This window comes from Halomonas sp. A29, assembly GCF_046723295.1.
In the GTDB taxonomy this organism is placed as follows: Bacteria; Pseudomonadota; Gammaproteobacteria; order Pseudomonadales; family Halomonadaceae; genus Halomonas.
This window is the reverse complement of record NZ_JAXQPR010000006.1, coordinates 339,638-393,165: the sequence shown is the minus strand read 5'-3', so window position 1 is coordinate 393,165 and position 53,528 is coordinate 339,638. Positions and strand designations below refer to the sequence as shown.

General features: G+C 65.7%; 58 protein-coding genes (1 of these 58 cut by a window edge). 35 read left to right on the top strand and 23 right to left on the bottom strand.

The window, feature by feature from the left end:
- From SPH52_RS14285 to pgi, 3 genes are all read left to right on the top strand, one after another.
- A partial coding sequence (locus tag SPH52_RS14285) for a pyruvate kinase alpha/beta domain-containing protein (protein WP_411795694.1) occupies positions 1-243 on the top strand: 243 nt, incomplete at its 5' end.
- Positions 240-719, top strand: a complete 480-nt coding sequence (locus SPH52_RS14280) for a methylglyoxal synthase (RefSeq protein ID WP_411795693.1) — start codon at positions 240-242, stop codon at positions 717-719. The genes SPH52_RS14285 and SPH52_RS14280, both read left to right, overlap by 4 nt.
- A 41-nt stretch (positions 720-760) precedes the next feature.
- Positions 761-2,419, top strand: coding sequence for a glucose-6-phosphate isomerase (gene pgi / locus SPH52_RS14275; protein WP_411795692.1), 1,659 nt, complete (start codon positions 761-763; stop codon positions 2,417-2,419).
- Positions 2,420-2,449: 30 nt separating this feature from the next.
- On the opposite strand, the gene SPH52_RS14270 is transcribed toward pgi, so the two are convergent.
- A complete protein-coding gene (locus SPH52_RS14270; RefSeq protein ID WP_411795691.1) occupies positions 2,450-2,842 on the bottom strand; it encodes a fluoride efflux transporter FluC in 393 nt (130 codons plus the stop codon).
- Positions 2,839-3,225: a CrcB family protein gene (locus SPH52_RS14265; RefSeq protein ID WP_411795690.1), complete on the bottom strand. Its 387-nt coding sequence runs from the start codon at positions 3,223-3,225 to the stop codon at positions 2,839-2,841. The genes SPH52_RS14270 and SPH52_RS14265 overlap by 4 nt, the downstream gene beginning before the upstream one ends.
- 282 nt (positions 3,226-3,507) lie before the next feature.
- Between SPH52_RS14265 and ybiO the strand changes: the two genes are divergently transcribed.
- Positions 3,508-5,823 carry a mechanosensitive channel protein gene (ybiO, locus tag SPH52_RS14260; RefSeq protein WP_411795689.1) on the top strand — a complete coding sequence of 772 codons (2,316 nt, stop codon included), beginning with the start codon at positions 3,508-3,510 and terminating at the stop codon, positions 5,821-5,823.
- Between the two features lie 119 nt (positions 5,824-5,942).
- Here ybiO and SPH52_RS14255 read toward each other — a convergent pair whose 3' ends face one another.
- The 4 genes from SPH52_RS14255 to hemC are packed head-to-tail and all read right to left on the bottom strand — an operon-like array spanning position 5,943 to position 10,450.
- Entirely contained in the window at positions 5,943-7,199 is a 1,257-nt protein-coding gene (locus SPH52_RS14255; RefSeq protein ID WP_411795688.1) for a heme biosynthesis HemY N-terminal domain-containing protein, read from the bottom strand.
- Positions 7,196-8,707 carry a uroporphyrinogen-III C-methyltransferase gene (locus SPH52_RS14250; RefSeq protein ID WP_411795687.1) on the bottom strand — a complete coding sequence of 504 codons (1,512 nt, stop codon included), beginning with the start codon at positions 8,705-8,707 and terminating at the stop codon, positions 7,196-7,198. The genes SPH52_RS14255 and SPH52_RS14250 overlap by 4 nt, the downstream gene beginning before the upstream one ends.
- Positions 8,708-8,713: 6 nt before the next feature.
- On the bottom strand, positions 8,714-9,511 hold the full coding sequence (locus tag SPH52_RS14245) for a uroporphyrinogen-III synthase (RefSeq protein ID WP_411795686.1): 798 nt from the start codon (positions 9,509-9,511) through the stop codon (positions 8,714-8,716).
- Positions 9,512-10,450 carry a hydroxymethylbilane synthase gene (gene hemC, locus SPH52_RS14240; RefSeq protein ID WP_411795685.1) on the bottom strand — a complete coding sequence of 313 codons (939 nt, stop codon included), beginning with the start codon at positions 10,448-10,450 and terminating at the stop codon, positions 9,512-9,514.
- A gap of 260 nt (positions 10,451-10,710) precedes the next feature.
- Between hemC and argH the strand changes: the two genes are divergently transcribed.
- From argH to SPH52_RS14205, 7 genes are read left to right on the top strand one after another with little or no spacing between them, the layout of a single operon-like run.
- Positions 10,711-12,123 carry an argininosuccinate lyase gene (gene argH / locus SPH52_RS14235; protein WP_411795684.1) on the top strand — a complete coding sequence of 471 codons (1,413 nt, stop codon included), beginning with the start codon at positions 10,711-10,713 and terminating at the stop codon, positions 12,121-12,123.
- Between the two features lie 26 nt (positions 12,124-12,149).
- A complete protein-coding gene (lptM, locus tag SPH52_RS14230; protein WP_411795707.1) occupies positions 12,150-12,311 on the top strand; it encodes an LPS translocon maturation chaperone LptM in 162 nt (53 codons plus the stop codon).
- A gap of 3 nt (positions 12,312-12,314) precedes the next feature.
- Entirely contained in the window at positions 12,315-13,607 is a 1,293-nt protein-coding gene (gene lysA, locus SPH52_RS14225) for a diaminopimelate decarboxylase (RefSeq protein WP_411795683.1), read from the top strand.
- A complete protein-coding gene (gene dapF / locus SPH52_RS14220; protein WP_411795682.1) occupies positions 13,607-14,440 on the top strand; it encodes a diaminopimelate epimerase in 834 nt (277 codons plus the stop codon). Before lysA ends, dapF begins: the two co-directional genes overlap by 1 nt.
- Before the next feature lie 34 nt (positions 14,441-14,474).
- Positions 14,475-15,212, top strand: a complete 738-nt coding sequence (locus tag SPH52_RS14215) for a DUF484 family protein (RefSeq protein ID WP_411795681.1) — start codon at positions 14,475-14,477, stop codon at positions 15,210-15,212.
- Entirely contained in the window at positions 15,205-16,119 is a 915-nt protein-coding gene (locus SPH52_RS14210) for a tyrosine recombinase XerC (protein WP_411795680.1), read from the top strand. Before SPH52_RS14215 ends, SPH52_RS14210 begins: the two co-directional genes overlap by 8 nt.
- A 2-nt stretch (positions 16,120-16,121) precedes the next feature.
- Positions 16,122-16,880, top strand: a complete 759-nt coding sequence (locus SPH52_RS14205) for an HAD family hydrolase (protein WP_411795679.1) — start codon at positions 16,122-16,124, stop codon at positions 16,878-16,880.
- Between the two features lie 9 nt (positions 16,881-16,889).
- Here the strand turns inward: SPH52_RS14205 and yihA are convergent, their stop codons facing one another.
- The gene (yihA, locus tag SPH52_RS14200; protein ID WP_411795678.1) at positions 16,890-17,510 is read right to left on the bottom strand and encodes a ribosome biogenesis GTP-binding protein YihA/YsxC; all 621 of its coding nucleotides are present in this window, start codon (positions 17,508-17,510) and stop codon (positions 16,890-16,892) included.
- Positions 17,511-17,771: 261 nt separating this feature from the next.
- Between yihA and SPH52_RS14195 the strand changes: the two genes are divergently transcribed.
- The 5 genes from SPH52_RS14195 to SPH52_RS14175 all read left to right on the top strand — a co-directional run bounded on the left by SPH52_RS14195 (position 17,772) and on the right by SPH52_RS14175 (position 22,147).
- On the top strand, positions 17,772-18,392 hold the full coding sequence (locus SPH52_RS14195; protein ID WP_411795677.1) for a c-type cytochrome: 621 nt from the start codon (positions 17,772-17,774) through the stop codon (positions 18,390-18,392).
- 174 nt (positions 18,393-18,566) lie between these two features.
- Positions 18,567-19,217: a thiol:disulfide interchange protein DsbA/DsbL gene (locus SPH52_RS14190; RefSeq protein ID WP_411795676.1), complete on the top strand. Its 651-nt coding sequence runs from the start codon at positions 18,567-18,569 to the stop codon at positions 19,215-19,217.
- 83 nt (positions 19,218-19,300) lie between these two features.
- Positions 19,301-20,056, top strand: a complete 756-nt coding sequence (locus SPH52_RS14185) for an endonuclease/exonuclease/phosphatase family protein (RefSeq protein ID WP_411795706.1) — start codon at positions 19,301-19,303, stop codon at positions 20,054-20,056.
- A 128-nt stretch (positions 20,057-20,184) separates the two neighbouring features.
- Positions 20,185-20,733, top strand: a complete 549-nt coding sequence (locus tag SPH52_RS14180; RefSeq protein WP_411795675.1) for a TRAP transporter small permease subunit — start codon at positions 20,185-20,187, stop codon at positions 20,731-20,733.
- A 10-nt stretch (positions 20,734-20,743) separates the two neighbouring features.
- Positions 20,744-22,147: a TRAP transporter large permease gene (locus tag SPH52_RS14175; RefSeq protein WP_411795705.1), complete on the top strand. Its 1,404-nt coding sequence runs from the start codon at positions 20,744-20,746 to the stop codon at positions 22,145-22,147.
- A 1-nt stretch (position 22,148) separates the two neighbouring features.
- Here SPH52_RS14175 and SPH52_RS14170 read toward each other — a convergent pair whose 3' ends face one another.
- Positions 22,149-22,580 (bottom strand): YqaA family protein, encoded by a 432-nt coding sequence (locus SPH52_RS14170; RefSeq protein WP_411795674.1) that lies wholly within the window; start codon positions 22,578-22,580, stop codon positions 22,149-22,151.
- A gap of 35 nt (positions 22,581-22,615) precedes the next feature.
- Between SPH52_RS14170 and thiD the strand changes: the two genes are divergently transcribed.
- From thiD to dtd, 3 genes are all read left to right on the top strand, one after another.
- Positions 22,616-23,428 carry a bifunctional hydroxymethylpyrimidine kinase/phosphomethylpyrimidine kinase gene (gene thiD, locus SPH52_RS14165; RefSeq protein WP_411795673.1) on the top strand — a complete coding sequence of 271 codons (813 nt, stop codon included), beginning with the start codon at positions 22,616-22,618 and terminating at the stop codon, positions 23,426-23,428.
- Positions 23,429-23,509: 81 nt separating this feature from the next.
- Entirely contained in the window at positions 23,510-24,355 is an 846-nt protein-coding gene (locus SPH52_RS14160; RefSeq protein ID WP_411795672.1) for a universal stress protein, read from the top strand.
- Positions 24,356-24,417: 62 nt separating this feature from the next.
- Complete coding sequence (dtd, locus tag SPH52_RS14155) at positions 24,418-24,855, top strand: D-aminoacyl-tRNA deacylase (RefSeq protein WP_411795671.1); 438 nt, start codon at positions 24,418-24,420, stop codon at positions 24,853-24,855.
- A gap of 3 nt (positions 24,856-24,858) precedes the next feature.
- Here dtd and SPH52_RS14150 read toward each other — a convergent pair whose 3' ends face one another.
- Positions 24,859-26,811: an ATP-binding cassette domain-containing protein gene (locus SPH52_RS14150; protein ID WP_411795670.1), complete on the bottom strand. Its 1,953-nt coding sequence runs from the start codon at positions 26,809-26,811 to the stop codon at positions 24,859-24,861.
- Between the two features lie 78 nt (positions 26,812-26,889).
- Here SPH52_RS14150 and SPH52_RS14145 point away from each other — a divergent pair, with 78 nt between their 5' ends.
- The 7 genes from SPH52_RS14145 to SPH52_RS14115 all read left to right on the top strand — a co-directional run bounded on the left by SPH52_RS14145 (position 26,890) and on the right by SPH52_RS14115 (position 32,941).
- A complete protein-coding gene (locus SPH52_RS14145) occupies positions 26,890-27,414 on the top strand; it encodes a TIGR02444 family protein (RefSeq protein WP_411795669.1) in 525 nt (174 codons plus the stop codon).
- A gap of 101 nt (positions 27,415-27,515) precedes the next feature.
- The gene (gene dctP / locus SPH52_RS14140) at positions 27,516-28,535 is read left to right on the top strand and encodes a TRAP transporter substrate-binding protein DctP (RefSeq protein WP_411795668.1); all 1,020 of its coding nucleotides are present in this window, start codon (positions 27,516-27,518) and stop codon (positions 28,533-28,535) included.
- 206 nt (positions 28,536-28,741) lie between these two features.
- Positions 28,742-29,329, top strand: coding sequence for a TRAP transporter small permease (locus tag SPH52_RS14135; protein WP_411795667.1), 588 nt, complete (start codon positions 28,742-28,744; stop codon positions 29,327-29,329).
- Between the two features lie 24 nt (positions 29,330-29,353).
- Positions 29,354-30,637, top strand: a complete 1,284-nt coding sequence (locus SPH52_RS14130) for a TRAP transporter large permease (protein WP_411795666.1) — start codon at positions 29,354-29,356, stop codon at positions 30,635-30,637.
- Between the two features lie 30 nt (positions 30,638-30,667).
- On the top strand, positions 30,668-31,111 hold the full coding sequence (locus SPH52_RS14125; protein WP_411795665.1) for a universal stress protein: 444 nt from the start codon (positions 30,668-30,670) through the stop codon (positions 31,109-31,111).
- A gap of 101 nt (positions 31,112-31,212) precedes the next feature.
- The gene (locus tag SPH52_RS14120; RefSeq protein ID WP_411795664.1) at positions 31,213-31,896 is read left to right on the top strand and encodes an FKBP-type peptidyl-prolyl cis-trans isomerase; all 684 of its coding nucleotides are present in this window, start codon (positions 31,213-31,215) and stop codon (positions 31,894-31,896) included.
- Positions 31,897-31,906: 10 nt separating this feature from the next.
- Complete coding sequence (locus tag SPH52_RS14115; RefSeq protein ID WP_411795663.1) at positions 31,907-32,941, top strand: prolyl oligopeptidase family serine peptidase; 1,035 nt, start codon at positions 31,907-31,909, stop codon at positions 32,939-32,941.
- Between the two features lie 53 nt (positions 32,942-32,994).
- Here the strand turns inward: SPH52_RS14115 and SPH52_RS14110 are convergent, their stop codons facing one another.
- Together SPH52_RS14110 and SPH52_RS14105 are read right to left on the bottom strand one after the other, a co-directional pair.
- Entirely contained in the window at positions 32,995-33,588 is a 594-nt protein-coding gene (locus SPH52_RS14110; protein WP_411795662.1) for an SCO family protein, read from the bottom strand.
- Positions 33,585-34,151 (bottom strand): hypothetical protein, encoded by a 567-nt coding sequence (locus SPH52_RS14105; RefSeq protein ID WP_411795661.1) that lies wholly within the window; start codon positions 34,149-34,151, stop codon positions 33,585-33,587. Before SPH52_RS14105 ends, SPH52_RS14110 begins: the two co-directional genes overlap by 4 nt.
- 78 nt (positions 34,152-34,229) lie before the next feature.
- Here SPH52_RS14105 and SPH52_RS14100 point away from each other — a divergent pair, with 78 nt between their 5' ends.
- Positions 34,230-35,147, top strand: a complete 918-nt coding sequence (locus SPH52_RS14100) for an AEC family transporter (protein ID WP_411795660.1) — start codon at positions 34,230-34,232, stop codon at positions 35,145-35,147.
- Positions 35,148-35,380: 233 nt separating this feature from the next.
- Here the strand turns inward: SPH52_RS14100 and SPH52_RS14095 are convergent, their stop codons facing one another.
- Positions 35,381-36,289: a LysR family transcriptional regulator gene (locus tag SPH52_RS14095; RefSeq protein WP_411795659.1), complete on the bottom strand. Its 909-nt coding sequence runs from the start codon at positions 36,287-36,289 to the stop codon at positions 35,381-35,383.
- 85 nt (positions 36,290-36,374) lie between these two features.
- Between SPH52_RS14095 and SPH52_RS14090 the strand changes: the two genes are divergently transcribed.
- Positions 36,375-37,313: a DMT family transporter gene (locus SPH52_RS14090; RefSeq protein WP_411795658.1), complete on the top strand. Its 939-nt coding sequence runs from the start codon at positions 36,375-36,377 to the stop codon at positions 37,311-37,313.
- On the opposite strand, the gene trmB is transcribed toward SPH52_RS14090, so the two are convergent.
- The 3 genes from trmB to thiS are packed head-to-tail and all read right to left on the bottom strand — an operon-like array spanning position 37,240 to position 39,059.
- Positions 37,240-37,977: a tRNA (guanosine(46)-N7)-methyltransferase TrmB gene (gene trmB, locus SPH52_RS14085; protein WP_411795657.1), complete on the bottom strand. Its 738-nt coding sequence runs from the start codon at positions 37,975-37,977 to the stop codon at positions 37,240-37,242. The two genes, SPH52_RS14090 and trmB, sit on opposite strands and share 74 nt — an antisense overlap.
- Before the next feature lie 24 nt (positions 37,978-38,001).
- On the bottom strand, positions 38,002-38,799 hold the full coding sequence (locus tag SPH52_RS14080; protein WP_411795656.1) for a thiazole synthase: 798 nt from the start codon (positions 38,797-38,799) through the stop codon (positions 38,002-38,004).
- 59 nt (positions 38,800-38,858) lie between these two features.
- Positions 38,859-39,059 carry a sulfur carrier protein ThiS gene (gene thiS, locus SPH52_RS14075; RefSeq protein WP_411795655.1) on the bottom strand — a complete coding sequence of 67 codons (201 nt, stop codon included), beginning with the start codon at positions 39,057-39,059 and terminating at the stop codon, positions 38,859-38,861.
- A 103-nt stretch (positions 39,060-39,162) separates the two neighbouring features.
- Here thiS and SPH52_RS14070 point away from each other — a divergent pair, with 103 nt between their 5' ends.
- Positions 39,163-39,570 (top strand): DUF423 domain-containing protein, encoded by a 408-nt coding sequence (locus tag SPH52_RS14070; protein WP_411795654.1) that lies wholly within the window; start codon positions 39,163-39,165, stop codon positions 39,568-39,570.
- Here the strand turns inward: SPH52_RS14070 and SPH52_RS14065 are convergent.
- Both SPH52_RS14065 and SPH52_RS14060 read right to left on the bottom strand, forming a co-directional pair.
- Entirely contained in the window at positions 39,543-39,959 is a 417-nt protein-coding gene (locus SPH52_RS14065; protein WP_411795653.1) for a PaaI family thioesterase, read from the bottom strand. The genes SPH52_RS14070 and SPH52_RS14065 overlap by 28 nt on opposite strands.
- 208 nt (positions 39,960-40,167) lie before the next feature.
- The gene (locus SPH52_RS14060; RefSeq protein WP_411795652.1) at positions 40,168-42,348 is read right to left on the bottom strand and encodes a malate synthase G; all 2,181 of its coding nucleotides are present in this window, start codon (positions 42,346-42,348) and stop codon (positions 40,168-40,170) included.
- Positions 42,349-42,654: 306 nt separating this feature from the next.
- Between SPH52_RS14060 and SPH52_RS14055 the strand changes: the two genes are divergently transcribed.
- Positions 42,655-43,638, top strand: coding sequence for an alpha/beta hydrolase (locus SPH52_RS14055; protein WP_411795651.1), 984 nt, complete (start codon positions 42,655-42,657; stop codon positions 43,636-43,638).
- Positions 43,632-44,111 carry a hypothetical protein gene (locus tag SPH52_RS14050; RefSeq protein ID WP_411795650.1) on the top strand — a complete coding sequence of 160 codons (480 nt, stop codon included), beginning with the start codon at positions 43,632-43,634 and terminating at the stop codon, positions 44,109-44,111. Before SPH52_RS14055 ends, SPH52_RS14050 begins: the two co-directional genes overlap by 7 nt.
- Before the next feature lie 5 nt (positions 44,112-44,116).
- Here SPH52_RS14050 and SPH52_RS14045 read toward each other — a convergent pair whose 3' ends face one another.
- A complete protein-coding gene (locus SPH52_RS14045; RefSeq protein WP_411795649.1) occupies positions 44,117-45,622 on the bottom strand; it encodes a YifB family Mg chelatase-like AAA ATPase in 1,506 nt (501 codons plus the stop codon).
- Positions 45,623-45,697: 75 nt separating this feature from the next.
- On the bottom strand, positions 45,698-46,027 hold the full coding sequence (locus SPH52_RS14040) for an accessory factor UbiK family protein (RefSeq protein ID WP_411795648.1): 330 nt from the start codon (positions 46,025-46,027) through the stop codon (positions 45,698-45,700).
- Between the two features lie 292 nt (positions 46,028-46,319).
- On the opposite strand from SPH52_RS14040, the gene SPH52_RS14035 reads away from it, so the two are divergent.
- The 3 genes from SPH52_RS14035 (at position 46,320) to glnK (ending at position 48,492) form a co-directional block, all read left to right on the top strand.
- Positions 46,320-46,658 carry a P-II family nitrogen regulator gene (locus tag SPH52_RS14035; protein ID WP_159555400.1) on the top strand — a complete coding sequence of 113 codons (339 nt, stop codon included), beginning with the start codon at positions 46,320-46,322 and terminating at the stop codon, positions 46,656-46,658.
- A 36-nt stretch (positions 46,659-46,694) separates the two neighbouring features.
- Positions 46,695-48,020: an ammonium transporter gene (locus SPH52_RS14030; RefSeq protein ID WP_411795647.1), complete on the top strand. Its 1,326-nt coding sequence runs from the start codon at positions 46,695-46,697 to the stop codon at positions 48,018-48,020.
- A gap of 133 nt (positions 48,021-48,153) precedes the next feature.
- The gene (glnK, locus tag SPH52_RS14025) at positions 48,154-48,492 is read left to right on the top strand and encodes a P-II family nitrogen regulator (RefSeq protein WP_086509163.1); all 339 of its coding nucleotides are present in this window, start codon (positions 48,154-48,156) and stop codon (positions 48,490-48,492) included.
- Positions 48,493-48,598: 106 nt separating this feature from the next.
- Here glnK and SPH52_RS14020 read toward each other — a convergent pair whose 3' ends face one another.
- On the bottom strand, positions 48,599-49,375 hold the full coding sequence (locus tag SPH52_RS14020) for a ferredoxin--NADP reductase (protein WP_411795646.1): 777 nt from the start codon (positions 49,373-49,375) through the stop codon (positions 48,599-48,601).
- A gap of 146 nt (positions 49,376-49,521) precedes the next feature.
- Here SPH52_RS14020 and SPH52_RS14015 point away from each other — a divergent pair, with 146 nt between their 5' ends.
- Complete coding sequence (locus tag SPH52_RS14015) at positions 49,522-50,448, top strand: LysR family transcriptional regulator (protein ID WP_411795645.1); 927 nt, start codon at positions 49,522-49,524, stop codon at positions 50,446-50,448.
- 12 nt (positions 50,449-50,460) lie between these two features.
- On the opposite strand, the gene SPH52_RS14010 is transcribed toward SPH52_RS14015, so the two are convergent.
- From SPH52_RS14010 to phnE, 3 genes are all read right to left on the bottom strand, one after another.
- Positions 50,461-52,527 (bottom strand): methyl-accepting chemotaxis protein, encoded by a 2,067-nt coding sequence (locus SPH52_RS14010; RefSeq protein WP_411795644.1) that lies wholly within the window; start codon positions 52,525-52,527, stop codon positions 50,461-50,463.
- Between the two features lie 134 nt (positions 52,528-52,661).
- Positions 52,662-53,090, bottom strand: coding sequence for a host attachment protein (locus tag SPH52_RS14005; RefSeq protein ID WP_411795643.1), 429 nt, complete (start codon positions 53,088-53,090; stop codon positions 52,662-52,664).
- Between the two features lie 95 nt (positions 53,091-53,185).
- On the bottom strand, positions 53,186-53,528 hold the 3' end of the coding sequence (phnE, locus tag SPH52_RS14000) for a phosphonate ABC transporter, permease protein PhnE (protein WP_411795642.1). Its footprint extends 467 nt past the window's final position; 343 of the gene's 810 nt are visible here — the last part of the coding sequence; its start codon lies beyond the right edge, outside the window; its stop codon occupies positions 53,186-53,188.

The following is a 53,528-nucleotide window of genomic DNA, read 5'->3' as shown; positions in this document are numbered from 1 at the left end:
ATCGTCGGGCTGGCCCACAGCCCCATCGCCCAGCGGCGCATGGCACTCTACCGCGGCGTGGTCTCGCTGCCGTTCGACACCAGCACGATGGCGGCCAGCGAACTCAACGACCGGGCGCTGGCGCTGCTGGTGGAGAAGGGGATTGCCGAAGCGGGGGATCATGTCATCCTGACCCGGGGCGATCACATGAACGCCCACGGTGGGACCAATACCCTGAAGATACTCGAGGTAGGCCAGCCATGACCGATAGCCGCCCCCCGCGCAGCGTGCGGCGCACCCTGCCGGCACGCAAGCGCATCGCCCTGATCGCCCATGATGGCAAGAAGAGTGAGCTGCTCGAATGGGTCACCCGCTGGCGCGACACCCTGGTCGAGCACGAACTGGTGGGCACCGGCACCACCGCCGGGCGCCTCTCGGCAAGCCTCGGCCTCGAGGTGGAAGGGCTGATGAGCGGCCCGCTGGGCGGCGACCAGCAGATCGGCGCCCGCATCGCCGAGCAGCGCCTCGACCTGCTGGTCTTCTTCTGGGACCCTTTCGCGCCCCAGCCCCACGACCCCGATGTGAAGGCGCTGCTGCGCCTGGCCGCGCTGTGGAACGTGCCGGTGGCATGCAATGCCGCCAGCGCCGACTTCCTGGTCAGCTCGCCCTGGCTCGGCCAACCCTATGAGATGGCCATTCCCGACGCCGACGCCTGGATGGCCTCACGCAACCCACAATAACGAGAGATGGCGGGCCAAGCCCGCGCACGTGCGAGGAAATCATGTTCCAGCTTACCCGCAGCGTCACCTGGCAGGCACTCTTGCGGCTGCGCCAGGAAACCACCGACGACCGCATCCGCGATTACTTCAGCGCCGACCCCCAGCGCTTCGACAAGATGAGCCTGCGCGTCGGCGGGCTGTTCCTCGACTATTCCAAGCACCTGGTTTCCGAGGCGGTGCTGGCCAAGCTGATCGAGCTGGCCGACCACTCCGCGCTGGTACAGCGACGCGCGCAGATGTTCTCCGGCGACATCATCAACGTCACCGAGGACCGCCCCGTCCTGCACACCGCGCTGCGTAACATGGGCGAGGCCCCGGTAATGGTCGACGGCAAGGACGTGATGCCCGAAATCCGCCGCTCCCGTGAGCAGCTGCGCCAGTTCGCCGAGGCCGTACGCAGCGGCGAGTGGAAGGGCTACAGCGGCAAGCGCATACGCGACGTGGTCAATATCGGTATCGGCGGCTCCGACCTCGGCCCCAACATGGCCTGCCGGGCGCTGCTCAAGCACCGCCATCCCGAACTCAACTTCCACTTCGTCTCCAACGTCGACGGCGCCCATATCCAGAAGGTGCTGGCCCGCCTCGACCCGGCCTCCACGCTGTTCATCGTCTCGACCAAGACCTTCTCCACCCAGGAGACCCTGCTCAACGCCAAGACGGCTCGACGCTGGTTTCTCGACAATGCCGGCGAAGAGGCCGACATCGGCGCCCACTTCGTCGCCGCCTCCACCAACAAGAAGGCCGCCATGGCCTTCGGCGTGCGCGAGGAGAACGTGTTCGAGTTCTGGGCCTGGGTAGGCGGGCGCTATTCGATGTGGTCCTCCATCGGCCTGCCCATCGCCCTGGCGGTGGGCTTCGACGGTTTCATGGAGATGCTCCAGGGCGCCTACGAGATGGACCAGCACTTCCTCGCCGCGCCCTTCCGCGAGAACATGCCGGTGCTGATGGCCCTGATCGGCATCTGGCACATCAACTTCATGGGCGCCGAAACTCAGGCCATCGTGCCCTACGACCAGGCGCTGCATCAGCTGCCCTCGTTCCTGCAGCAGCTCGACATGGAGTCCAACGGCAAGTCGGTGGATATCTTCGGCCATCCGGTGGACTACAAGACCGGCCCCATCGTCTGGGGCCAGACCGGCTCCAACGGCCAGCACGCCTTCTTCCAGCTGCTGCACCAGGGCACCCGCTTCGTGCCGATCGACTTCATCGCCTCGCTCGAGCCGGAGCCGGGCATGGAGGAGCACCACTTCGCCCTGCTCACCAACATGCTGGCCCAGGCCAACGCCTTCATGGAAGGCAGTCAGCGCGGCAGCCGTCTCGACCCCTACAGCTGCCCCGGCAACCGCCCTTCCAGCGTACTGCTGCTCGACGAGCTGACGCCGAAGAACCTCGGCGCGCTGATCGCGCTTTACGAGCACAAGGTGTTCGTCCAAGGGGTGATCTGGAACATCAACTCCTTCGACCAGTGGGGGGTGGAGCTGGGCAAGCGCATCGCCGGCGAGATCAGCGAGCGTATCGACGAGCATAGCCAGGACTTCGACGCCTCGACCCAGGGCCTGCTGGCGCTGGTGCGCGAACGTTTCCGGGGCGAGCCCGAGGCTCCCGAGCCAGCCAAGGCGGGCAAGGCAGTCAGGAAAAGCCCCGAGAAGGCCAAGCGCTGAGCAACGGCTTGGCACAAGGCAGCGGGCCCGTCAGCCGTGGCGGGCCCGCACGAAGCGATCGCCCAGCCAGGCAGCGGCCAGCCACAGCGGCACGCTGAGCAAGACGTAGAGCAGCGCCAGGCCGGGCCGGCCGCTTTCGAGCAGATGCAGCGTTTCCAGGCTGAACAGAGAGAAGGTGGTAAAGCCGCCGCAGAAACCGGCCACCAGGAAGGGCTGCCAGCGGGCAGCCCTGCCACCGCCGTACAGGGAAGCGTGAGCGGCAAAGGCGGCGATCAGCCACGAGCCCAGCAGGTTGACGACCAGCGTGCCCCAGGGAAAGGCCGGCCCCAACGCGGCCAGCGTGCCCACCGATACCAGGTAGCGCGTGAGCGTGCCCAGGGCGCTGCCCAGCCCCACCGCCGCATAGACACGCCAACCGCTCATGCCAGCCACCCCGCCAGCCACCAGCCGAGAGCAGCCAGCGCCAGCCCCGCGACCAGGGTAACGGACAAATTGACGAGCGCAGCTCGTCGACGGCCACTCTGCCAAAGCGTCAGGCTCTGCAGGCTCAACGAGGAGACGGTGGTATAGCCGCCCAGCAGCCCTACCACCAGCAGCAACCACGAGCGCGCCAGGCCCGTCTCATGGGACAAGCCAAACCAGCCGACCAGCCCGCCCGCGAGCAGCGCGCCGCTGAGATTGACCGCGAGCGTGCCCCAGGGAAACGTCGTTCCCATCCGCCTGGCAAGCAGGTCGGAAACTGCCAGTCGCGCCATACCCCCGAGCGCCCCCCCTGCAGCCATCATCAGCAGTAGCCCCGTGCTCACGCTCACTCCACCCCCTTCGCTACCACAGAAAGCCGATGCTAGCCGAGTCGAAGCATGGGAACAAAAAAAGAAGCCATCCGGAGGGAGGATGGCCAAGAAGATAGTTCAGGGAATCGCGCCCTGGGGAAGGGCGCGAGACAAATATGACACAAGTACTAATATATGTACAATACCTGCATAACTAATTAACCGACATTCGTCCCACAAGCCTTAACGCCCTATCATTGGCGGGACGAAATACATATCGTTCACTGCCCGACACGCCCGAGACGGAGGTCATGCGTGATACCACACCGGATTGTTCCCTGGCTGTTCGGCTGGCTGATACTCGCCCTGTTGGTCGCCGCACCAGCCCTGGCCCAGCCTGCCGACAACGACGCCGTTCCCGCCCCGGAAGCACTTGCCGAGCTGCTCGAGAACGAGCAGACGCGGCAACAATTGATCGACCATTTGCGCCGCCAGGCCGCCGACCCCGCACTGGCCGCCGAGACCGGCCAGGCAGAGGAAGCGATATCGCTGCCCAGGCGGTTGGCCGAGATGACCAGCCGCGTCGTCAGTGATGTCGGCGGTGAGGTACGCAATCTCTTCGACATCGTGGCGGGGCTGTTCAGCGCCGATACCGATACCACCGCCCTGAACTGGGGCGATTTCACTACCGCGTTGGTCAATCTGGGCTTGGTCATCCTGGCCACCTTCGCCCTGTTCATGGGCTTTCGCCACCTATCACGGCCACTCTTCTCCCGACTGAGCCAGTGGTCGCGGCAGGAAAGCGGGCTCAACCCGATCATCCGCCTGGTGCTCTGCGTCGCCGTCGCGGCACTGATCGACGCGATGGTGGTCGCGCTGGCCTACGTGGGCGGTAACCTGATCGCCACTTTCGCCATCGGCGAGACCGGCGAGCTGTCGACCCGCGCCTCGTTGTTTCTCAACGCCTTCCTGATCATCGAGCTGATCAAGGCGGCCATGCGCATGCTGTTCGCCTCCCGCTACGAGGGGCTGCGGCTGCTGCCGATCAGTTCCAGCGAGGCTTCCTACTGGAACCGCTGGCTGGCGCGATTGATCGGTCTGGTCGGCTACGGCCTGCTGGTGGTAGTGCCGCTGGTCAGTTTCTATCTGGCGCCTACCCTGGGTCAGGGTATCGGCGCGCTGATCATGTTCGGCGCATTCATCTACGCCGTGGCGGTGGTGCTCAAGAATCGCACCCGCATTCGCGACGAACTCAACGGCATGGCGGCCCGCTCCGATTTCACTGCCACCCGGATCTCGCTGCAGCTGTTCGCCCGCACCTGGCACCTGTTCGCCCTGGCCTACTTCCTGATGGTGCTGGTATTGACCCTGACGCGTCCGGCGGATGCCCTGCCGTTCGTGCTCTTCGCCACGCTCAAGACCGTGATCGTGGTGGTAGTCGGCATGCTGCTCTCCAGCCTGCTGACACACAGCATCGGCCGGCGTATCCGCCTTTCCGACGACCTGCGCCGCAAGCTGCCGCTGCTCGAACCGCGGCTCAACAGCTACGTGCCCAATGCGCTACGGGTCATCCGCACCGTGATCCTCGTGGCGGTGGTACTGCTGGTGCTCAACGCCTGGGGCGCCTTTGATCTGGCCGCCTGGTATGCCTCTGAACCCGGCCGGGGGCTGGTCGGTACACTGGCCAGCGTGGCCGTGATCCTGCTGGTCGCCATTGGCATATGGCTGGCGCTGGCCAGCTTGATCGAGCACAAGCTCAATCCGGAAACGGGGACCGGCGAGCCCGACGCCCGTGCCAAGACGCTGCTGTCACTGTTTCGCAACGCCCTGGCCATCGCCCTGATCACCATGACCGGGATGATCGTGCTGTCCGAGATCGGCATCAACATCGGCCCGCTGATCGCTGGTGCCGGTGTACTCGGCCTGGCCATCGGTTTCGGCGCTCAGAAGCTGGTGCAGGACATCATCACCGGTATCTTCATCCAGGTGGAAAACGCCATGAACACCGGCGATGTAGTCACGGTAGGTGGCATCACCGGTACCGCCGAGCGCCTCAGCATCCGCTCAGTGGGCATTCGCGACCTGGCAGGGGCCTACCACATCGTGCCCTTCTCCAGCGTCGATACCGTCTCCAACTACATGCGCGAGTTCGGCTACCACGTCGGCGAATACGGCATCGCCTATCGCGAGAGCATCGACGAGGCGATCGTCGCCTTGCGCGAGGCCTTCGACGAGCTGGCTGCCGACGAGACTCACAAGATGAGCATCGTCGCGCCGCTGGAAGTGGCCGGCGTCACGGGGCTCGGCGACAGCTCGATCAACATCCGCGTGCGCATCAAGACCACGCCGGGTACCCAGTGGGGTGTGGGACGCGCCTACAACCGCCTGGTCAAGCTGCACTTCGACGCCAAGGGCATCGAGATCCCCTTCCCCCACACCACCCTCTACTTCGGCGTGGGCAAGGAGGGCGAAGCACCGCCGGCCAATGTGCGTCTGATGCAACAGAACTTCGACATCGACGGCCGTCCCGGCGGCCAGCCTCGCTCCGGCGAAAGCAGCCGCGAGGGCCAGGACGACCCGCGCTCGAAGCCGAACCCCGTGTTCAAGGGCGACTACGAGGAGAAGGACTGATCGCCAGCTCGAAGTAGGTAAATAGTCAGGAATACGAAAGGGGCGCCACGGCGCCCCTTTCGCATACCTCTATATTTTGTTCCCTGGGCCATGGCCCAAGCCAAGCGCCCAAGGACGACTCAATCCGCCGCCTTCCCCTTGTCGTCGCTCTGGGCATCGGCCAGCTCGGCGGGCTGGGGCAACGAGGGCAATGACTTGTCGAGCAGCTCGACGCTCTGGCGATAGTAGAGCTGGCTCTTGTTGTGCTCGCCCAGGTTGGCATAGAGCCGCGCCAGCTCGGCACACACCACGCCGCTGGGGCGCTGGCGCTGGCTCGCCTCGAAGTACTCCTGGGCCTTGCCCCAGTAGGCATTGCGCAGCGCCAGGCGACCCAGGGTGAGCAGCAGGTCGGGGTCGTTGGGGCGCTCCTGCAGCCACTTTTCGGCATGCACCAGCTGGCGCGCCGGATCGACGTTGAGCAACCCGTAGCGCAGCACCAGCCGCGTGTCCCAGTGCTCCTTGAGCGAGTGGCGCAGCAGGCGTTCGGCAATGCCCTCCTCGTTGCCGCGTACCAGGGCTTCGGTATAGAGCACCACCAGCTCCACGTTGCCGCGCAGCGGGTCTGGCATGTCGGCCCACAGGCTGCGAATGCGCTCGATGTTGCTTGGGTCGCGCGCCTCGTGAACCAGCAGCTCCTTGTAGGCACGCAGCTCCAGCTGGTTGCGCTCCTGAGGCGAGATCAGCTGGCGCGATGCCAGGCGCGGCATCAGCCGGCGCAGGCCGTCCCAGTCGTTGACGCTGAGGTAGGCCTGCTTGAGCTGCTTGAGCACCTGGGGGTGGTTAGGCATCTGCCTGTCGAGGCGGGTCAGAATCGCCAGCGCTTCCTCGTACTGCTGGCGATCCAGCATCAGTTGGACCTGCATCAGGCCCACCGCGCTGTCGGCTCCTTCGGTGGAGAGGTGGGCACGCTTGAGCAGCGTGTCCGCCTGCTCGTAGCGACCCTGGTAGTGGGCCGCCAGGGCAGCGGAGAGGTAGTTGACCAGCGGCGTGCTGGAGTCGTCGGCAGCCTTGACCAGCGACTTCTCGGCGCGCTTCCAGCGCCCTTCGGCCAGCGCTACCAGGCCGCGCACGGTGCGCTTCATGGCGTTGCGGTGGCGAGTTCGCCGGTTCCACACCTTGAGCCGGCTGACGGGATGGCTCAGGCGCATCAGTATCCGCAGCACGAAGTGCAGGATCAGGAACACCGCCAGCAGCAATATCAGGCCGAACCAGAACGAGGTCTGATAGGAAGTATCGCCCACCCGCACCAGCCAGTAGCCGGGCACCGACACCATCAGCTGGCCGAACAGCGCTCCCAGCGCCAGGCCGAGGAGAACGATCAGCAGCAATTTTCTCATGCCTCATCTCCCTGGCCGCCGCGCGAACCGAAACGACGCTCGATGAATTCGGCCAGGGCCTGCTGGGAGCCGCTGATGTCGGGCAGCTCGGGCTGGATGTTCTCGCCCTTGAGCTCCTCGAGCCGCTGCATGACCGCCTGTACCTCGCTGCGCTCGGTATCGTAGTAGCCTTCGATCAGCCCCAGTGCCTTGTCGAGGCTGGCCTCATACAGCTCCTGCTCCTCCTTGAGCAGCGCCAACTGAGCCTGCTCCAGCACCAGGCGTGCGCTCTGGCGCAGGTAGGACTCTTGTTCCGGCGTGACCAACCCCTCGAGCGCCTCGTCGTGATGGCGAATGACGACCAGCTCCTTGAGCTCCTGGCCGAAGCGCGAGAGCTGCTCCTGCCAGCCGCCGCTGGGCGCCTCCTCGATACCGGAGCGCGCCGGGATCTCCTCCAGTTCTCGCGACAGCGGCAACTGCGCCAGACGCTGCTGCTGGGCGTCCAGCGCCAGATAGATACCGGTACGGTCGACCTGCGGTACCGCATCGAGGATCGAAAGCTCCGAAGCGATGGCGCGGCGGATGGAGAGCAGCGCCGGATTGTCGGCCTCGTTCAGGCGGGCATCGGCGGTGCGCAGCAGTGCCGCGGCACCCTCCACGTCGCGCTCGAGCTGCAGACGCTGGTTGGCCAGGCGCAGCAGGTAGGCGGCCTCGGCGTGGATCCACTCACGCTCGTCGGTGTCCTGTTCGCGGGAGAGTTCCTCGAGCACCTGGTCCAGCGCACCGTCGACTTCACTGCGGTAGCTGGCGAATTCTCCCTGCATGGATTCGATCGCCTCGGAGAGCGCGGCGTCGCGCTCCTGCTCGCCGTTCTCGAACTGCTCGCGCAGGCTGGCAAGCTCGTCGGCGGATGCGGCAGTGCCGGCACGCTCCTCGAGTTCGGCCAGACGCTGCTGTTGGGCATCGAGACGTTCCCAGGCGTTCCAGGCGAAGAGGCCAGCGCCGATGCCGAGGAACAGCACCAGGATCAGCGCCAGCACGCCGGCGGCGCGACCGCCACCCTTGCCGGCACCACCAGCGCTGGTCGAGGCCGGCGTGCCGCCACCTCCAACAGGTGCCGCCTTGGGCGCGTCGCTGCCAGGCTTGTCGCCAGCCGAGGGCTTGCCGGTCGCGCCCGGCTTGGCACTCTCCGGCTTCACGGCAGCAGGCTTGTCCTCGTCGGCGGGCTTGCCGCTGGTCTTGCCCGCGGTCGGCTTGGCGTTTTCGGTCGTGGCAGCGGCCGGAGCAGGTGAGTCTGTCGAGGCGACCTTACCCTGGCTTGCGGGAGCATCGGTGGGGGCAACCGGCGTTTTCTCGCCGGTCTTGCCTTCCGCGGGCGGCGGCGATGAGTCGCCACGCTCCTGGGAATGGCCCTTGCCGGTGTCGCTGCCGGGCTTGTCCTTGGCCCCGGCCTCGCGGCCCTTGTCGTCCTGGCCTTTTTTACCGGAAGGCGCCTTCTGCTCGTCCTGCTCGTTGGTCTGCTTGCTCATCTGTCGCTAGCCCTTTTCGAGATCATCTTGATCGACATCGGCATCCTGCGGGTCACAGGCCGCGGCCACGGCACCGGCGAGAGCCGCCGGCGTGGCTCCCGGCGCCACCACGGGAGTGCGAAACCCCAAATTGTCGGCCAGTGTAGCCAACCGGCGACTGGACACGATTAGCGGTTGGTTCAAGGTGGCCCTGGTGCACCATCTTGCCAGATGTTCGAGTAATTCTCCGCTACTGACTACCAGCGCCCGGAACTCGCCCCGGGCGAGGCACTCCTGCAAGGCGTCGGGTGGCGGCCTGAGGCGTCGCCGATAGAGCGCCAGTCGCGTGATCCGAGCACCGCGCGCCGCCAGGGTATCGGCCAGCAGCGCTCGACCTCCCTCGCCTGCCACCAGCAGCACGCGCTGGCCCTCGAGCGAGCGCAGCGAGGCGAGTTCGAGCAGCGCCTCGCTGGTATCCTCGCCAGCGGCGGCCCCAGGCAAGTGCACACGCACGCCAAGGTGTTCGTGCAAGGTCTCGGCAGTGGCTGCCCCCACCGCATACCAGGTCGTACCCAGCGGCAGCTGCGGCCAATAGCGATCCAGGGCATGGTAGAGGCACTCGGCGGCGAAGGGACTCACCACCACTACCTTGTGGAAATGATCGAAGTCGAGCCACACCTGGCGCATGGCCGGGCTTTCCGGCAGCGCCTCCAGCACCATGGCATCGAGGTTGGCCACCGGGAAGCCCAGGGCCTCGATGGCCACCGCCAAGGCAGCGGCACGCTCGCCCGGACGGCAGATCAGAACGGGCAGGCAGGCCGCCATTCAGGCGCCGTAGACCTGAGCCAGGATCTCGCCGGCGCCCTGCTCCAGCAGCTCTTCCGCCACCCGCACGCCCAGCGCCTCCGGCTCGTGGATCGAACCGCGCCCCTCGGCACGCAGCACCTCGGTGCCCTCGGGGTTGCCCACCAGCGCACGCAGCCACAGAGTCTGGCCATCGTTCTCGAAGGTGGCGTAACCGCCGATGGGTACCTGACAACCGCCCTCGAGGCGCGTGTTCATGGCCCGCTCGGCGCGCACCCGGGTTGCCGTGATCGGGTCGTCCAGCGGCGCCAGCAGCGCAATCAGTTCCGGGTCGCTGATGCGGCACTCGATGCCCAGCGCGCCCTGGCCGCAGGCAGGCAGGCACACCTCGGGGGACAGCTCCTGGGCGATGCGTTCGCCAAGTCCCAGACGCCTGAGCCCGGAAGTGGCCAGGATGATGGCATCGAACTCGCCGGCGTCGAGCTTGGCCAGGCGGGTCTGGACGTTGCCGCGCAGGGTGAGGATCTCCAGATCGGGGCGCTGCTCGCGCATCTGCAGGCCGCGACGCAGGCTCGAGGTGCCGATGCGGGCGCCTTCGGGCAGCTCATCGAGCGAGCCATAGTGGTTGGAGACGAAGGCGTCGGTGGGCTCGGCGCCGGCGAAGATCACCGACAGGCCCAGGCCCTCGGGGAAGTGCATGGGCACGTCCTTCATCGAGTGCACGGCGATGTCGGCGCGACCGTCCAGGATCGCCTCTTCGAGTTCCTTGACGAACAGTCCCTTGCCGCCGATCTTCGCCAGCGGCGTGTCGAGGATCTTGTCGCCACGGGTAGAGAGCGCAACCAGCTCGACCTCGAGCCCCGGATGCTCGGCCATCAGCAGGTCGCGAACGTGTTCGGCCTGCCACATGGCCAGCAGGCTCTTGCGTGTGGCAATGCGCAGCGTTGTGTTGGATCGCACGTGATTCTCCCCAATGCAGCGGGCCCGGGCGGCCCTGCTCAGCGGTAGTTGCCGCAACATTATCCGTCACGGGCCGGTAGACGGTCATTGACACTCATCATAAAGCACCGGGCGAAACAGGAAAAATTGGGCATCTCGCCGCGCGGCCACCGCCCCTCGCCACCCGCGTCGACTCTGGTACACTGCAAGACTTGACTGTAGCCGCCGCGCGCGGCTTCCCGAGAACGCCACAGCATGCAACACGCAGGATGCCCACGCCGATGAGCTCTAGTTCCACAACCCCCGGCACCAACCAGTCCTGGGGCGGTCGCTTCAGCGAACCCACCGATGCCTTCGTCGCACGCTTCACCGCTTCGGTCGATTTCGACCAGCGCCTCGCCCTGCAGGACATTCAGGGCTCCATCGCTCATGCCACCATGCTGGCCCGGGTCGGCGTGCTGACCGACGAGGAGCGCGACGCCATCGTCACCGGCCTCACCGAGATCCGCGGAGAAATCGAGCGCGGCGAGTTCCAGTGGTCGGTGAAGCTCGAAGACGTGCACATGAACATTGAGGCACGCCTGACCGACAAGATCGGTATTACCGGCAAGAAGCTGCACACTGGCCGTTCGCGCAACGATCAGGTGGCCACCGACATCCGCCTGTTCCTGCGCGACGAGATCGACGTGGTGGAAGCCGAGCTGGCGCGCCTGCGTGAGGGCCTGATCGAACTCGCCGAGCGCGAGGCCGACACCATCATGCCCGGCTTCACCCACCTGCAGACCGCCCAGCCGGTGACCTTCGGCCACCATCTGCTGGCCTGGCACGAGATGCTCGCCCGCGACCACGAGCGCCTGCTCGACTGTCGCAAGCGTGTCAATATCATGCCGCTGGGCGCCGCGGCGCTGGCCGGTACCACCTACCCCATCGATCGTCACGTCACCGCAGAGCTGCTGGGCTTCGAACGCCCCGCCGAGAACTCGCTCGATGCCGTGAGCGATCGCGACTTCGCCATCGAATTCGCCAGCTTTGCCAGCATTCTGCTGATGCATCTGTCGCGCATGAGCGAGGAACTGGTGCTGTGGACCAGCGCCCAGTTCGGCTTCATCGACCTGCCCGACCGCTTCTGCACCGGCAGCTCGATCATGCCGCAGAAGAAGAACCCGGACGTGCCCGAGCTGGTGCGCGGCAAGACCGGTCGCGTCTACGGCCACCTGATGGGCCTGCTGACGCTGATGAAGTCGCAGCCGCTGGCCTACAACAAGGACAACCAGGAGGACAAGGAGCCGCTGTTCGATACCCTCGACACGGTGCGCGACTGCCTCAAGGCGTTTGCCGACATGGTGCCGGCCATTGAGGCGCGCAAGGCGAGCATGTATGAAGCCGCCCGCCGCGGCTTCTCCACCGCCACGGATCTCGCCGACTACCTGGTACGCCGCGGCGTGGCCTTCCGCGACGCCCACGAAATCGTCGGCCAGTCGGTGGCCTTCGGCATCCGCGAGAAGAAGGATCTCTCCGAGATGAGTCTCGACGAGCTGCGTCAATTCTCCGATGTGATAGAGGACGATGTCTTCGAGGTGCTGACCCTGGAGGGTTCGGTGGCGGCACGCAACCACATCGGCGGCACCGCCCCGGACCAGGTACGCGCCGCCGCACAGCGCGCCCGCGAAGCCCTGGCGGCCCTGGGTCGCTAGCCATGAGAACGGTGAAGACGAGAACCGTGCGCCTGGGAGGCTCGCTGGCGCTGGCAGCGCTGACGCTCATGCTGCTGGTCGGCTGCGGCCAGAAGGGACCGCTCTATTTGCCCGGCGACGAAGCCGCCGAGGAGCGCTACGGCAGAGGCACGGCACAACAGGATGAGCAGAACGAGGACACGGACTGAATCATGGACCACTTCGAATACCGCGACGGCGTGCTCTACGGTGAGGAAGTCCCACTGTCTCGGGTGGCCGACGAGGTCGGAACCCCCTGCTACGTCTACTCCAAGGCGACCCTGACGCGTCACTTCCGCGCCTATACCGAGGCGCTGGGCGGCCACCCCCACCTGATTTGCTACGCGGTGAAGGCCAACTCCAACCTGGCGGTGCTGGGCCTGCTGGCGCGCCTGGGCGCCGGCTTCGACATTGTCTCGGTGGGCGAACTCGAGCGGGTGCTGGCCGCGGGCGGCGACCCGGCCAAGGTGGTGTTTTCCGGCGTAGCCAAGCAGGAGAGCGAGATGGCCCGGGCACTCGAGGTCGGTATCAAGTGCTTCAACATCGAGTCGCTTCCCGAGCTCGAACGCCTCAGCGCCGTGGCCAGCCGGCTCGGCAAGGTGGCAGCGGTTTCGCTGCGGGTCAACCCGGACGTCGATGCCGGCACCCACCCCTATATCTCCACCGGCCTGAAGGGCAACAAGTTCGGTATTCCGGTGGAAGAGGCTCTGTCGGTCTACGAGCTGGCCAACACCCTCCCCGGCATCGAAATCGTCGGCCTCGACTGCCATATCGGCTCGCAGCTCACCGAGCTCGCCCCCTTCCTCGACGCCCTGGACCGCCTGCTGCTGCTGCTGGAGCGCCTGCGCGAGCGCGGCATCACGGTGGAGCATCTGGACCTGGGCGGCGGCCTCGGCGTGCCCTACCGTGACGAGCGCCCACCCCAGCCCTTCGACTATGCCGCCTCGCTGCTGGAGCGCCTGGCCCAGTGGGAGCATGGCACCGGCCTGACCCTGCTGTTCGAGCCGGGCCGCTCGATCGCCGCCAATGCCGGCGTGCTGCTGACCCGGGTGGAGTACCTCAAGCCCGGCGAGGCCAAGAACTTCGCCATCATCGATGCCGGCATGAATGACCTGATCCGCCCCTCTCTCTATCAGGCTTGGCAGGCGATCATCCCGGTGGATACCCGCCACACCCGGGACAGCGCGATCTACGATGTGGTAGGCCCGGTGTGCGAGACCAGCGACTTCCTGGGCAAGGATCGCGAACTGGCCATCGCCGCTGGGGACCTGCTGGCGGTGCGCTCCTCTGGCGCCTACGGTTTCACCATGTCATCGAACTACAACAGCCGGCCGCGCCCCGCCGAGGTCATGGTCGACGGCGACAGCTACCATATCGTGCGCCGACGCGAGTCGATCGAGGATCTGTGGGCCGGCGAGTCACTGTTGCCAGAACCGGCGACGGCACAGGACGGAGAGCACCACTGATGCTGCTGCACTTCACCAAGATGCATGGCCTGGGCAATGACTTCATGGTGATCGATATGGTCACGCAGCGGGCGCGCCTGCGCGACGAACAGATTCGCCAGCTCGCCGACCGCCGCTTTGGCATCGGCTTCGACCAGCTGTTGCTCGTCGAACCGCCGCGCAACCCCGACATGGATTTCCGCTACCGGATCTTCAATGCCGACGGCAGCGAGGTGGAGAACTGCGGCAACGGTGCACGCTGCTTCGCCCGTTTCGTGCGCGATCAGCGCCTGACCCACAAGCGCGAGATCCACGTGGAAACCACCGGTGGGCCGTTGACGCTAGTGGTACAGGACGACGGCCAGGTAACGGTGAACATGGGCAGCCCGCGCTTCGAGCCACAGGCGCTGCCCTTCGATGCCGCCGAGGACCGCCCGCTGCACCGGCTCGAGGTAGAAGGCGAAACGCTGGAGATCGGAGCCGTCTCGATGGGCAACCCCCACGCGGTGCTGCGGGTCGACGATGTCGATACGGCCCCGGTCGAGCACCTCGGCCCTGTGATCGAGCACCACCCGCGCTTTCCGCGACGGGTCAACGTAGGCTTCATGCAGGTGGTCTCGCCCCATGAGATTCGCCTGCGCGTGTTCGAACGCGGCAGCGGTGAGACCCTGGCCTGCGGCACTGGCGCCTGCGCAGCGGTGGCCAGCGGCATGCGCCAAAGCCTGCTGGAGAGCCCCGTGACGGTTCACCTGCGCGGTGGCGACCTGCGCATCGAATGGCCCGGTGGCGATGCGCCATTGCTCATGACCGGCCCCGCCGAACGCGTCTTCGAGGGACGCATCGCCCTGGCCTGACTTGCCGGGATCACCCGAACCGAAGGAGCCAAGCATGACCCGAGCCGTCCCCGAACCGCGCAAGACCCTCGATCCGGACCGGGTGGCCGAGTGGCTGGCCCGCCACCCGGACTTCTTCGTCGGCCGTGAAGGACTGCTGCAGCAGCTCAAGGTGCCCCACCCCGAGGCTCATGGCACGACCTCTCTGCTGGAGCGCCTGGTCTATGATCTGCGCCGCCGCGCCGAGCAGGCCGAATGGCGGCTCGAGCAGTTATTGGAATCGGCGCGCCACAACGAGGTGCAGTATCGCCGCACCCGCGAGCTGGTACTGGCGCTGCTGGAAGCCGAGGATGCCGACGCCCTGGGCCAGGCGCTGGCCACGCAGATGAGCGAGCACTTCCAGATCCCGGCCGTGGCACTGTGGTGCCCGGCCCAACTCACCGACCACGAGCCGCTGCCGCCACAGCCGCCGCGCCATGTGCTCGACGAGCATGCCGGCGTACGCCTGGCCGCGTTGCTCGACGGCCGCACCAGCCGCTGTACCCGGCTCACGCCCACCGACTGGGGTCGCCTGCTGCCCCATGTCCGCCCGCCGCGCCAGGCCGGCTCCTGCGCCCTGGCCCGGCTGACCTTGGGTGAGCCGATGGGTTACCTGGTGCTGGCGAGCCCCGACCCGGACCACTTCCGCGCCAGCATGGACACGCTGTTCACCGAGTACCTGGGCGACGTGCTGGCACGACTGCTGCTGCGCCATGCGCCGCCAACCCACGAGACCCCGCCCAAGCATGGCTGACAGCCTTCTGCACCAACAGCTGGAAGCCTGCCTGGCGACGCTGGCGGCCACCGCCAGCCCCGCCACGCTGAACGCCTATCGCCATGATCTCGAGGCACTGGCGACATTCCTCGAGGCCCGCGACGTCCACGACGGCGGCCAACTGGACGTCGGCCTGGTGCGCCGTTTTCTCGGCGCCGAGCGCAGCCGCGGCCTGGCACCACGCAGCCTGGCGCGCCGCCGTGCGGCCGTATCTCACTTCGGCACTTTCCTGGTCAAGGCGGGAGTTCTCGGCCACAACCCCGCCGAACTGGTGTCGACGCCACGCCTGCCTGCCCATCTACCCAAGCCGCTGGACGTGGATCAGCTCGCCCGGCTGCTCGACACCCCCCATGACGGCTCGCCGCTGGCGCTGCGCGACCAGGCCATGCTGGAGCTGTTCTACTCCAGCGGCCTGCGCCTGGCAGAGCTGGCCGGCCTCGATCTCAGCGACCTCGACAGCCGTCGCGTGCGGGTTCTCGGCAAAGGCGGCAAGCCGCGCCAGGTGCCGGTGGGGCGCAGCGCCCGGCGTGCACTCGACGCCTGGCTGGCCTGTCGCTCGGCGCTGGCCGCCCCAGGGCAAATGGCACTGTTCGTCGGCAATCGTGGTCAGCGGCTCGGCCATCGCGCCATCCAGAAGCGGATGACCGAAGTGGCCCGTCGGCGCGGCCTGCCTGAGCACCTGCACCCCCATCGGCTGCGCCACTCCTTCGCCAGCCACCTGCTGGAATCGAGCCAGGACCTGCGCGCGGTGCAGGAGCTGCTGGGGCATGCCAACCTCTCCACTACGCAGGTCTACACCAAGCTCGACTGGCAGCACCTGGCCGCCAGCTACGATGCAGCCCATCCCCGCGCTCGACGGCGCAACGACGAATCACGCGATACATGACCATGGCTGAATCACTGCCTCTCCAGGCCATCACCTTCGACCTCGACGACACCCTGTGGGAAAACCACAGCGTCATGGTCGCCACCGAGACCGGCCACTACGCCTGGCTCGACGAGGCCCTGCACGAATGGCTGCCACAGGACGGGCGCTCGTTCTCGCAGCGCTTTGTCGAACAGTTCCCGCTGGAATGCTTCGAACGGCGGCGCAGAGAGCTGGCCCGCGCCCATCCGCTGCGCCGCGGCGACTTCACCTGGCTGCGCGAGCGTGCGCTGCGCGAAATGTTGGGGGAGTACGGCCTCGACCCGGCCACGGCGAAGCACTGGGCCGGCGCGGCAATGGCACGCTTCATGGAGCTGCGTCACCGGGTCGCGCCGCACCCGGAGGTCGAAGGGCTGCTGACGGAGCTCGGCCGGCACTATCGCCTGGCCAGCATCACCAACGGCAACGTGGATGTGCAGCGCCTGGCGCTCGGTCGCCACTTCCCGGTGGCCATTGCCGCCGGCGAGATATTCGCCCCCAAGCCCGATGCTCGCCCCTTCCTCGCGGCGCTGGCGCGGCTGGGCGCGTCACCCGCTCGCGCAATGCACGTGGGCGATTCCTGGCGCGAGGACGTCGAACCGGCGCGACGCCTGGGCATGCTGGCAGCCTGGATCTCACCCCATGTCGATGACTTGCCCCTGCCGTCCGGCATTTACCGCCTCGATCACGTACGTGAACTGCCCGCGCTGCTGCGCAGGCTGGGACAAAAAGCGCCGCAATGAGGTGAGCCGCTAAGAATCGAGGGGCTCCTCGGCCAGCCAGCCATCCAGCCGGGCGCAGGCCTCGTCGACGCCCTCACGCTTGAGCGAAGAGAACAGCTGCACCGTGACCAGATCCTCCCATTCGCGCAGGCGGCTGCGCACCTGCTGCAGGGCGTTCTTGGCCGCGCCGGACTTCAGCTTGTCGGCCTTGGTCAGCAGGATGTGCACCGGCATGTCCTGGTCGTCGGCCCAGCCCAGCAGGGTCTGGTCGAATTCGGTGAGCGGGTGGCGCACGTCCATGACCAGCACCAGCCCGCGCAGGGAACCGCGCCCTTGAAGATATTCGGCAAGGTGGCGCTGCCATTCGAGCTTGACCGCTTCCGGCACCTTGGCATAGCCATAGCCGGGCAGGTCGACCAATCGGCGAGTCGTGTCGTCGCCCAAGGTGAAGAAGTTGATCAGCTGCGTGCGCCCCGGTGTACGGGAGGTTCGTGCCAGCGCTTTCTGCCGGGTCAACGTATTGATTGCGCTTGACTTTCCGGCATTCGACCGGCCAGCAAAGGCGACCTCGGCGCCATTGTCGGGCGGGCACTGCGCAAGAGTGGGAGCGCTGGTCAGGAAGCGCGCGCTCGGGTAGTTCATTCGGGTCATGGCCTCAACTTCCTGCCGGTGATATCGAAGTGGGCACCGTCGGGTTCTCGCCCTGCATTTCCGATGCCGGCTTGTTTCGTTATAATGCGGTGTCTTTTTTCTGCGACCTGGGCGCGCTAGTGTAGCATCGTGCTCTTGCCGGCAGCGACCGCCCCGAGCGGCGCTCCGCACAGCAGGGCAAGGCCGGCCTGGAATCCGGCGAGGCGGGTCAGCTCCCAGGATGCGTACCGGTATAATCCATAACGGCATAGTGAATCAGCGATGAGAAAGTTACTGGCAAGCCTGGCAATTACCATCGGCGCCGTTGGCGTCGCTCACGCCGACCTGGAAGCAGACGCCGACGCTGCCGCTGGTCGCGAGAAAGCCCAAAGCTGTGCGGCCTGCCATGGCCAGAACGGCATCAGTTCCGCACCCTCATTCCCGCATCTCGCCGGCCAGCAGATGACCTATCTGGCCAAGCAGATCATCGACATCCGCGACGGCGATCGAGTGGTGCCGGAAATGGCCGGGCAGGTCGACGACTTCTCCGACGAGGACGCCTGGGATGTCGCCGCCTTCTATGCCCAGCAAGATGCCAACATCGGCCAGGCCGATCCGGACGAGGAAGCGCTGATGCGCGGCCAGGAGCTCTACCGCGCCGGTGACATGGCCAAGGGCATCCCAGCCTGCGCGGCTTGCCACGGCCCCACCGCCGCCGGCATCAACACCGCCGTCTACCCGGCACTCTCCGGCCAGTTCCCGCAGTACACCGTGGCCACGCTGCAGGATTTCGCTTCCGGCGAGCGGAGCAACGACCCAAGCAACATGATGGGCGACATCGCCGCCAAGATGAGCGATGCCGATATGCAAGCCGTGGCAAATTACATCCACGGCCTGCACTGAGCGCCTCGCCAACTGGCAATTGCCGGCCTGCGACCGGCACGAAGGCGGCCCTGAGCCGCCTTCTTCGTCCAGGCGTTTTGCCCATTGATCGGGAACCGTGAGCGGCATTGGCGCTCAAAGTGACGACGCAAGCGCCAAGCTGGGTCAGCCGCCACTTCACAGGAGTTCGAGTTCATGTTCAAGCCCTTCCGTATCCTCCAGTCAGCCATAGTTGCCGTGGCCGGCCTGGGCCTGGTGACGCTGGCCGCCGCCGACAACCTGGTCGAAGGACAGCACTACGAGAAGCTGCCGGAGCCCATCGAGACCCGTGCCGGAGAAGGCCAGGTCGAGGTGACCGAGGTGTTCTGGTATGGCTGCCCGCACTGCTACAACCTGCAGAGCAGCGTGACCGACTGGTACGAGACACTGGGCGAGGACGTCGAGGTGGTGCATATGCCGGCCACCATGGGCGGCGAGTGGAATACCCACGCCGCGATGTTCTATGCCGCCGAGGAGCTGGGCGTTCGTGAGGAAGCTCACGCCGACATCTTCCACGCCATCCATGAGGAGGGGCAGCGGCTCACCGATCCCGCCAGCATCGCCCGCTTCCTCAGCCAGTACGACGTCAGCGAAGAGGAGGCCCGCCAGGCGCTGGACGCCTTCGCCGTCAAGGCACAGGTCAACAAGGCCCATGCACGCATGCGCGCCATGCGTCTGATGGGCGTGCCGGCCTTGGTCGTCGATGGCCGTTACCTGGTGACCCCGAGCAGCGCCGGCAGCCTCGAGAACATGCCACAGATCGCCGATGCGCTGATCGAACGTGTGCGCCAGGAGCGCGAAGACTGACCGTGTCCCTTGAGCATTCACACCTGGTCGACGCCAGGACCCCGACCCTGGAAGGTGGGCACCTCAAGCTGCTCACCTTCAATATGCAGGTGGGCATCCAGACGTCGGCCTATCACCACTACCTGACCCGCAGTTGGCAACACCTGCTGCCGCATCCCCACCGCACGCGGCGGTTGGACATGGTCAGCAACGTGCTGAGCCGCTTCGATATCGTCGGCCTGCAGGAGGTCGACGGCGGCAGCTTCCGCTCCAGCCACGTCAACCAGGTCGAGTACCTGGCCACGCGCGGCGGCTTCCCGCACCACTACCAGCAGCTCAACCGCAACCTGGGTCGTTTCGCACAGCACAGCAACGGGCTGTTGTCGCGCCTCGCCCCAAGCCAGGTCGAGGAGCACCGCCTGCCCGGTACGCTGCCCGGACGTGGTGCCATCCATGCCCGCTACGGCGAGGGCCCCGATGCCCTGCACCTGTTCGTCGCTCACCTGGCGTTGAGCCACCGCGGCCGGGTGCGCCAGCTCGACTACCTGAGCGAAATCATCCAGCCGCTGCAGCATGTGGTGGTCATGGGCGATCTCAACTGCACGCCGGACCAGTTGCACAGCCACACGCGCTTCTGCGCCTCGCTGCCGTTACATCCGGTGCGGCCACTGCTCAGCTATCCCTCCTGGCAGCCACGCCGGGCGCTGGACCATATCCTGATCTCCAGCTCGCTCAAGGCCCAGGACGTGCGCGTGCTCGATCACCTGTTCTCCGACCACCTGCCGATCGCCGTCGACGTGGAGCTGCCCTCGGCATGTTTGAAGGTGCTCGAGGAGTTGCACAAACGCCAGAACCTCTAGCGCCTCCCCCTGTCTCGCGAGAGCCGCAAGGGCCACGCAACCAGGTCGGGCGTTGAGGCCCGGGGATGACGCCCGCCGTGGAATCGGCGATGATGCGGTCCCTGATTCGCTGCGATACGAGACTCCCCATGCAAACCGCGAACCGCGATCCGGTCCTGCTCGCATGGCTCGACGGCTTTACCGAAGTCGTGGGCCGCTCCATCGCCTGGCTGGTGATCCTGATGATGGCGGTACAGTTCGCCATCGTGGTGATGCGCTACGCCTTCAGCCTCCACAGCGTGGTCATGCAGGAATCGGTCATGTACATGCATGCCATGGTGTTCATGCTAGGGGCTGCCTGGACGCTGCGCCATGACGGTCACGTTCGCGTCGACATCTTCTACCGCAAGCTCTCCGCTCGTGGCCGCGCCTGGATCGACCTGCTGGGTACGCTGCTGTTGCTGTTTCCGGTGACGCTGTTCATCGCCATCTCGAGCTTCGGCTACGTGCGCAGCAGCTGGGCGATTCTCGAGCGCTCGCCGGATGGCGGCATTCCCGCGGTCTACCTGCTCAAGTCGCTGATCCTGGTGATGATGGCGCTGCTGCTGGTGCAGGGCGTGGCACAGGTGATTCGTCAGGTGCTGATCCTGCGCGGCCGCGCGCCGGGTAACACCCCCGAACACGACGAGGTGGTGTAACGTGGAAGCCTTGCTCGAGTTCATGCCGCTGTTCCTGTTCTTTACCGTCTGTGCCGTGCTGATGCTGGGCTACCCGGTCGCCCTGGCGCTGGCCGGTACCGCCCTGATCTTCGCCGGCCTCGGACACCTGCTGTTGCAGATGGGCGTGGCCGTGCCCTTCGAGGCACGCATGCTGGGCGCCATGCCCAACCGCCTCTACGGCATCATGACCAACCAGACGCTGCTGGCCGTACCGCTGTTCGTACTGATGGGGGTACTGCTGGAGAAGTCACGCGTGGCCGAGACCCTGCTCGATGCCATGGCGCTGCTGTTCGGCACCCTGCGCGGGGGCCTGGGGATTTCGGTGATCCTGGTCGGCATGCTGCTGGCCGCCTCCACCGGCATCGTCGGTGCCACCGTGGTCACCATGGGGCTGCTATCGCTGCCGACGATGCTCAAGCGCGGCTACTCGCCTTCGCTTGCCACCGGCAGCATCTGCGCCACCGGTACTCTGGGCCAGATCATCCCTCCCTCCATCGCCCTGGTACTGCTCGGCGACGTGCTGTCGAATGCCTACCAGCGTGCCCAGTTGGCCATGGGCGTGTGGAGCCCCAAGACCGTCTCGGTGGGCGACCTGTTCATCGGCGCCCTGATTCCCGGCCTGCTGCTGGTGGTGGCTTATATCCTCTACATGATGGCCGTCGCCTGGCTGAAGCCGGAAAGCGCTCCGGCCGCCGATCGTGAAGCGCTGAAGCAGGAACTTGGCCACAGCGGCAGCATCCTGCCGCTGCTGATCAAGGGGCTGATCCCCCCCGTGCTGCTGATCGTCGCCGTGCTGGGCTCGATCCTCGGCGGCTTTGCCACGCCTACCGAGGCCTCGGCGGTGGGAGCCGCCGGCGCCTTCCTGCTGGCCCTGGCCAACCGCAGGCTGAACGTACCGATGCTGCAGGAAGTGGTGTTTACCACGGCGAAGGTCACCAGCATGGTGTTCCTGATCCTGATCGGTGCCGCGCTGTTCTCGCTGGTGTTCCGGGCCTACGGCGGCGAGGAGCTGGTGAAGGAGATGTTCGAGGCCCTGCCCGGCGGCGTCATTGGCGCCACCCTGGTGGTGATGCTGGTGATCTTTCTGCTCGGCTTCATTCTCGATTTCATCGAGATCACCTTCGTGGTGGTGCCGATCGTCGGTCCGGTGCTGCTGATGATGGGCCTCGACCCGATCTGGCTGGGCATCATGATCGCGGTGAACCTGCAGACCTCGTTCCTGACGCCGCCGTTCGGCTTCGCGCTGTTCTACCTGCGCGGGGTGACACCGGAGTCGGTGCCGACCTCCGCGATCTACCGCGGCGTGATCCCGTTCATCCTGATGCAGCTGGGCATGCTGGTGGCGCTGGCGCTGTTCCCGGGGCTGGCCACCTGGCTACCGTCGATCCTGTAATTCAGCCGCACAAAGGGGCCAGCCACGCCTGGGCGAGATAGAGCACCACGGCGTAGCGCGTCCCCTTGGCCAGGGTGATCAGCAAGATCGCTCGCCACCACGGCAGGCGGAAGATGCCGGCCAGCACGGTGAGCGGGTCGCCGATCACCGGCGCCCAGGAGAGCAGCAAGCTCCATTCACCGAAGCGGTGATACCAGCGCTCGGCCCGTGCCAGGCCCCGCGGCGAAGCGGGGAACCAGCGCCGGTCCTGAAAGCGGCGCGCATAGCGGCCCATCCAGACGTTCACCAGGCTGCCCAGGGTATTGCCGGTGGTGGCCACCAGCCACAGCGCCAGCAGCGGCTGGCCCAGGCACCACTGACGCGCCAGCCAGACTTCCGAACCGCCGGGTAGCAGGGTGGCGCTGACGAAGGCCACTAGGAACAGACTCAGCATTCCGCACTCCCAATACGCATGCAGGACGAGACGCCATGACGAACGACCGCGCCATTCCCAACGTTCTCACCATCGCCGGCTCCGACCCCAGCGGCGGCGCCGGCATCCAGGCCGACCTCAAGACCTTCTCGGCACTGGGCGCCTATGGTACCAGCGTCGTTACCGCCCTGACCGCCCAGAACACCCGCGGCGTACGCGGCGTTCATCCGGTGCCGGTGGAATTCATCCGCCTGCAGCTCGATACCTTGCTCGACGACGTTTCCATCGACGCGGTAAAGATCGGCATGGTCGCCAGCCGCGAAGTGGCCGAGGTCATTCGCGACGCCCTGCAAGTGCGGCGCCCCCGCTGGGTCGTGCTCGACCCGGTGATGGTGGCCAAGAGCGGCGACATCCTGGTCGACGATGTCGGCATTGCCGCGGTGCGCGAAGTGCTGGTGCCGCTCGCCGACCTGATCACGCCCAACCTGCCCGAGGCGGCAGTGCTGCTGCGCGAACCCGCTCCGACCAGCCGCGAGGCGATGCTGGCCATGGCGCCAGGGCTGACTGCGCTGGGAGCCGGGGCCGTGCTGCTCAAGGGCGGCCACCTGCGCGACGAGAGCTGTCCCGACCTGCTGCTTGGCGACGGCGACCCGCGCTGGGTCGAAGGCACCCGGATCAACACCTCCAACCTGCATGGCACCGGCTGCTCGCTCTCCTCTGCCATTACCGCCCGCCTGGCTCAGGGTGACCGCCTGCCGCAAGCCATAGCCGCAGCCAAGCATTGGCTCGAGGCGGCGCTGACCGAGAGCGGTCGGCTCGATGTGGGCCAAGGCCACGGCCCCGTGCATCATTTCCACCAGTGGTGGTAGCGAAACGGCCTTGCACCTTTGCCAGGTGCCGCCCATGCTGAAGTCTGTCCTGCCAGGCTCATCCGCAACGGAGAGACTTCGATGACTCAGACCCTGCTGTTTGCCTGTGACCTCTCGGCCGAGAATCGCGCCGCCTTCGCCCGCGCCATTCGCTTGGCCGTCGAGAGCGGCGCGAGGCTGGACGTGATCCATGTGCTCGACCCCTACCTGCCACGCCGGGTGTTGCATGACCTCGAAAAGGCAGTCGTCGATGACATGCAGGCGATCCTGACGGACATACGCGAAGACTATGCGCTGCCGGAGCCAAGCGTGTTGCTGCAGACAGTAGCCGGCGCCACCTATGCCGAGATCATTCGCGAAGCGCACGACCGCGAGGTGGACATGATCGTGCTGGGTTCCCACCGCAAGCGCGGCCAACCCGACCTGGTCGCCGGCACCACCCTGTCACGAGTGTTGCGCAGCGCACCCTGCCCGGTGCTGTCGGTATCACAGCCGGCCAACCGCGACTGGCAGGACATTCTGGTACCGGTGGACTTCTCGCTGGCCAGCCGCAACACCCTGCGCGAAACGCTCAAGCGCTTCCCCGAGGCCAAACTGACCTTGCTGCACGCCTGGGACATTCCCGGCGAACGCGAACTGGGCTCCGACAGCGATTACGCCCGCTGGCGCGATCGCGAGGTCGAACGCCTGCGCTGTCAGCTCGAGCGCGAGACCGATCAGTTGATGGCAGAACTGGACAGCGTGCCGGAGGTCGAGCTGGTCCTCGAGCAGGGCGAGCCGCTGGAAGTACTGCTGACGCAGCTACGGCGCCAGCCCCCCGACCTGCTGGCGCTGAGCAGCCGCGGCCAGTTGGGGCGCCAGAGCCATATCACCGAGGCACTGCTCTCCGAGCCGCACTGTGACATCATGTTGTGCCGCGCCTGGTAACACCCTCTTCCGAGCGTGATACCCTTTCGGCGAACTCGTAGCCAGAAAGGAAACCTCACCCTATGAAGGCCCTGATACAGCGCGTGCGCCGCGCGAGCGTGACGGTGGATGAACGAGTGGTGGGTGCCATCGATCACGGCCTGCTGGCGCTGGTGGGGGTGGAGAAGGGCGACGATGCGACCGCCGCCGAGCGCCTCTTGCACAAACTGCTGCACTACCGGGTCTTCGCCGACGAGGCGGGCAAGATGAACCTCAACCTGCAACAGGTCGAGGGCGGGCTGCTGCTGGTATCGCAGTTCACCCTGGCCGCCGACACCCGCAAGGGGCTACGCCCGAGCTTTTCCAGCGCCGCCCCCCCGGCCGACGGCGAGCGGCTGTTCCACTACCTGCTCGAACGCGCCGAAGCGGCCTGGCCAAAAGTTGCCAGCGGCGAGTTCGCTGCCAACATGCAGGTCGAGCTGATCAACGACGGCCCGGTGACGTTCCTGCTGGAGAGTTGAGGCTCAGGCCCCGCTTTCCAGCAGCTCCGCCTCCATTGCTTCCAGCGCCTCCTCGGCGGCCAGCCATTCGACTTCCAACTCTTCCAGCCGTGACTTCAGCTCGCCCTGGCGGGCCAGCCGCTCGGTGAGCTCGGCCTTGCGTGCCGGGTCGGTGTAGAGTTCGGCGTCGCCCAGCGACTCTTCCACTACGGCGAGTTCGCCCTGTGCTCTCTCCATCGCCTGCTCGGCGCGGTCGCGTGCCTTCTTCAGCGGACGCAGCTTCTCGCGCAGCTCGGCGGCGGCGCGGCGGCTCGCCTTGCGGTCCTCCTTGGGCGCAGCGCTCTCCGCCTGGCGCTCGGCCTTGTCGGCCCGCGCCTCGCGACGCTCACCCTCCAGCCGCGCCTTGAGCCAGGCGCGGTAGTCCTCGAGGTCGCCATCGAAGGGTTCGACGCGATGGTCGGCTACCTTCCAGAACTCATCCACCGTGGCGCGCAACAGGTGGCGGTCGTGGGAGACCAGGATCACCGTGCCTTCGAAGCTCGCCAGCGCTTCGGTGAGCGCCTCGCGCATCTCCAGGTCGAGGTGGTTGGTCGGTTCGTCGAGCAGCAGCAGGTTGGGCTTGCGCCACGCCACCAGTGCCAGCGCCAGCCGCGCCTTCTCGCCACCGGAGAAACGCCCTACCTCGCCGAAGGCGTCATCCCCCTTGAAGCCGAAGCCGCCGAGGAAGGTGCGAATCGCCTGGTCGCTGGCGGTGGGCGAAAGCCGCTGCACATGCATGAACGGCGTCGCGGTCATGTCGAGCCCTTCGAGCTGGTGCTGGGCGAAGTAGCCGACGGCGAGGTGCTCGCCCGGGGTACGCTTGCCTGCGAGCAGCGACAGCTCGCCGGTCAGCGACTTGATCAGCGTCGACTTGCCGGCCCCGTTGGGCCCCAGCAGGCCGATCCGCTGCCCCGGCAACAGGGTCAGCTTGACCTCGTCGAGCTGCACCTTCTCATGACCCGCCTCGTCCCGATAGCCAAGCCGAGCCTGATCGAGCACCAATAAAGGGTGGGAGGTCTTGTCCGACGCCGGGATGGTGAAGTGGAACGGCGAGTCGGCATGGGCCACGGCGATATCGCCCATGCGTTCGAGCATCTTCATGCGACTCTGGGCCTGGCGCGCCTTGCTCGCCTTGGCCTTGAAACGCGCCACGAACTGCTCGATCTCCTCACGCCGGGCCTGTTGCTTGGCCGCCTCGGCCTGTTGCAGCGCCAGCTTCTCGGCGCGGGTGCGCTCGAAGGTGGAGTAGTTGCCGCGATAGAGCACCAGCCGACGCCGGTCGAAGTGGACGACGTGGTCGCATACTGCGTCGAGGAAGTCGCGGTCGTGGGAGATAAGCAGCAGGGTGCCGGGGTAGCGAACCAGCCACTGCTCGAGCCACAGCAGGGCATCGAGGTCCAAGTGGTTGGTGGGCTCGTCGAGCAGCAGCAGGTCCGAGGGCATGAACAACGTACGCGCCAGGTTGGCGCGCATGCGCCAACCGCCGGAAAAGGCCGACAGCGGTCGCTTGAGGTCGACCTGGGTAAAGCCCAGCCCGATCAGCAGTTGGGCGGCGCGGGACGGGGCGCTGTAGCCATCCAGCGCTTCGATGATGCCGTGCAGCTCGGCCTCGCGGTGGGCATCGCCGCGCTGGCGCGCTGTCTCCAGGTCCGCCTCGGCCTGGCGTAGCTCGCGATCGCCGTCGAGTACGTAGTCGACGATGGCGCGATCCAGCGCGTCGACCTCCTGGGCCATATGGGCGATTCGCTGCCCCCCGCTCATCTCGACCTCGCCGCGATCGGGTCCGAGCGTGCCCAACAGCAAGCCGAACAGGCTGGACTTGCCGGCACCGTTGGGACCGACGATGCCGGCCTTGTGGCCGGCGTGCAGGGTCAGCTCGGCGTCCTCGAGCAGGGTCTGGGTGCCGCGTTGCAGGGCAACCTGGCGCAGTGCAATCATGCAGGCTCCAACTGGCAATACAGGGGGACGGTCACCGCACGGAGCTCCTCTCGAAGCTGCGGCTGGCGATCGCCGATCATGAGTGACGATTCTACCGTAACCGCCGCTGTTCTGCGGGCTGAACTGACTGCCGATCCGCTGTGGGACTTTGCCCTGGCTTTCTATGGCCGTCCCGGCGTGGAGGAAGCCTGCCTGCTGTTGCAGGATGAAGCGGGCGTCGACGTGTGCGAGCTCATCTGGCACTGCTGGCTGTATCGTCACCGCCTGGCCTTGGCCCAGGAACCGTCCGGGCTGGTGGCCATTCGCCGCTGGCAGGAAGAGGTGACGCTAGCGCTACGCAGCCTGCGTCGCCAGCTCAAGGCCGAGGCTGCCCGCAGCCCCGGCACTGCCGAGGTGCGTAGACGAATCCAGCAGGCCGAGCTGGCAGCCGAGCGCGAGACTTTGGAGCGCCTCCAGCAACTGGCCGAGCAGACCGACCATCTGACCGCACTATCCCCCGCCGCATCAAGTCTCGAAAATTCCCTGGCAAGTCGCTGGAAATTACAGAAAAAAGCGCAACTTTTGGCAGCTCAAACCCTCGAATGCCAGCTTGACCCTCTGTAGGGGGCACGCTAGCCTGAAAAAAGCTGTGTAGTCTTTTGTGGCTACCGATGCCTGCTGATATCGCTTTTTTCACGGGCCAAACCTGCGAGGAGAACATAATAATGAAGGCAACCAAGCTGTTGACCACTGCCAGTATCGGCGCACTGCTGTTCGGCATGTCGGCTGCCGCTTATTCCGATAACTGGCGTTATGCGCATGAGGAATTCGAGGGTGACGTTCAGGACGTATTTGCCGTCGCCTTCAAGGAATACATCGAGGAAAACTCCGACCACACCGTGCAGATTTACCGCTTCGGCGAGCTGGGTGAATCCGACGATATCATGGAGCAGACCCAGGCCGGCATCCTGCAGTTCGTCAACCAGTCGCCCGGCTTCACCGGCGCACTGATTCCCGAAGCCCAGATCTTCTTCATTCCCTATCTGTTGCCCACCGACGAAGAGACCGTCCTCAAGTTCTTCGACGAGAGCGTGGCCATCAACGAAATGTTCCCGGAGCTCTATGCCGAGCAGGGCCTCGAGCTGCTCAAGATGTATCCGGAGGGCGAGATGGTCGTCACCGTGGACGAGCCGATCCGTCGCCCGGAAGACCTGCGTGGCAAGAACATCCGCACCATGACCAACCCGCTGCTCTCCGAGACCTATCGGGCCTTCGGCGCCACCCCGACGCCACTGCCCTGGGGTGAGGTCTACGGCGGCCTGCAGACCGGTATCATCCAGGGTCAGGAGAATCCGATCTTCTGGATCGAGTCCGGCGGTCTCTATGAGGTATCCCCGCACCTGGTCTTCACCGGCCATGGCTGGTTCACCACTGCGATGATGGCCAACCAGGACTTCTTCGACGGCCTCTCCGAGGAGGATCAGCAGTTGGTACGTGACGCAGCCGATGCGGCTTACGAACACACCATCGAGCACATCTCCGGTCTAGCCGATGAGTCGCTCGAGAAGATTCAGGAAGCCTCCAGCGAGGTCACCGTGACTCGCCTCGACGAGGACGAGATCGAGGCCTTCCGCGAGCGCGCACCGCAGGTTGAGCAACGTTTCATCGAGATGACCGGCGAGGGCGGTCGCGAACTGCTCGAGCAGTTCAAGGCCGATCTGGAAGCCGTGACCGGCGACGAGTAAGCCTCGAGCGACTCGCCGCCGTGTAAGTAAACGAGGGGGGTAGCCGGCGGGCTGCCCCCTCGTTGTTTTCAGCGGCTCGCTCATAGCTGCGGCCAACCAGCGTTGAAGGCCGAGCGGCAGCGACTGGCGTGAGCACGTACCCTGACATTCAACGAAACCCCGACGTTGCGCTCATTCTACGCATCGAAGCTCGGAGCCTTGCCGATATGGACATGAGTGAAGAAGACATAACCGAGAAGAACTACCGATCCACGCTTCCCGGCCCGCTCGGCGTCGTCGATACATGGATCAGCCGCGCCGAGTCGGTCATTCTGGCGCTGGGCGTGATCCTTATGGCGGTGAATACCGTGGCCAACGTGATAAGCCGCTTCGCCTTCGGCGAGAGCCTGCACTTCTCCGAGGAGGTCAATCGCATCCTGATCGTCATGATCACCTTTGCGGGGCTCGGCTATGCGGCACGCCACGGTCGTCACATTCGCATGTCGGCGATTTACGATGCCTTGCCCACCGGCGGTCGCCGCTGGCTGATGATAGGCATCAGCCTGTTCACCTCGCTGGTGATGTTCGTGCTCTGCTACTTCTCGATCGGTTATATCGAGACCCTTTACGGCCGCGGTCGCGTGCTGCCGTCGCTGAGCATCCCGGTATGGACGATCTACCTCTGGGTGCCCGTCGGCTTCGCCATTACCGGCATCCAATATCTGCTGACAGCGATCAAGAATCTCACCTCCCGTGACGTCTATCTGTCGACCCATGTGGTCGATGGCTACAAGGATACCGAAACGGAAGTCTGACGCAGGGCGCGAGGAACAATAACCATGACAACCATCATACTCTCCATCATGATCGTGCTCCTGCTGCTGGGGTTCCCGATGATGATACCCCTGGCGACGGCGGCCTTCGTCGGCTTCTACATGACCTTTGGCGGCTTCGGTCAGATGGAAACCCTCATCCAGCAGATGATGGGAGGCATTCGTCCCACGGCGTTGATCGCCGTGCCAATGTTCATCCTCGCCGCCGACATCATGACCCGCGGCCAATCGGCCGGTCGCTTGATCGACATGGTCATGAGCTTCGTCGGCCATATCAAGGGTGGGCTCGCGGTGAGTACCGCCGCCTCCTGTACCCTGTTCGGCGCCGTGTCGGGTTCGACCCAGGCCACCGTGGTGGCGGTGGGTTCGCCGCTGCGGCCGCGCATGCTCAAGGCCGGCTACAAGGACTCCTTCACCCTGGCGTTGATCATCAACTCCAGCGACATCGCCTTCTTGATACCGCCAAGCATCGGCATGATCATCTACGGGGTCATCTCGGGCACTTCGATCGGCGAGCTGTTCATCGCCGGGATCGGCCCAGGCCTGTTGATACTCGTCCTGTTCTCGGTGTACTGCATCATCTATGCCATCGTGCACAAGGTTCCCACCGAGCCCAAGTCGAGCTGGAAGGAGCGCGCCTTTGCCGTGCGTGACGCACTGTGGCCGCTGGGCTTCCCGGTACTCATCGTTGGCGGCATCTACGGCGGCATATTCAGCCCCACCGAGGCCGCCGCGGCCTGCGTGCTCTATGCCGTGCTGCTCGAGTTCGTGATCTTCCGTTCGCTGAAGCTGCCAGACATGTACGCCATCGCCAAGTCCACCGGCCTGATCACCGCGGTGGTCTTCATCCTGGTGGCGGTGGGCAACGGCTTCTCCTGGATCATCTCCTTCGCCCAGATTCCGCAAACGCTGCTGGGGGCTTTCGGTATCAACGAGGCCGGCCCCATCGGCGTGCTGATAGCCATCTCGGTGGCCTTCTTCATCGCCTGCATGTTCGTCGACCCCATCGTGGTGATCCTGGTACTGACGCCAATCTTTGCTCCGGCCATCGCCGCCTCCGGCCTCGACCCGGTACTGGTAGGCGTGCTGATCACGCTGCAGGTGGCGATAGGCTCGGCGACGCCACCTTTCGGCTGCGACATCTTCACCGCCATCGCCATCTTCAAGCGACCCTACTGGGAGGTGATACGCGGCACGCCGCCCTTCGTCTTCATGCTGATACTGTCGGCGGCGCTGATCATCATGTTCCCGCAGATCGCGCTTTTCCTGCGCGACCTGGCCTTCCGCTAGCGAGCCGCCCGACGCTGAGGAGATGCTGAGATGTTCAATCGCATACTGATACCGGTGGACGGCTCGAAGGGCGCTCTCAAAGCACTGCAGAAGGCCGTAAGCCTGCACCTGCTGACCGGCGCCGAGCTCTATGTGCTGTGCGTGTTCAAGCACCACAGCCTGCTGGAGGCATCGCTCTCCATGGTGCGTCCAGCGAAGCTCGACATCCCCGACGACGCGCTCAAGGAGTACGCCACCGAGATTGCCGTGCACGCCAAGAGTGAAGCGGTCGAGTTGGGCACCGACCCGGCCCGCCTGCGCGCCTTCGTCAAGGGCGGCCGCCCCTCGCGCACCATCGTACGCTTCGCGCGCAAGCGGGAGTGCGACCTGATCGTGATCGGCGCCCAGGGCACCAACGGCGAGAAGAGCCTGTTGCTGGGCAGCGTGGCCCAACGTGTCGCGGGCTCCGCCCACTGCCCCACCCTGGTGGTATGAACCTGCCGGGCCGGAAGCACCGCTGGTGCGGAACCGGGCCCGCCCTGATAGAGTCCGAGTACTGTTGCACGCCGCTCAACGACTAATCGATAGGACTCTGCATGAAGATACTGCTGACTTCAGCCTCCTTGGTTGCCCTGGTGGCCGCAGCGCCGTTCGTTCTGGCTGCGCCGGAAACCGAGGACGAACGTCTCAGCTACAGCCTGGGCGTCGCCTATGGCCAGAGCATCGCACAGGAGTATCCCGAACTCGACGTCGACGCCTTCACCGACGCCATTCGCGATCTCATCGAAGGCAACGACCTGGCCATGGAAGCGGATGAGATGGCCGAGACCCTGAGCCGCTTCCAACAGGACGCGCTGGCCGCGCGCCAGGCCGAGGCCGAGGAGATGGCCGAGCTGAATCTTGCCGAAGGGCAGGCCTTCCTGGCCGAGAACGCCGAGCGCGAGGATGTCACCACAACCGATTCGGGCCTGCAGTACGAAGTGCTGGAAAGCGGTGACGGCGAAAGCCCAGGACCAAGCTCCCATGTCGAAGTGCACTACGAGGGCACCCTGGTCGACGGCACGGTATTCGACAGCTCCTTCGAACGCGGCCAACCGCTGAGCTTCCGCGTCGACCAGGTGATCGAGGGCTGGCAGGAAGCGCTGCAGCTGATGAGCGTGGGCGATACCTGGATGCTCTTCATTCCGCCCGAGCTCGGCTACGGCGCCCAGGGCCAGGGTCCCATCGGGCCCAACGAGACGCTGATCTTCCGCGTCGAACTGCTCGATGTCATGGAATGACGACGGCCCAATGAAAGCCTCCATCCTGTTAGCCGCCGGGCTGCTGCTGGTGTCTGCCGTACACGCCGAGGAGCGGCTGCCGGAGCTGCCCCGGCTAGCCATCGACCCCGACGACATCGGCGTGATCGGTATCTCCTCGGGCGGCTACATGGCCACCCAACTGGCCGTTGCCTGGCCGGAACGCTTCAAGGGCGTGGCGGTACTTGCTGCGGGCCCGTGGAGCTGCGCCCAGGGCGGTCTGGGTCAGGCGCTCGGCCAGTGCATGGCGACGCGGCGAGGGCCACCCGACCTTGCCGGCTTGAACGTGCGCCTGCGCGACTACCAGGCCCGCGGGCTGGTGGGAGAAGCCGCCGAGCTAGCCACGCTGCGCGCCTTCGTCTGGCATGGTGAAGCGGACAGCGTGGTAGATCCCTCACTCGGCGTGGCACTGGCCGAGCAGATGACCGGCTGGTTGGCTGACCCGGACGCCCAACTGCGGGTGGTGCAATCGCCGGGAGTCGGTCATGGCTGGCCCATCGAGGGCAACGAGCTAATTCCACCCAGCCAGTTGGCCCAATGCCGGGCTGGAGGCGGTACTCATCTGCTGGCTTGTGGCATTGACATCTCAGGCGAGGCCTTGACCTGGCTGCATGGCCCGCTGGAGCCACCCGTGGATAGAGCGACGGGAAGGCTATTGCGTTTCGACCAGTCTCCCTTTGCAGCTCGCGGCCTGGGCGATGCCGGCTACGTGTTCATTCCGGAGGGCTGTGAGTCGGGAGGCTGCAGCCTCACGCTGGCACTGCATGGCTGCGGCATGGCCGACGAGCAGGTCAAGGAGGCCTTCATTCTGCATAGCGGGCTCAACGAGTGGGCGGAAAGCAACCGCCGCGTCGTGCTCTACCCCCAGGCAACCACCAGCCTTGCCAACCCCCAGGGCTGCTGGGACTGGTGGGGGTTCACCGAGAGCACCTGGCAGCTCGACCCGTTGCACGACACCCGGGAAGGCGTTCAGGTACAGGCCCTGATGACCATGGTCGAGCGCCTCGAGGAGACACCGGAGGAGTAAGCGGAAAGCGCTGAAGAGGCAGAGGCTGCTCGAGCCCGGCGCGGCAAGCTGCCTTATCCGCCGAGTTCTTGTTCCAGCGCCGAGCGCAGCGGGTGCGGCGTCGGCGAGTAGAGCACCCGCTGAAGTATCGTGCCTTCGCGATCGACCAGGTAGAGCGAGGAGCTGTGGTCGATGGTGTAGGCCATCGCCGAGTCGGGAGTCTCCACCCGACGCCAGATCACGCCATAGCGGTCGGCCAGCTCTTCCAATTGCTCCTGGCTGCCGGTGGCACCGATGAAGTCGTCGCCGAAATAGCCTACGTACTCGCTGAGACGTTCCAGCGTATCGCGCTCGGGGTCCACCGACACCAGCACCGGAACCACTCGGCGCCGCTGCTCATCATCCAGCCCCTGCATCACCTGGCGCATGACCGCCATGCTCATCGGGCACACGTCCGGGCAGTAGGTGTAGCCAAAGAACAGCACGGCCACCTGGTCCTCCTCGAGCTGGGTCAGGGAGAAATCGCCCTGGGTCGAGGGCAGTTCAACCGGCCCGCCGCGCGGGCTGCCGTCATCGGCTTGCTGCAGCTGCTGGTAGCCGAACAGTCCACCGACAACCACCACGACGATCAATGCCCCCAGTGCCACCCATATACGCTGCCCTTTCATGGCAAACTCCGCTCCACCGTGAAATCGAATCGGCTTCCCAACCGGCCTTCAGGGGTTTCCACCACCACCTGTGCCTGCCAGGGCATGACCGACTCGGTGCAGATCGGCACCTGGCCAATCCCCTCGAAACGACCGTTATCCTGCTTGTTCAAGGGGAAGCGATGCAAGCCCATATCCATGTCGCGCCCCACGAAATCGACGCTGGCCGACCGCGCCTCGACGCCATCCACGCGTACCGTCAACGGCAGGCGCTCGAGCGCATGGATGCCCTGGGGAGCGTCGACGCTCAAGGTGAGCATGCGCCCTTCGCCAAGGCTGGCGCTGCAGGCGGCCTGGCGTAGGTCGCAGGGCAGTGTGGCGAGATACCAATCGACGTCCGAGCCACCGCGCACCAGGTGCGAGAGCAGATACCACAACGCCACGCTGAGGGTCAGCAGGGTGGCCAGCATCATCAGGCGTAGTCCCGGAAAGCGGGGCTCGCCAGCATCGGGCAGGGTGGGCGAAGACATGGCGGCGAAAGCGGCACTTCCTTGGACGGCAATAGGCGGTAAGCTTAACAGCATTTGCCTCCCGGCCTGACGTGTACCGTTGTCGCAGGGTTTAACGGTTGCACCGGCCACCTGACATTCAAGGATACTGAGATGGAAGGCGTTACCAATGCGCTGGGGCCCCTGTTTCTGCTGATACTGCTCGGCGCTGCCCTGGGACGTCTACGCCAGCCGAACGGTGAGTTCTGGGCGCAGCTCGAAAAGGTCATCTATTTCCTGCTCTTCCCCGCCATGCTGGTCGCCACCCTGGCGACCGCCAACGTGGGCGAAGTACCGGTGGTCCGCCTGGCCCTCGCCCTGCTCGGCGGCATGCTGGCCTTCGCGGGGCTGCTGTGGGCCACACAGCGTCGCCTGGGCCTCGAGCCCGCCGCCTTCACCTCGGTGTTCCAGGGCGCGCTGCGCTTCAACACCTATGTAGGAGTCGCCGGTGCCGCCGCACTGCATGGCTCGGCCGGCGCCACGGTGGCAGCGGTTGCCGTGGCGCTGATGGTCCCAGTGGTCAACGTGCTGTGCGTGGCCAGCTTCATTGCCGCCGGCACCCTGGGCCCTTCCAGCCTGGGCAAGAGCCTGGCGGCGCTGGTACGCAATCCCTTGATCCTGGCCTGCCTGGCTGGCATCGGCCTCAACCTCACCGGCATCGGTCTGCCCGGCTGGAGCGGGGCGACCGTGGAGCTACTCGGGCGGGCCGCCCTGCCGCTGGGCCTGGTCGCGGTTGGCGTAGCCCTGCGCCCACAGGCATTGCTGAGAGTCGACCGTGGAGTGTGGGCCTCCAATCTGGTCAAGCTCGTGCTGATGCCCGCCCTGGTGTTCGGCGTGGCGCTTCTGCTCGGGCTGGATGCCGTCAGTCGCGACGTGGCGCTACTGTTCGCCGCCCTGCCCACCGCCACCTCGGCCTATATCCTGGCGCGTCAGCTGGGCGGCGATTCCGAGCTGATGGCCGCCCTGATCACCGGCCAGACCCTGCTCGCCATGCTCACTCTACCCGTATGGCTTCACTTGGCAGGAAGCTGAAATAAAAAACATTCGCATTCGTGTTGACATCGATAATGAGAATGGATTACATTGAATGCGTGGTGTTGATGAGGCATCACGGCCATTAGGGGAACCGCCAGTTTCCCGCTATGGTTTCTCCCCCTCATTGCTAGTCACGGTCTTGCCTGCGCCCTCCCTGAGGGCGCTTTTTTTGTTCCTTCATATGCTCCTCTTCATTCACTAGAGGCTATCCACCGACGTTGCCGCTTCTCTCAGGACGCGCCAGCACCGCGCCAGGGCCCGCGATGGGTCAGGCGGTCGCGCAGCAGGTGGGCCATCGCTTCTGCCGCCGGCTGGGAGGCGGGGGCGATATGCGGGGCGAAATGGAGCCTCGCCTCGCAGCGTTTCAGCGGGGGCATATCCTCCGCGGGGCCCAGTTCGCGCATGGCTCCGGTCAGCCGTTCACGGTCGAGTACGCTGATCGCCAGGCCCATTTCCACCGCCTTCTCGACGGCGTGGATGCTGGTGCTGGTAAAGACCGCATGCCAGGGCCGGCCGATCGCTTCGAGCGCCTCGATGGCCAGGGCCCGATAGGGGCAATCCACCTCGTGGAGCGCCAGGGGAAGGCGTGGCCTGTCGCTCAGGTCGCCGACCCGGGGGCCGGCCCACACCGGCGAGGTATGCCACAGCACCTCGCCGCCCGGCAGCGGGTTGGGGCGATCCAGCAGCACCGACAGCGTCAGCTGGGAGCGGCTCAACTGTCGGGCCAACTCACCACTGGTGGCAGTCACGATCTCGAGCAGGACATCGGGGTGGTGCGCCATGAACTCCGGCAGCACGCTGCCCAGTAGCTCCCGCGCATAATCTTCCGGCAAGCCCAGGCGCAGCTTGCCCCCCAGGCCGCGCCCGGTGAAGCGCGAGAGCATGCCGTCATGCAGTCGCAAAAGCTCGCGGGACTCCAGCAGCAAGGCCTCGCCTACGGCCGTGGGCTTCACGCCCCGGGAGCCCCGCTCGAGCAGCCGAGACCCCAGCACCTCCTCGAGGCGCTTGATCTGCATACTGATGGCGCCAACGGTTCGATGGCGCTGCTGTGCCGCGGCGGCCAGCGACCCCAGTTGGGCGGCCGCCTGAAAGCTGCGCAACAGCTCCAGGTCCAGCGCCGCAGACGAGACTTCAGACATATTGAATGCTCACTCGAATAGTTATCGATTTATTGAAATCCATTTCTCCCCCATGCTCAAGGCCATTCACCAGGAGGGAGGAGAAATGCGAGCGTCATGGGTTTCACCGCTTATCGCCATGGGCTTCGTGGTGTGCTGGAGTTCCGGATTCGTCGGAGGCAGGTTGGCGACCGAGGCCGATACGCCCGTGCTGTCGCTGTTCGCCTGGCGTTTTCTGCTGGCGAGCCTGCTGGTCGCGCTCTGGTGGCGACTGGTCGGCGATGTCCGACTGGCCCAGCGCGATGTGGTGCGGGAAATGGCCGTCGGCAGCCTGACCATGGGCGGCTACCTGCTGGGGGTGATACTGGCGCTCGAGCAGGGCGTCAGCACCGGAGTGACCGCCCTGATCACGGCGCTGCAGCCGCTGCTCGCCGCAGCGCTTGCAGGGCCTTGGCTCGGTGAACGTCTGTCGGCCCGGGGCTGGGCAGGCATGGCCATCGCCACGCTGGGTGTATTGCTCTATGTGGTAAATGATATCGAGCATGGCGGCGGCAGTGCGCCGCTGTGGGCCTATGCGCTGCCGCTGGGTTCGGTAGTGGCCGTGACTCTCGGCAGCCTGCTCGCCGTTCGCTGGGCGACCGCCATGCCGCTGGCGGCGACCCTGATGGTACAGCTGTTCGCCGCCACCGGGATATTCACCCTGGCGGCAATGATCGTGGCGGGTGGCGCGCCGGCCCTGCCCACCGATCGGCTCAGCATCTCGGCGATCGGCTGGCTGGTGATGCTTTCCAGCCTGGGGGGATACGGCTTCTTCGTCGCGAGCCTGCGCCGGCTCGGCGTGACCCTGACCTCATCGCTGATCTACCTTACCCCCGCGGTGACCCTGCTCTGGGCAGCGGCCATGTTCGGCGAGCAGCCGAGTGCCCAGGGCATCGCCGGCATGGCGATCGCCATCGCCGGCGCGGGCCTGGCTATGCGCAGCGTCGATACAGCAGGTCCCAGACCCCGTGCCCCAATCGCTCGCCACGAACCTCGAACTTCGTGAGCGGGCGAAACGACGGCCGGGGGACGTAGGGCGCGGTCTCCGGCGAAGCGGTGTTGGCATAGCCGGGAGCGGCCTCCATCACCTCGGCCATCCACTCGGCGTAGGCCTGCCAGTCGGTAGCCATGTGCAGCGTGCCGCCCATCTTCAGGCGCGTGCGGATCAGCTCGACGAAGGCGGGCTGGACGATGCGCCGCTTGTGGTGCTTCTTCTTCGGCCAGGGGTCGGGGAAGAACAGCTGCAGCGTATCGAGGCTCGCTTCCGGCAGGCACTGCTCAAGCACCGCCAGGGCATCTTCGCGATAGACTCGGATGTTGCTCAGGCCGCGCTTGTCCGCCTCGTCGAGCAGTTTGCCTACGCCCGGCGCGTGCACCTCGATGCCGATGAAGTCGGTGTCGGGATGCGTCTCGGCCTGCTCGATCAGCGAGGCGCCCATGCCGAAGCCGATCTCCACCACCCGCGGGGCATGGCGACCGAACAGGGCATCGAGGTCCTGGCGTCCGTCGGCCAGGGTCAGGCCCAGCCGCGGCCAGACCTCCTCGAGGCCACGGGTCTGGGCCTGGGTCATACGACCGGCACGTAGCACGTAGCTCTTGATACCGCGACGATGCAGCGGGGCGTCCGGCCCCTCCGGGCCGGTGGTGGTATCGTGTTGCGGATCACTCATGGAATTCGCTGCTGCTCCGGTGGTTCAGCCGTTGATGCGGCCGGCAAAGGGCGTGGAGGGGTCGGCGCTCTGGCGACGCGGCATACGCCCGGCGAGGAAGGCCTCGCGACCGGCCTCGACGGCTTTCTTCATGGCGCTGGCCATCAGCACCGGCTGGCGCGCGTGGGCGATGGCGGAGTTCATCAGCACACCGTCGCAGCCCAGCTCCATGGCCATGGCGGCATCGGAAGCGGTGCCGATGCCGGCGTCCACCAGCACCGGCACGCTGGCCTGCTCGATGATCAGGCGGATGTTGTGCGGGTTCTGGATGCCATGGCCGGAGCCGATCAGCGAGCCCAGCGGCATGATCGCGCAGCAACCCAGGCGCTCGAGCTCACGCGCCACGATGGGGTCGTCGCTGGTGTAGACCATGACGTCGAAGCCGTCGGCAAGCAGCTCCTCGGCCGCCTTCAGGGTTTCGGTCACGTTGGGGTAGAGGGTCGAGTCGTCGCCCAGCACTTCCAGCTTGACCAGCTTGTGGCCGTCGAGCAGCTCGCGCGCCAGCTTGCAGGTGCGCACGGCATCCTTGGCCGTATAGCAGCCGGCGGTATTGGGCAGCAGGGTGAAGCGTTCCGGCGGCACCACGTCGAGCAGGTTAGGCTGCCCGGCCTCCTGGCCAAGGTTGGTGCGGCGCACGGCGAAAGTGACCACCTCGGCGCCCGAGGCAGCGATGGCGTCGGCCGTCTCGTCGAAGTCCTTGTACTTGCCGGTGCCGACCAGCAGGCGGGAAGTGAAGGCATGGCCGGCAATCTGCAGCGGCTGATCCTGGAAGAAGTCTGTCATCGCATGAGCCTGTGTCTGTAGCGGAGTCTGAGTCGGGCAACGGTCGGGCGAAGGCGCCTCTAGCCGCCGCCGATGGCGTGGACGATCTCGATACGGTCGCCGTCGGTCAGGGGCGTGGTGCCGTGCTCGCTCTTCGGCACGATCTCCTCGTTGCGCTCGACGGCGATGCGCCGTCCGTTCAGGCCAAGGCTGTCGATCAATTGCGCCACCGTGAGGCCGGGGGCAAGGTCGCGGGCCTCACCGTTGAGCTGGATCTGCATGGCGTCCTCTCTACGTTGACGAGTGTCGCGGGCCGATATTGTAGCCCCTTAGCGCCCCCCGCGGTACGGTAGGCGGCAATCCCTTGTCCAGGAGCAACACAATATGCTCGATCGCGGGTGGTGGTGCCTGGTGGCGCTCTCGGGCGCCTTGGCGGTGATGGGGGGCGCCTTCGCCGCCCACGCCTTGCAGGGCCAGTTGCCCGAAAGGCTGCTCGCCGCCTTCGAGACCGGCGTGCGTTACCAGATGTGGCATACCCTGGCGATGCTCGCCGTGCTGGCCTGGCGCGCCTCGCGACCCTTGCGCGGCCAGCACCTCGTGCTCTGCCTTTGGACAGCAGGAGTGCTGCTGTTCTCCGGCTCTCTCTATGCGCTGGCGCTGACGGGGCTGCGCGGCCTGGGAATGATCACGCCATTCGGCGGCGTGTTGATGATCGCTGGCTGGCTGGCGCTTGCCGTCTGCGTTCTGCGCGCCAGGCCCGATGCTCAGTCGTCCGAGTCGGGAATGGCGTAGGTGGCGGTAACGTGCGCCACCGGGCGCTCGTCGCCGGCGGAGAAGAGGTGCACCTCGCCCACCGCCAGGCGTCGGCCCAGCTTGATCACGCGGGCGTTGGCGATGAGGTCGCGATCGCCACGGGCGCGGCGCAGGAAGTGGCAGTTGAGATCGGTGGTGACGGCCATCGGCTCGGGGCCGATCTGGGCCAGGATCGCCACGTAGAGGCAGACGTCCGCCAGGCCCATCATGGTGGGCCCCGAGACGCAGGAGCCGGGCCGCAGGTGTTCGTCCTCGATGGCCAGGCTCATGGTCGCCCGCATGTCGTCAACCGCCTCGATGGTGCCGGCACGCTGGGGGAAGACCTCGTCGAGAAAATCCTCGATGGCGGCGGCGGTCATCACGGTCATCGGGCGGCTCCTGNAACCGCCTCGATGGTGCCGGCACGCTGGGGGAAGACCTCGTCGAGAAAATCCTCGATGGCGGCGGCGGTCATCACGGTCATCGGGCGGCTCCTGTGGGCTGTGCGAGGTTGTGGCAATAACGCAGCCAACATAACCCAAAGCGCCCCGGGCGGGTACCCGGGGCGCTACGTTGAGCTCAAGTCTCAGCCTGTGCTCAGCTCACCTTGGCCTTGTGCACGGCACGCCACTGGTGCAGCAGCGGCTCGGTGTAGCCGGAGGGCTGCACACGGCCCTTGAAGATCAGGTCGCTGGCGGCCTTGAACGCGCTAGAAGCCTCGAAGTCGGCGCTCATCGCGGTGTAGGCGGGGTCGCCGGCGTTCTGCTCATCGACCACCCTGGCCATGCGCTCCAGCGTCTTCTGCACGCGCTCGGCGTCGACTACACCGTGGTGCAGCCAGTTGGCGATGTGCTGGCTGGAGATACGCAGCGTGGCGCGATCCTCCATCAGGCCCACGTCGTGGATATCTGGCACCTTGGAGCAGCCCACACCGTGTTCGACCCAGCGCACCACGTAGCCGAGGATGCCCTGGCAGTTGTTGTCGAGCTCCTGCTGCAGCTCCGCATCGGACCACCCGGCCTTTTCGGCCACCGGCACGGTGAGCAGGTCATCCAACAGGTCGGGCTCGCCCTTGGCCTCCAGCTCGCGCTGGATCTCTGCGACGTCGACCTGGTGGTAGTGCAGCGCGTGCAGCGCGGCGGCGGTGGGTGAAGGCACCCAGGCGGTGTTGGCACCGGCCTTGGGGTGGCCGATCTTCTGCTCGAGCATGGCCGCCATCAGGTCGGGCATGGCCCACATGCCCTTGCCGATCTGAGCACGGCCGCGCAGGCCACAGGCCAGGCCGACCTGGACGTTGTTGCGCTCGTAGGCCGTGATCCAGGCAGAGTTCTTCATGTCGCCCTTGCGGATCATCGGGCCCGCTTCCATGGCAGTGTGCATCTCGTCGCCGGTACGGTCGAGGAAGCCGGTGTTGATGAACACTACCCGCGAGGCGGCCTCGGCAATACACGCCTTGAGGTTGACCGAGGTGCGGCGCTCCTCGTCCATGATGCCCATCTTGAGCGTGTCACGGGCGAGGCCGAGCAGGTCCTCGATGCGGCCGAACAGCTCGTTGGAGAAGGCGACCTCCTTCGGCCCGTGCATCTTCGGCTTGACGATGTAGACCGAGCCGCTGCGCGAGTTGCGCGCATCTCCTTCGCCTTTCTTCAGGTCGTGCATGGCCAGCAGGCTGGTGACGATGCCGTCGAGGATGCCTTCGGGCAGCTCGTTGCCGTCGGCATCGAGCACCGCCGGGGTAGTCATCAGGTGGCCGACGTTACGCACGAACATCAGCGAGCGGCCAGGCAGGGTCAGGCTACCGCCGTTCGGCGTGGTGTAGTGGCGATCTTCGTTGAGGCGACGAGTGAAGGTCTTGCCGCCCTTTTCGATGGCTTCCTCCAGATCGCCCCTCATCAGGCCCAGCCAGTTTTCATAGACGCCGACCTTGTCCTCGGCATCGACCGCCGCCACGGAGTCTTCGCAATCCATGATCGCGGTGAGCGCGGCTTCGACCAGCAGGTCCTTGACGCCGGCCGGGTCGGTCTGGCCGATCGGATGGCTGGGGTCGATCTGGATCTCGAGGTGCAGATCGTTGTTGGTCAGCAGGATCGCCTCGGGGCTTGCCGCCTCGCCGCGGTAGCCGATCAGCTTGCCCGGCTCCTTGAGGCCGGCCTCGCGACCACCCTCGAGGGTCGCCACCAGACGGCCGTCACGCAGCGCATACTTGACGGCATCACGGTGGGAGCCGGTAGCCAGCGGCGCGGCCAGGTCGAGTACACCACGGGCATAGGCGATGACCTTCTCACCGCGCTTGGGGTTATAGCCGCTACCCTTCTCGGCGCCGTCCGCCTCGGAGATGGCATCGGTACCGTAGAGCGCGTCGTAGAGGCTGCCCCAGCGGGCGTTGGCGGCATTCAGCGCATAGCGGGCGTTGCTCACCGGCACCACCAGCTGTGGGCCAGCCTGGGTGGAAACTTCACGGTCGACGTTGGCGGTGGATACCGTGACCTGTGAAGGCGCTTCCACCAGATAGCCGATTTCCTCGAGGAAGGCGCGATAGACGCTCATGTCCCGGACCGGGCCAGGGTTCTCGCGGTGCCAGGTGTCCAACTGCTCCTGCAGGCGCTCCCGCTCGGCGAGCAATTCACGATTTTTTGGTGTCAGATCATGAAAGATGGCATCGACCCCGGCCCAGAAGCGCTCGGCATCCAGGCCGGTCCCGGGAAGCGCCTGGTCGTTGATGAAGCGGTCCAGTTCAGCGGCCACCTGGAGACGATGGCGTGTGACACGTTCGGACATGGGAAGTCTCCTCCTGCGTGGCGGCCGATGACATGCTCTCGGCCAGCCGCAATTCGTGGGGGTGATACCACTGCGAGGCGCCAATTTTGTGGAAAACTGTTCCATATGTAAACCCGAAGGTAGGGCTACCCTACTAGACATAGGGTTAAGACCCGTTATTTTGACCATATGGTCAGAAAAAGTGTGGCTTATCACAGTGATAGCTCACCCAATAGCATGGCCGGTGGGTAAACTTGCTGCACGCTTGTGTGCTGCTGCAGACGAATGGATTCGAGGGGACAATGTCTTGACCCGAGGGAAAACGCCATGACCGACTTCACCCCCCTGCAGGCTCTGGGGCCGATCGCCCCCTTCCGCGCCGAGGGAGAGCCCTCGCTTACCGGTTACCTGGCCCACTACGGCCTCGCCCCGCTGCTCACCGAGCAGGTCGGCCTCTACGTTGGCTATGTGGACACACAGCGCTACCAACTGTGGACCCAGGTGTGGAGCCCGACGGAGCCGATCGGCACGGCATTCGTGGTGCATGGCTACTACGACCACCTCGGTCTCTATCGTCACCTGCTGGAACGGCTGCTGGAACGACGCTGGCGGGTGGTGTTGTGGGATCTACCGGGGCATGGCCTGTCCAGTGGCAAGCGTGCCTGTATCGACGACTTCGCGCACTACGGCGAATGCCTGCACGCCCTGCAGGAACAGTTGGATGCCGGGGGACTGGCCCCGCGGCCATGGCTCGGCATCGGTCAGAGCACTGGCGCAGCCATTCTCGCCACCGATGCCTTGAGCCGGCCCGGCGAAGGGCACTGGTCGGGCCTCGCCCTGCTCGCGCCCTTGGTGCGCCCCGTCGGCTGGCCCCAGGCAGGATGGCTGCATACGCTTGTGGGCCCTTTCGTCGAGACCCTGCCGCGCCGCTTCGGGGCGAACTCCACCGATGCCGAGTTCGCAGCCTTCCTGCGCGAACACGACCCGCTGCAGCCGGAACACCTCTCGCTCAACTGGGTCAGTGCCATGCGCCGCTGGATGCCTCAGTTGCTTGCCCTGCCCCCGTGCGACATTCCCACCCTGATCCTGCAAGGGGAGCAGGACCTCACCGTCGACTGGGAGTGGAACCTGGCGGTGCTGGAGGGCAAGTTTCCCAACGCTCGCATTCAGCGTCATCCGGATGCTCGCCACCATCTCGTCAACGAGGCCGAGCCCATTCGCGCCGCCCTGTTCACCTCCCTCGACGCTTTCGTTGCCGAGCTGGAACAAGGCTTTGCTTCGGCCAATCAGGAGCGCCTCTACCGATGCTGAGACGTATCGCACTGCTCTTGTCGTTCGCCCTGCTCGCCGGATGTGCTGCCCAGCCCCCCGAGCCCGATCCCATTCGTCGCGCGCTGCAGAACCTGAGCGACCGTGCCGTCGCCAGGGTGATGGACGTGGACGCCCTGCAGCCACCGCAGGACCAGGTACTGCTGCTGGTATCGCCGGCGGTGGACGCCAGCCTGGAGATCGGCAGCGAACGCTTCCTGGAGAGCCTTACGCGCGCCCTGCTGGGTGCAAGCGACAGCCCCCAGGTGATCGACTGGCGCCCCGCCATGAGCGGCGAAGGAGGCGACCACCAGTGGCGCATGGAGAGCCGCCTGGAAGCCACCGCGCCACGCCTGCAGCTGACCGACCGCGACCTGCTGCCCTACCGCCTGACCCTGTCGCTCTATCGTCCCGACGCGGAGAGCGCGCTGTGGGAGACCGAGATCGAGGGCGCCTTCGACGCCACGGCGTTGTAGGAGCGTTAACCTTGGCGCAATTGACGATCCAGCTGCCTATAGCCGATCGCCTCCATCAATTCGCCGCGCTCCGGATGCGGCTTGGCCGCAAGATCGGCCAGCGTCAGCGCCACCCGCAGCACCCGGTGGTAGGCGCGCGCCGAAAGGCGCAGGCGCTCTAGCACGCTGGCCAGCCAGGCGCGATCTGCCGTCGACAGGGCGCAGGCTGCCTCCAGCTCGCGCCCGCCCAGGTGGGCGTTGAGCGCGCCGCGTGCGTACTGCCGCTGGCGAGCGGCCACGACCCGGGCGCGCACCTCCGCCGAACTTTCACCTACCTCACGGGACGTGAGCTGCTCCGGTGGCAGTGCCGGCACTTCGATCTGCAGGTCGATGCGGTCGAGCAGCGGCCCCGAGAGCCGCGACTGGTAGCGCTGGATCTGTGCCGCGGTGCATTGGCAGGCCTGGCGTGGGTCGCCCAGATGGCCGCAGGGACACGGATTCATGGCGGCAACGAGTTGAAATCTGGCCGGAAATTTACGTTCGTGATTGGCACGGGCGATGTGGATACGGCCCGACTCCATCGGCTCGCGCATCACCTCGAGCACATGACGGCTGAACTCGGGCAGCTCATCGAGGAACAGCACGCCGTGGTGGGCCAGCGAGATCTCGCCCGGCCGCGGCCAGGAGCCGCCGCCGACCAGGGCCACGGCGCTGGCGGTATGATGCGGCGCGCGGAAAGGCCGGCGCCCCCACTGTTCGGCCAGCGGCAGGCCGCACACCGAACGGATGGCGGCCACTTCCAAGGCTTCCTCCTCGGTAAGCTCCGGCAATATACCCGGCAGGCGGCTCGCCAGCATGGTCTTGCCGGTGCCGGGGGGGCCGGCAAAAAGCAGGTTGTGTGAACCGGCCGCGGCGATCTCCAGCGCGCGGCGAGCCTGGTGCTGGCCACGCACCTCGGCCAGATCGCCCTCGCGGGAATCGAAGACGGGCGGTTTGTCGAGACGGTGCGCAGCGATGGGTTTCTGGCCCAGCAGGTGCGCCATCACGTCGAGCAGATGCTCGGCCGGCAGTACCTGCAGGTCGCCGGCCAGCGCCGCCTCGTCGGCATTCTCCTTGGGCACGATAAGCTTGCGTCCGGCCTTTCTGGCAGCCAGCGCCAGCGGCAACACGCCGCTGATGGGGCGCAGACGACCGTCCAGCGCCAGCTCGCCGACGCTCTCGATCTCCGCAAGGGCCTCACCGGGAAGCTGGCCGGAGGCGATCAGGATGCCCAAGGCGATGGGTAGATCGAAGCGCCCACCGACCTTGGGCAGATCGGCAGGCGCCAGGTTGAGCACGATTCTTCGCGTATTGGGGAAATCGAAGCCGGCGTTGACGAGGGCGCTGCGCACCCGCTCGCGGCTCTCCTTGACGGCGGCCTCGGGCAGGCCCACCAGGGTCATTCCCGGCAGGCCGTTGGCCAGATGTACCTCGACCTGTACCTCGGGCGCTTCCAGCCCCAGGCCGGCCCGTGTGGCAACGATCGCCAGCATCTTGCGGTCCCTCGCTTTCCATTAGCGTAAGGGCTAGATACTAGCACTGTGCTGCAATGGGCTCTCCACGCTAGCTCAGCGCTTGGCTTCGCCGGGTTCGCCGTCGTCCTTGGCCGCATCCTCGGGCGGCGTGAGAGTCGCCTGGGTCACCGGGGTCTCGCGGGCCGCCAACGCCTTCTCCAGGGCCGCGACCTGCTGCTCCAGGGCTTCGACCCGGATCCGTGTACGCTGCAGCACGTCCATCAGGATGTCGAAATCCTCCCGCGATACCAGTTCGAGCCGGTCGAAGGCACCGCGCACAATCTGCTGCACGCCCTTGTGGAGTTCCTCCGGCGCCTGGGCCGCGCCCTGCAGGCGTTCGCCGAGCTGCTGTGCCAGCCGGCTGATGGGGTCCTGACTCGCCATGGTGCGCTTCTCCTGTTGGCCTGCACATGTTGCCCTACAGCATACGCAAGGCCCCGCCACGACGCATTCTCTTCTCCCGCCCCGTCATGGCGCACCTGCACTACGCGCAAGCACCACCCTGGTGCAAGGCGACTGTGATCGGTGCGCCATTGGAGCGCATGACATAGGTAGATACCCCTGCAACCATCTGTTTATGAGAAATAAAGGTCCAGTCTGGCATGGTCTGCGCATAACGCGTAGTACAGCCGGCCGGCGACCCCCGCCGCCTTATATTCCAGCAGGGAGAGATGCGATGAAGCTCATCACCGCCATCATCAAGCCATTCAAGCTCGACGACGTACGTGAGGCGCTGGCCGACAACGGCGTCCAAGGCATCACCGTGACCGAAGTGAAGGGTTTCGGTCGCCAGAAAGGTCATACCGAGCTCTATCGTGGCGCCGAATACGTGGTCGATTTTCTACCCAAGGTGAAAGTCGAGGTTGCCGTGGACGACTCCCGCGTCGAGAGCGTGCTCGATGCCATCTGCAGCGCGGCCAACAGCGGCAAGATCGGCGACGGCAAGGTTTTCGTGACGCCGCTGGAGGATGTAATTCGCATCCGTACCGGCGAGCGCGGCGCCGAGGCCGTGTAACGGCTCCCACTAATACAAGAGCGATGGAGAACTCCCATGAGTGAACTTGCAGAGTTGAGCTACGCGCTCGACACCTTCTACTTCCTGATTTGCGGCGTGCTGGTCATGTGGATGGCCGCTGGCTTCTCGATGCTCGAGGCCGGCCTGGTCCGCGCCAAGAACACCGCCGAGATCCTGACCAAGAACGTCGCCCTGTTCGCCATCGCCTGCACCATGTACCTGCTGGTGGGCTACTCCATCATGTATTCGAGCGATGCCGGCGGCATCCTGCCCAACCTGGGCGTTCTGATCGGCGGTGAGAACAGCGTCGATGCGGTTACCGCCGGCGGCGAGGATGCCCCCTATTATTCCATGCGCGCCGACTTCTTCTTCCAGGTGGTATTCGTCGCCACCGCCATGTCGATCGTCTCCGGTGCAGTGGCCGAGCGCATGAAACTGTGGGCCTTCCTCGCCTTCGCCGTGGTCATGACCGGCTTCATCTATCCGGTGTCCGGCTACTGGACCTGGGGTGAGGGCTGGCTCGACGAGCTGGGCTTCTCCGACTTCGCCGGCTCAGGCATCGTTCACCTGGCCGGTGCGGCCGCAGCGCTGGCCGGTGTGCTGATCCTCGGTCCGCGCAAGGGCAAGTACGGAAAGGACGGCAGCATCCATGCCATCCCCGGTGCCAACCTGCCGCTGGCCACCCTGGGTACCTTCATCCTGTGGATGGGCTGGTTCGGCTTCAACGGCGGCTCGGAGCTCAAGCTCTCCGACGTGTCCTCGGCCAACAACGTGGCCCAGGTGCTGGTCAACACCAATGCCGCCGCCGCCGGTGGTGTGATCGCCGCGCTGATTCTGGCCAAGGTCTGGTTCCGCAAGGCCGACTTGACCATGGCATTGAACGGTGCCCTGGCCGGCCTGGTGGCCATTACCGCCGAACCGCTGGCGCCCACCGCGCTGGGTGCCACACTGATCGGCGCCGTGGGTGGTGCCATCGTGGTGGCCTCCATCGTCACCCTCGACAAGCTGAAGATCGACGATCCGGTCGGCGCCATCTCGGTGCACGGCGTGGTGGGTATCTGGGGTCTGCTGGCCGTGCCGCTGACCAATACGGATGCCAGCTTCGGCGCCCAGATCATCGGCGGGCTGGCGATCTTCGCCTGGGTCTTCGCCGCCAGCCTGGCCGTATGGCTGATCATCAAGGCGATCATGGGCGTACGGGTCAGCGAAGAGGAAGAGTACGAAGGGGTCGACCTTGCCGAGTGCGGTATGGAAGCCTATCCAGAATTCAGCGTCGCCAGGGTCTATGGCGGCAGCGGTGGACGTCCGCAGTCCGGTGGCTATGGCGCCGGCGCACCGATCGGCCAGCCGCACGCCGAGTAAGCTACATCACTCTTGCAAGGCTCCCTGCGGGGAGCCTTTTTTCTTCCTGCCGAGGGCGGTGTATGCTTGAGGCCAACGATCCGTACCCGCTCGGGTTCACCATGAACCCCGACCGACCATGAGGAAACAGACCATGAAACTGGTGACCGCCATCATCAAGCCGTTCAAGCTCGACGACGTTCGCGAGTCGCTTTCGGAGATCGGGGTACAGGGCATCACCGTGACAGAGGTGAAGGGATTCGGCCGTCAGAAGGGTCACACCGAGCTCTACCGCGGTGCCGAGTATGTGGTCGATTTCCTGCCCAAGGTGAAGGTCGAGATCGCCATCGACGACGACCTGGTCGAGCAGGTGATCGATGCCATCACCCAAGTGGCCAATACCGGCAAGATCGGCGACGGCAAGATCTTCATCACCCCGCTGGAGCAGGTCATTCGCATCCGCACCGGCGAAACCGGCAAGGACGCGGTCTGACCCAGCCGCAACCCAGGCATGCAAAAACCCCACGGCCGTGAGGCCGTGGGGTTTTTTGAAACGCCGGCGAACGCCCGAAGCGTGGCCGAGCGCAGCCACGTTTCACTTACTTCTCGACGAAGGCGCGCTCGATCACGTAGTCGCCCGGCTCGCCCATGCGCGGCGAGATATTGAAGCCAAGGTCGTCAAGCAGCGCGCTGGTCTCGTCGAGCATCGCCGGGCTGCCGCAGATCATGGCGCGGTCCTGTTTGGGATCCATCGGCGCCACGCCGGTGTCCTCGAACAGCTTGCCACTGCGGATGTGATCGGTCAGGCGGCCCATGGTGTGGAACTCCTCACGGGTCACGGTGGGGTAGTAGACCAGCTTCTCCTTGATCTCGTCACCGAGGTACTCGTGGGCCGGCAGCTCCTTCTGGATGAAGTCGGCATAAGCCAGCTCGCTGACGCTGCGTACGCCGTGCACCAGGATCACCTTCTCGTAGCGCTCGTAAACTTCCGGGTCCTGAATCAGGCTCATGAACGGCGCCAAGCCGGTACCGGTGGAAAGGAAGTAGAGGTTGCGCCCCGGCAGCAGGTCGTCGGTGACCAGGGTACCGGTGGGCTTGCGGCTGACCATGATCTGATCGCCTACCTTGAGGTGCTGCAGGCGCGAGGTCAGCGGGCCGTCGGGCACCTTGATGCTGAAGAACTCGAGGTGGTCCTCGTAGTTGGGGCTGGCGATGGAGTAGGCTCGCATCAGCGGCTTGCCGTTCACTTCCAGGCCGATCATCACGAACTGACCGTTCTTGAAACGCAGGCTGCGCTCGCGGGTGGTGCGAAAGCTGAACAGGGTATCGTTCCAGTGGTGAACGCTGAGAACGTCTTCCAGTGCGAACTTGCTCATGCCGGCTCCTATCTATTCCAATATCGAATAACTCGAAGGGAAAAACGATTTGCTTGCATTATAAGAGCGCAAGGTTTATCTGTTAATTGGATTGTATGGATATCCTTTATCTAGATTCCTGATATAGATCAAAACCGAGCCGTTTCATGCATTTCACCTTGCGCCAACTCGAAGTTTACGTCGCCGTTGCCCAGCACGAGAGCGTGTCGCGCGCCGCTCGCGCCCTCTCCCTGTCGCAATCGGCCACCAGTACCGCCCTGGCCGAGCTCGAACGCCAGTTCAACTGCCAACTGCTCGATCGCGTCGGCAAGCGGCTACGGCTCAACGCGCTGGGCTTCCAGCTGCTGCCCAAGGCCGTGGCGCTGCTCGACCGCGCCGAGGAGATCGAGGAGATCCTCCACGGCCAGCAGGGCATCGGCTCCCTCGACGTGGGCGCCACCCTGACCATCGGCAACTATCTGGCGACCCTGCTGATCAGCGACTTCATGCAGCGCCATCCGGGCAGCCGGGTGCACCTGGCGGTACGCAACACGCGGGAGATCGTCGATCGCGTGCGCCAGCACGAGCTCGACCTGGGGCTCATCGAGGGGCACTGCGAAGAGGAGGACGTGATCACCCAGCCGTGGGTGGAGGACGAGCTGTCGGTGTTCTGCTCACCGCGCCACCCGCTGGCCGGACAGGGGCCGGTGGAGCTCGACCGGCTACTGCGCGAGGCATGGATCATGCGCGAGCAGGGCTCGGGCACGCGCATGACTCTGGAGCAGGCCGCGCGGCATCGGCGCGGCCGCTTCAACACCTTGCTGGAGCTGGAGCACACCGAAGGCATCAAGCGCGCGGTGGAGTCGGGCCTCGGCATCGGCTGCGTATCGAAGCTGGCGCTGCGCGATGCCTTCCGCCGCGGCAGCCTGGTGCCGATTCCCACGCCGGAACTCGACTTGAGCCGTCAGTTCGCCTTCATCTGGCATCGCCACAAGTACATGGCCACCGGCATGCGCGAGTTCCTGCGCTTGTGCCGACAGATGACCGAGGGGGTTCAGCGCAGCGACGAGATCGACCTGCCGCCTGTTTCCTGACCCCCTCCGCCCCTAGCGGCCGTCGCTTAGACGGAACCCCCCTACCACGCGCGCCAGCCGGTCGGCCTGCTCGCTGAGCTGTTCGGCAGCGGTGGTCGACTCCTCCACCAGCGCCGCGTTCTGCTGGATCGTGCGGTCGAGGTCGGCCACCGCCACGCTGACCTGGCCAATGCCGTCGCTCTGCTCGCCGGCAGCCATGCTGATCTCGCCAAGCATGTTGGCCACTCGGTTCACGCTGGCCACCAGCTCGCCCATGCTTTCACCGGCACGACCCACCAGCGCGGCCCCGTTGACGACCCGCTGGGTCGAAGCGTCGATCAGCGCACGAATGTCGCGCGAGGCTTCGGCACTGCGGGTGGCAAGCTGGCGCACCTCGCCGGCGACCACAGCGAAGCCGCGGCCGTGCTCGCCGGCCCGTGCCGCTTCGACCGAGGCGTTGAGCGCCAGCAGGTTGGTCTGGAAGGCGATGCCGTCGATCACCTTGACGATCTCGCCGATCTTTTCCGACGAGCGGCTGATCTCGTCCATGGTTTCCACCACCTGGCTGACCGTCTCGCCCGAGCGGTGAGCGACCTCGGCAGCCGACTTCGACAGGCCATTGGCTTCGCGCGAGGAGGCCGAGGTGTGCTCTACGGTGGCCGAAATCTGCTCCATCGACGCCGAGGTCTGCTGCAGGCTGGCAGCGGCCTGCTCGGTACGCCGCGAGAGATCCTCGCCGCCGTTGGCGATCTCGCTCGCCGCGATGCGCACCGATTCGCTACTGTCGCGTACGTCGAGCAGCACGTCGTGGATCTTGTCGACGAAGGCATTGAACTGGGTAGCGAGCTTGGCGCTCTCGTCACGCCCACGTACCGGCAGCCGCTGGGTCAGGTCGCCGTCGCCGCTGGCGATCTCACGCATGCGATCAGCCAGCAGCCTCAGCGGTCGTGAGACCCGAGTACCGACCCACCACAGCGCGGCGAGACCCAGCGCCGCCAGCATCAGACCAACCAGCGCCATGCCCAGAGTATCGGCACGGCGTTGCTCGCCCAGCACCTCCTGCAGCGCTGCCAGCTCGGCCATCACCGCCTGCTCGGGCAAGCGGATCAGCAGCGTCCAGGGCGCTTCGCTTGCACCGATGGTGAACGGCTGATAGCGCTCCAGCATGCCCTGTCGCGCCTGGCTTACACTGACACCTTGCGCCTGCGCTCTATCGATGGCGCCGAGCACCTCGCTGTCGAACGCCTCGCTCGCCGCAGCGCCGAGCCGCTCGGCATTGGCGGTATGGGCAACCAGACCACCGCGCCCCGCCACCAGCGCCATCTCACCCGCACCGCCATAGAGCGACTGATTGGCTTCGAGCAGCAGCGCCTGGATGAAATCCAGCGCCAGGTCGACGCCGGCCACTCCACGGAACTCACCGTCGACCAGGATTGGCACGTTGAATGAGGTAACCAGCAGCGTCTCGCCGCCGTAATCGTAAGGTGCCGGGTCGATGATGCAGGGCGCGAGCGTCTCGCGCGGGCAGAGGTAGTACTCGCCTTCGCGTACGCCACTGGCAAGTGCGGTGGTGCTCTCCATGGTCTCACCCAGTGGCAGTACCTCGACGCCGCCCTCCCCGGTACGGTACCACCAGGGCATGAAGCGTCCGCTACCGTCATATCCCTCGCTCTCGCCGAGATCGGCATGCAGCGCATCGCGGCCGAAGGCGTCGGGCTCCCAGCCGATGAAAGCGTCCAGCAACGAGGGGTTCTCGACGACGGTCTGACGCACCAGGTTGGAGAGTTCGCGCCGACTCAGGGAGAGCGCACGGCGACCACTGGCGTCCTGCTGGCCCATCAGCGCATTGGTGTCTGCCAGTTGGCTGGCCAGCGTCAGCGCATGTTCGAGTTCGCGCTGGATACGCCCGGCCTCGGCATCCGCCAGCACCGCCAGGCGTTCGTCGATGGCCCCTTCGAGCAGCTCACGGGTATGGGTTTCGACGGTCTGCTGGGTACGCGCCGATGAGAACAGGCCGTAGACGACCAGGGCCCCGACCACGGTCAACAGGCAGGGGCCGGCCAGCAGGACCACGAACTGGCGGATCGATCTGAGATGCATGGGCGCTCTCGCTGAAATAGGAAGCAGGTTACGGCGAAGAAAACTTCGCAGCCATGATTCCTCTATCGGCAAGAACGCCCCTATCTTGAGACGAAGGCTCGAGACGAAAGCTCGAGACGAAACACCCAGCGCAGTCAGCGCATATCGCTGACGGCTTCCTGAATGTCGCTCAGCGGTGCCTTGGACAGATCCTTGTCCAGAGTGTGAATGATCAACTTGCTGGTCGGTCTGTCAATCTTGTCGCGCAGTACGCCCAGGAAGCGTGGCGGGGCCACCAGAATGAGCTTGTCCATGCTGTTGTCGACCCGGGCCTTGTAGATACGCTCGGCGATTTGCTTGGCGAAGATATCCGCCTCGTGGTCCAGGGCGACACTGTCGCCTCGACTGGACCGTCGGGTATGGGAGGTCGACTCGTCGACGCTACCCGTGGCGCCGGTGATCAGATCGCCCTCGTGCAGACGCCCTTCGGCGTGCACCAGGCTCTCCTTCTCCTCCAGCTTGAGCGCATCGCGGGTAAACACGCGAGCCCGTGCCGCATCGGCCACCACGATATACGTTGTCATAGCCTCTCCTTGAGTCGGGTTGAAGGAAAAGCCCGCCAATCCCGTCGCGGACTTTCTCCTTCAACATGGCAACCAGACCCTTCAGGGTCAACCGACTAGAGCACCTTGCGCCGCAGAAGGCCCGTGATTGCCTCGCCGATCAGCACCAGTACGACGATGGCGATCAGGATGGTGGCCACGGTGGGCCAGGCAAAGGTGTCGATCGCCCCCTGCAGAATCACCCCGATGCCACCGGCACCCACCAGCCCCAGGACCGTCGATTCCCGAATGTTGATGTCCCAGCGCAGGATGACGATGGCGAAGAAAGCCGGCATCACCTGCGGCACGATGGCGTAGGCGATCACCTTGGCCTTGGAGGCTCCGGTGGCCTCCATGGCTTCCACCGGGCGGCGGTCGATCTCTTCGATCGCCTCACCCATCAGCTTGCCGATGAATCCT

Bases quoted from the DNA above. Each gene is read 5' to 3' on its own strand.
- SPH52_RS14195 (WP_411795677.1), top strand. From the start codon at position 17,772: ATGAGAAAGTTACTGGCAAGCCTGGCAATTACCATCGGCGCCGTTGGC.
- SPH52_RS14070 (WP_411795654.1), top strand. From the start codon at position 39,163: ATGCTCGATCGCGGGTGGTGGTGCCTGGTGGCGCTCTCGGGCGCCTTG.
- SPH52_RS14090 (WP_411795658.1), top strand. From the start codon at position 36,375: ATGCGAGCGTCATGGGTTTCACCGCTTATCGCCATGGGCTTCGTGGTG.
- SPH52_RS14080 (WP_411795656.1), bottom strand. From the start codon at position 38,799: ATGACAGACTTCTTCCAGGATCAGCCGCTGCAGATTGCCGGCCATGCC.
- SPH52_RS14050 (WP_411795650.1), top strand. From the start codon at position 43,632: ATGCTGAGACGTATCGCACTGCTCTTGTCGTTCGCCCTGCTCGCCGGA.
- SPH52_RS14105 (WP_411795661.1), bottom strand. From the start codon at position 34,151: ATGCTGTTAAGCTTACCGCCTATTGCCGTCCAAGGAAGTGCCGCTTTC.
- SPH52_RS14280 (WP_411795693.1), top strand. From the start codon at position 240: ATGACCGATAGCCGCCCCCCGCGCAGCGTGCGGCGCACCCTGCCGGCA.
- SPH52_RS14120 (WP_411795664.1), top strand. From the start codon at position 31,213: ATGAAGATACTGCTGACTTCAGCCTCCTTGGTTGCCCTGGTGGCCGCA.
- SPH52_RS14065 (WP_411795653.1), bottom strand. From the start codon at position 39,959: ATGACCGTGATGACCGCCGCCGCCATCGAGGATTTTCTCGACGAGGTC.
- pgi (WP_411795692.1), top strand. From the start codon at position 761: ATGTTCCAGCTTACCCGCAGCGTCACCTGGCAGGCACTCTTGCGGCTG.
- glnK (WP_086509163.1), top strand. From the start codon at position 48,154: ATGAAACTGGTGACCGCCATCATCAAGCCGTTCAAGCTCGACGACGTT.
- dapF (WP_411795682.1), top strand. From the start codon at position 13,607: ATGCTGCTGCACTTCACCAAGATGCATGGCCTGGGCAATGACTTCATG.
- SPH52_RS14135 (WP_411795667.1), top strand. From the start codon at position 28,742: ATGGACATGAGTGAAGAAGACATAACCGAGAAGAACTACCGATCCACG.
- trmB (WP_411795657.1), bottom strand. From the start codon at position 37,977: ATGAGTGATCCGCAACACGATACCACCACCGGCCCGGAGGGGCCGGAC.
- SPH52_RS14250 (WP_411795687.1), bottom strand. From the start codon at position 8,707: ATGAGCAAGCAGACCAACGAGCAGGACGAGCAGAAGGCGCCTTCCGGT.
- SPH52_RS14015 (WP_411795645.1), top strand. From the start codon at position 49,522: ATGCATTTCACCTTGCGCCAACTCGAAGTTTACGTCGCCGTTGCCCAG.
- SPH52_RS14030 (WP_411795647.1), top strand. From the start codon at position 46,695: ATGAGTGAACTTGCAGAGTTGAGCTACGCGCTCGACACCTTCTACTTC.
- SPH52_RS14270 (WP_411795691.1), bottom strand. From the start codon at position 2,842: ATGAGCGGTTGGCGTGTCTATGCGGCGGTGGGGCTGGGCAGCGCCCTG.
- SPH52_RS14060 (WP_411795652.1), bottom strand. From the start codon at position 42,348: ATGTCCGAACGTGTCACACGCCATCGTCTCCAGGTGGCCGCTGAACTG.
- SPH52_RS14095 (WP_411795659.1), bottom strand. From the start codon at position 36,289: ATGTCTGAAGTCTCGTCTGCGGCGCTGGACCTGGAGCTGTTGCGCAGC.
- thiS (WP_411795655.1), bottom strand. From the start codon at position 39,059: ATGCAGATCCAGCTCAACGGTGAGGCCCGCGACCTTGCCCCCGGCCTC.
- SPH52_RS14100 (WP_411795660.1), top strand. From the start codon at position 34,230: ATGGAAGGCGTTACCAATGCGCTGGGGCCCCTGTTTCTGCTGATACTG.
- SPH52_RS14160 (WP_411795672.1), top strand. From the start codon at position 23,510: ATGACTCAGACCCTGCTGTTTGCCTGTGACCTCTCGGCCGAGAATCGC.
- SPH52_RS14010 (WP_411795644.1), bottom strand. From the start codon at position 52,527: ATGCATCTCAGATCGATCCGCCAGTTCGTGGTCCTGCTGGCCGGCCCC.
- SPH52_RS14245 (WP_411795686.1), bottom strand. From the start codon at position 9,511: ATGGCGGCCTGCCTGCCCGTTCTGATCTGCCGTCCGGGCGAGCGTGCC.
- lysA (WP_411795683.1), top strand. From the start codon at position 12,315: ATGGACCACTTCGAATACCGCGACGGCGTGCTCTACGGTGAGGAAGTC.
- SPH52_RS14215 (WP_411795681.1), top strand. From the start codon at position 14,475: ATGACCCGAGCCGTCCCCGAACCGCGCAAGACCCTCGATCCGGACCGG.
- SPH52_RS14020 (WP_411795646.1), bottom strand. From the start codon at position 49,375: ATGAGCAAGTTCGCACTGGAAGACGTTCTCAGCGTTCACCACTGGAAC.
- SPH52_RS14190 (WP_411795676.1), top strand. From the start codon at position 18,567: ATGTTCAAGCCCTTCCGTATCCTCCAGTCAGCCATAGTTGCCGTGGCC.
- SPH52_RS14115 (WP_411795663.1), top strand. From the start codon at position 31,907: ATGAAAGCCTCCATCCTGTTAGCCGCCGGGCTGCTGCTGGTGTCTGCC.
- SPH52_RS14255 (WP_411795688.1), bottom strand. From the start codon at position 7,199: ATGAGAAAATTGCTGCTGATCGTTCTCCTCGGCCTGGCGCTGGGAGCG.
- SPH52_RS14045 (WP_411795649.1), bottom strand. From the start codon at position 45,622: ATGCTGGCGATCGTTGCCACACGGGCCGGCCTGGGGCTGGAAGCGCCC.
- SPH52_RS14005 (WP_411795643.1), bottom strand. From the start codon at position 53,090: ATGACAACGTATATCGTGGTGGCCGATGCGGCACGGGCTCGCGTGTTT.
- dctP (WP_411795668.1), top strand. From the start codon at position 27,516: ATGAAGGCAACCAAGCTGTTGACCACTGCCAGTATCGGCGCACTGCTG.
- SPH52_RS14110 (WP_411795662.1), bottom strand. From the start codon at position 33,588: ATGAAAGGGCAGCGTATATGGGTGGCACTGGGGGCATTGATCGTCGTG.
- SPH52_RS14210 (WP_411795680.1), top strand. From the start codon at position 15,205: ATGGCTGACAGCCTTCTGCACCAACAGCTGGAAGCCTGCCTGGCGACG.
- thiD (WP_411795673.1), top strand. From the start codon at position 22,616: ATGACGAACGACCGCGCCATTCCCAACGTTCTCACCATCGCCGGCTCC.
- SPH52_RS14180 (WP_411795675.1), top strand. From the start codon at position 20,185: ATGCAAACCGCGAACCGCGATCCGGTCCTGCTCGCATGGCTCGACGGC.
- yihA (WP_411795678.1), bottom strand. From the start codon at position 17,510: ATGACCCGAATGAACTACCCGAGCGCGCGCTTCCTGACCAGCGCTCCC.
- SPH52_RS14150 (WP_411795670.1), bottom strand. From the start codon at position 26,811: ATGATTGCACTGCGCCAGGTTGCCCTGCAACGCGGCACCCAGACCCTG.
- argH (WP_411795684.1), top strand. From the start codon at position 10,711: ATGAGCTCTAGTTCCACAACCCCCGGCACCAACCAGTCCTGGGGCGGT.
- dtd (WP_411795671.1), top strand. From the start codon at position 24,418: ATGAAGGCCCTGATACAGCGCGTGCGCCGCGCGAGCGTGACGGTGGAT.
- SPH52_RS14055 (WP_411795651.1), top strand. From the start codon at position 42,655: ATGACCGACTTCACCCCCCTGCAGGCTCTGGGGCCGATCGCCCCCTTC.
- SPH52_RS14145 (WP_411795669.1), top strand. From the start codon at position 26,890: ATGAGTGACGATTCTACCGTAACCGCCGCTGTTCTGCGGGCTGAACTG.
- SPH52_RS14130 (WP_411795666.1), top strand. From the start codon at position 29,354: ATGACAACCATCATACTCTCCATCATGATCGTGCTCCTGCTGCTGGGG.
- SPH52_RS14040 (WP_411795648.1), bottom strand. From the start codon at position 46,027: ATGGCGAGTCAGGACCCCATCAGCCGGCTGGCACAGCAGCTCGGCGAA.
- SPH52_RS14035 (WP_159555400.1), top strand. From the start codon at position 46,320: ATGAAGCTCATCACCGCCATCATCAAGCCATTCAAGCTCGACGACGTA.
- SPH52_RS14185 (WP_411795706.1), top strand. From the start codon at position 19,301: ATGCAGGTGGGCATCCAGACGTCGGCCTATCACCACTACCTGACCCGC.
- SPH52_RS14205 (WP_411795679.1), top strand. From the start codon at position 16,122: ATGGCTGAATCACTGCCTCTCCAGGCCATCACCTTCGACCTCGACGAC.
- SPH52_RS14125 (WP_411795665.1), top strand. From the start codon at position 30,668: ATGTTCAATCGCATACTGATACCGGTGGACGGCTCGAAGGGCGCTCTC.
- SPH52_RS14170 (WP_411795674.1), bottom strand. From the start codon at position 22,580: ATGCTGAGTCTGTTCCTAGTGGCCTTCGTCAGCGCCACCCTGCTACCC.